We start from the raw sequence: 57341 nt of genomic DNA, 5'->3' as shown, positions 1-57341 counted from the left end.
ATACGCCCTTTGAGCTCTCTCAGAGAAATATGCGTATGAAGCCTGCTTACACCTGGTAATTGATGTAGTTTGCTGTGAAGCAAATTTGAGAAGCTATCTAGGTCTTTAGATAATACAACTAAAATATAATCTTCTAGTCCCGAGATAGAATGGAACATAACGACTTCGGGTATTTGTACTACTTCTGTTTGAAACTCTTTAACACGAACAGCCGACTGGTAATCCAGTGTGATCATTACAAAAACTAAAAAACCGAGGTCGACTTTAGTCCGATCTATCTCCGCATGATAGCCGCGAATCACTCCTGAATTTTCAAGTTTGTTTAATCGTCTCCAGCATGGGGATTGGGAGAGGTTCACACGGGGTGCTAGCTCCGATGTGGTCAACCGGCCATTTTGTTGAAGCTCGCTCAAGACCGCAAAATCGATGGAATCCAATGCTTCGCGCATAAGTTATTCTCCGAACAATCAATATTTTTTATACTTATGCATTTTATCAGCAAGTGATGAATAGGTCTACCACTCGGCTTTTTCTCGGATATAAACTCGTTTCGCGAATTTCGCCATTTTGTTGTTCGCGAACTATATCGACCGAAGGTATATAAAAATGACAACTGACCAGATAGATCGGCGGGAAGCAGGCTTGCAAAGAGGGCTATCAGCTAGCCAGATGAGCATGATTGCCATTGGAGGGGCAATCGGTACAGGTCTGTTCTTAGGGAGTGGTTATGCAACAACTACTGCAGGGCCTGCGGTAATTGTAAGTTTCGCAATCGGCGCGCTTATCTCCATAATGCTAATCGCATGTTTAGCAGAAATGACAGTTACCCATCCTAATGCAGGTTCATTTGGTGCATGTGCTGAGCGTTACATGGGGCCGTGGGCTGGATTTGTAGTTCGGTATACATATTGGGCTGGCATGGTTTTGGCAATTGGCTTAGAGATTAGTGCGGTTGATACGTATGCGAGGTATTGGCTTCCGAATTCACCTCCAGGGATATGGGGAGCAGTGCTGGCAGTAGCTTTGATCGGGTCTAACCTTCTAAACGTTAAAGTCTTCGGTACTATCGAGTACGTATTCTCTTCCATAAAAATCGCGGCCATCATTGCTTTTATACTGCTTGCAGGCTACGTAGTGTTTTTCATGAACCTGCCAGGCGTGGGATTTCATAACTATGTCTCCAATGGCGGCTTCATGCCCCATGGCTTTGCCGGTGTGTGGAACGCGACGCTCATCGCCGTTTTTAGTTATACCAGTATTGAGATGATTGCCGTCGCTGCCGGCGAAGCCGCAGATCCGCGCAGGGCAATCGTAACTGCTTTCCGTGGCACCGTTATCAGATTGGTACTGTTCTACATTTTGTCGATTTCTCTGATGCTGGCCATTGTGCCATGGCAACAAGCAGGATCCGGCGGTAGCCCTTTTGTAAAAGTCATGGAAGTCATTAATATTCCATGGACTGCCGGCGTGCTGAATTTCATTGTACTCATCGCCGCGCTGTCAGCAATGAATAGCCTTCTCTATGTAACTACCCGAATGATGTTCAGCCTTTCCTGCGCAGGCCAGGCACCCAAGCGATTAAGCAAACTAAATAAAAGGGGAGTGCCTACCGCTGCGCTGGCACTCTCTAGCCTCGGGGCTATCGTAGGTGTGACAATCACCGTCCTCTGGCCGAAAGAAGCATTCATCTGGATGGTAGCGGTGGTGATGTTTGCACTGATGTTCGTCTGGGCAATGATTTTCCTTACTCATATATTCTTCCGTAGATCCTTGAAGAAAAACGGCCTCGAACCAGCTTTCAAGATTAAAGGCTATCCGATATACACGGTGGTTGGCTTGGTGCTGATGGTTTCTTTAATGGCAAGCACGGCTATGTATGAGGACTTTAAGCTGACGCTGCTGACAGGTGTTCCGTTTATAATTTGTCTAAGTGCCCTGTACTATTTAAAGTATCGTAACAAAACCGTGGATTTGGTCGATGGTATCGCATAGTCGTATGCTTCACTGAATGACTCCAGGTTTAATAATTAAAGTAAGGTGTTTATCACATGTTTAGCAACGTGGCGTATTATCACGGCGATCCTATTTACAGTTTGTTTGAAGAGTTCGTAAAGGATCCCCGGGCCGAAAAGGTTAGCCTTAGCGTGGGCGTCTACTGCAATGAAGATGGCAGTACTCCATACATGAAGGCGGTTCAATTGGCAGAACATGAAATCTCGCAAGATTTCGGGGCCCGGCCCTACCTGCCGATGGAAGGGATGCATTCGTTCAGAGATGCTGCCCAAGCGCTGGTTTTGGGTGACAGTCGCAACGATAGTGCTGGCGAACGCGTAGTAACGATTCAGTCAGTGGGCGCGACTGGCGCCGTGCGTGTGGGCGCAGATTTTCTCAAGCACAATCTGAACTGCGACAATGTCTGGATCAGCGATTTTACTTGGGAAACTCACGACGACATTTTTAAGGCAAGTGGCTATCAGGTTAACCGTTATCCTTATTATGACGCCCGCACCGGCGGCGTTAACTTCAATGCCCTGGTGGACTGTTTAGAAAAACTGCCAGCACAAAGTGTGATCGTACTACATGCATGCGCGCATAACCCCACGGGTGCTGAACTCTCTAATACAGAATGGGATACGTTAAGTGCCCTTATGGCTAGGAAAGGACTCATTCCTTTCTTGGACATGGCATACCAGGGCTTCTCCAAGTCGCTGGAGAATGATGCGTACGCGATTCGCTCACTGTTCGATGCAGGTGCTTCTTTCTTAGTGGCGAACTCGTTCTCGAAGAATTTTTCTCTTTATGGTGAACGAGTGGGCAACCTGAGCATCGTCTGTCCAAACGCTGCGCAGGCCAGGAATGTTCTCGGGCAATTGAAAGCGGTTGCACGCAGAACCTACTCAAGCCCGCCTACTCACGGCGCCAGAATCATCGAGAAAGTGCTGACAACACCTGCATTAAGAACTGCTTGGGAGCATGAGCTCGACTCCATGCGTGCACGTATTCAGTCTATGCGTACGGGTCTATACGAGCGGCTTGTGCCGAAAGTCGGCCATGACAACGTTGCTTATCTGCCCGTGCAAAGTGGGATGTTCAGCTTCACGGGGCTGAATGCAGAGCAGATTAAATGGCTCCGCGACGAGAAAGCCATTTACTTGGTGGGTTCAGGACGAATCTGTTTGGCAGGTCTTACGCCGACGAATCTGGACTATGTAGCGGAGTCGATGGCGTTGGCCATGACCCCCGAGTTCGTCTGAAACCACTAAGCCACGCCTCACTCAGTGTGAGGCTTTGGGAGTGCACTATGGGAAGTAATCTAAAACAGCAAATTCAGGCTCAGCATCCTATCGCTGGCTGCTTTATATCGATTCCGCATCCTGCCTCAGTAGAGGCCTGCGCCGTCAGCGGCATTGATTTTATCTGCATTGACGCGGAGCACTCGGCAGTCGGACGTGACACGTTGGAGAACATGGTTCGGGCTGCTGAGTGCGCCAAGCTACCTTCACTCGTTCGAGTACCTGATGCCAAATCCGGATGGATTGGCTGGGCGCTGGACTCCGGCGCAGATGGAATCATCGTGCCACGCGTGGAGACTGAAGACGACGCGAAGTTGATCGTCAATGCTGCCTACTATTCTCCTAAAGGCTCGCGGGGAGTCGGTATTGCACGGGGGTCAAGTTATGGCGCCTCACTGCTGTCTGATACTGAGAGCGCGCATGATCGCACCTGCGTTATCGTGCAAATTGAAACGTTGGAGGGTGTGCGCAATGCGCAGAAAATCATCAACGTTCCAGGTATAGATGCGGTGTTCATTGGGCCCTTTGACCTCGGACTTAGCCTGCGAGCGGTTCCTGAGCATGAACGTCCAACATTAGAATCAACGATTTTGACTATTCGCCAAACCTGCGAAGCTTCTGGCATCAACGTTGGCATTTTTATACCCAACGCAGGCGAAGTTAAGAAGTTCGCAGAGTTTCCCCTGAAAATCATTGGTACTGATGTGATGCACTTGCAGCAAGGTCTGAAAAGCATTGGCGCGGCGTTGTCGGTGCCGGACTAACAGAAGTCGTTAGCTCACTTTAAGCAGTGGCCGTGCATCAAGTGGCTGCTGCCCCTGACTTGTATTTTTTCTCGATCAAAAAAGGTCGCAGTTTAAGAGAGTTGTAACAGATGAAATTGGATACTATCGACTTGCAGATACTCCGTGTGCTGCAGCAAGAAGGTAGTCTACACAACCTTGAGTTAGCCAAGCGTGTCGCGTTGTCCGCGTCGCCTTGCTCGCGGCGCGTACGCAAACTAGAGGTCGATGGCGTCATTGATCGATATGTCGCCGTCGTAAATCCGAACAAGATCGGGAAATCGATTACACTTTTTGCTCGAGTTTGGTTGAAGTCCCAGGGGGGCGAGGCGATCGAGCAGTTTAGTAGTTTGGTGCATTCGCTCCCCGAGATTCTGGAGTGCCACTTGATGGCATCTGAATGTCATTTCTTGCTCAAGGTCGTCGTACCTGACTTGGACGCGTTCGGATTATTTCAACTCACCTATTTGGGCAACGCTCACGGTGTTAGAAGCGTGAAGACGGAAATTCCGATGAAAACACTAAAAAGCACTACCGCGTTGCCACTGTGAATGGCTAGGGAATAAACGCAAACATTCAATCTATTGGGGATCTGCTGCTCGCTTAACGGATGGCTCAGGCGTCAAATTTATTTAAGTTAGCCCTCGGCACATACGTACTCGACTAGTTGGATCAACATTGTATCGCATGCATGCAACTGATCGATTGTAATCAATTCGTCAGGATTGTGCGCTTGATCCATGATGTCAGGGCCATGCGCCACGGTATACATTCCAGTCTGACCATTCCGCCATCGGAGCAGAACGCTACCATCGCAAAACCCGAAGAACCACTCTGTAGCACGAGAAGTCGCAATACATCGTTTTGAGGTGAGCTTAACAGCTCTGAATACGCACTCAGTACCTGTAGGCGAAAATCCATTTCCGGCTTCACCCACCGCATGGTTGACATGGCTACCGCTTGAGCGGACTGAACACGGCCTGAGCATCGAAGTTCGGAAAAGCCCTGACCTAAAAATAGAAATCAGATTGGCGGGAACGATACTCAGAGCCCTCTACCTTTGATTAGGCCTGTCGCCGGTTGAGGGCGACAACTATCGGCCAGAAGCCTCCGTAGTAGATATAATAATTGTTCGGCGATTGACTTGTCATTTTTTGCATATTTAGATATTTGGCACACTAACAGACGCTTATATCGATATTATATTAAGGTTTTGTTTTTTGTTTCTTGGTCGATGAATAATTTTATGTGCTGCAAAAAACATTCATGAAATTTTGATATTTTTTTCTGAGGTGGCAACAACATCGTGAAATCCATTTCAATGGCGGGTTGAAACCTACGAAAAACAATTCCGTTTCCTTGATACTCCAGCATGCTGATCATATCAACCAGAGCGATGCCCGCGCCTTGCTCTACAAACTTGCACATCGCCATAGATAATTGTGTTTCTATATTCAAAACTCGCTCAATACTGTGGGCAGCAAATATTGCATCAATGTGTTGGCGAGAGGCGACAGTATGGGGGAAAGAAATGAACTCCTCTCGTTCGAGATCTTCAGGGACAATTACTTCCTTGGAGCACAGGCGGTGATTGCTTGGCAGTGCGCAAAGCAGATGTGAGGTGATGATTTTTTCACCCCAAGGGCTGGGATAGGCATTCGGCTGTGCTATGAAACCCAGATCGCAGCGCTCTCCGGCGATGGCGTCTACTACTTCTCGTGAAGACTGCACCATTAACGTAATTTGTGCCTGTTCATGAGTCTTTAAGAAAGCAGTGATTGCACGAGGAATGAACGACAACCCTAATGCAGGAACACAAGAAATCTGCAATGAACCTCGGGTGAGGTTCGCGATTTCTCGGGCTGTGCGTGCAATACGCTCAACCCCTACCAATGACCGCTGCACTTCCTCATAAAGCACTAAGGCTTCGGCGGTGGGTTGCAAGCGACCTTTCGTCCGTTCGAATAACGCAAATCCGATGTTTTCCTCGAGTGAAAGGATCAATCGTGTGGCCGCCGGTTGCGAGATGTGAAGCATCTCCGCAGCGCGAGTCACTGTCTGGCCAAGTATCACTGCTCGAAAGGCTTCTAGCTGACGAAGATTCACTTTGCACCCCATAACAAAAAAACATGGCTTACGAAAAATAAAGCATTTTCCAGGACTGCTTCAGCGCCATAGCATCTATGAACAGCAGCCTTGACCAGCGTTTAGGTCGTTCGTACATCACTTTAAACCTGATCATGAATGAGCAGACCCTATGCAGAAAAGTGATTTCATAATAATCGGTGGGGGCCTTGTCGGTATGTCTATTGCCTACGGCCTTGCACGGCAAGGTTTGGTCGTCCAAGTGCTGGATGAGGGCGATCTTGCATTTCGCGCCTCCCGAGGCAATTTTGGCCTGCTCTGGGTTCAGGGTAAGGGGCATACAATGGCGCCATACACTCGCTGGACGCGTGCTTCCGTCGCCCAGTGGCCAAAGTTCGCTGCCATGCTGAGTGACGACACCGGTGTAGATGTTCACCTCAAACAACCAGGGGGATTTCAGCTCTGTCTTACCGAACAGGAACTGTTTGAGGAAGAGCACATTCTGCGTTCAATACAGAATATGCAGGGTGGAGATTATCCATTCGAAGTGCTGGATCCTAAAGAACTGCGAAAGCGCCTCCCTGGCGTTGGATCAAAAGTAATCGGCGCGTGTTACTCGCCTATGGATGGCCACGTTAATCCACTAAAACTGCTCCATGCCTTGCACACGGCGTGCAAGCTGCGAGGCGTGCAAATTCTCAATGGGCGCAGGGTTATTGGCATCAACAAACTGGTAAATGGTTTCGACATAGAAACCAGCGAAGGTCGAGTAAGTAGCGACCGATTAGTCCTTGCAGCAGGTCTTGGCAATAAAGCTCTGGGAGCGTTATTGGGGCATGAAGTACCGATCGATTCAACTCGCGGACAAATCTTGATCACCGAGCGGTTGAAACCCTTTCTTCATCACCCGACGACCTATGTCCGCCAGACAGATGAAGGCACGGTTCAGCTTGGAGACTCTGCTGAGCGGGTGGGACTTGATGACCGCACCAGCGTGTCAGTGATGGCGCAAATTGCGGCCCGTGCGGTGACTTGTTTCCCACTTTTGGAAAATGTTCGGCTGGTTCGTTCATGGGGGGCATTACGAGTTCTGAGTCCAGATGGTGCGCCGATATATGAAATGCTGACGAATGCTCCTGGTTGCTTCTTGGTCTCCTGTCACAGCGGCGTAACGTTGGCGGCCGCCCACGCCTTGAGTCTGGCACGTTGGATTGCAGGCGACGAGAGTCTGCCGGAGGTGAAAGCTTTCAATCTCAATCGTTTTTCCCGTTCCGAGGTAGTGGCGCATGACTGCTGAAAGCCTTTTTGTTCAGATGTCTCCTGAGCGGCCATTAAGTGTCATTGAGTTTGATGGCGAAAATTTACCCGTTCCGGAGGGTATTTCTTTGGCAGCTGCGCTACTGGCAAGTGGTGTTCGAAGCAGTCGTAGGACTCCCGTCAGTAATAGCCCCCGAGCGCCGTATTGTCTCATGGGAGTATGTTTCGAATGTTTGGTGGAAGTGGACGGAATGCCGAACTGTCAGGCATGCATGATTACCGTTCGGCATGGGATGCGCGTATCCAGTCAAAACGGCCCAAGAGCTGTTTCTGCAAGTCTCTTGACTAAGGAAAGTTACAATGAGCCTTGAATCCGTAGACCTGTTGATCATTGGTGCAGGCCCTGCTGGTATGAGTGCCGCAATTGAAGCTATGCGCAACGGCCTCTCGACGACCGTCCTCGATGAGCAGTACACACCTGGTGGTCAGATCTACCGCAATGTAAAAAATGCTGGCGCCACTCAGAGAGAAGTTCTAGGGGTGGACTATTCAAACGGACTTGCGCTGGTGAATGAGTTTTTGGCCTCTGGCGCACACTATGTCAACAATGCTTCAGTGTGGCTCGTGGATGAAGATAAGCAGGTGCATTATCTGGTAGAGGGTAAAGCCTATGTAATTAAACCTCGACGCCTCCTGATCGCGACGGGTGCATACGAGCGACCAATGCCTATCCCGGGCTGGACACTGCCCGGCGTCATGACAGCGGGCGCCGGGCAGATTTTGATGAAAAATGCAGCGCTTATCCCGGTTAAGCCTGTGATTTTGGCCGGGTGCGGCCCATTGCTCTATTTGCTGGCAGTTCAATACCTGAATGTCGGTGGGAAAATTGCTGCACTCGTTGATACATCTGATCGCAGGGATGCGTTTAATGCCTGGGCTGAATTGCCACGCGCACTTAGAGGCTGGCGAGATTTGCTCAAAGGATTCGGTCTTCTGAATAAATTGCGTCGAGGTGGTGTTAAACACTATCGAGGTGCTCGGTGCCTTCGTATTGAGGGGGACTCAGACGTAAAGGCGTTGACGTTCGTGAATCGCTCGGGAGAGCACCGCATTGAGTCGGAATTAGTTCTGCTTCACCAAGGTGTAGTACCGAATACCCAGATTAGTTGGTCATTACGTTTAGCTCACCAATGGAATGATGCCCAGCTCTGCTGGCAGGCAAAACGTGACGGCTGGGGAGAAACAAGTCTTCCTGGAGTGTTCATTGCTGGTGATGGCGGCGCGATTGGAGGGGCCCAGGCCTCAGCATTGCAAGGAAGACTCACAGCATTAGCCGTAGCGAAGCAGCTGAAGAGAATCCCCCCTGAACTTGTAGATCAGCAAGCGCGGCCGGTTATTGCTGCGTTGAAGCGTCATTTGGCTGCGCGTCCGCTGATAGATGCAATTTACCGCCCTCACACTCAAAACACCATTCCAGCGGATGAGGTCATTGTCTGCCGGTGTGAAGAGGTCACAGCCGGTGACCTACGGCGTTATGTAGATCTCGGGTGTCAGGGGCCGAATCAAACGAAAGCATTTGGCCGCTGCGGAATGGGGCCCTGTCAAGGCCGACTTTGTGGGCTCACGGTGACGGCCGTTATCGCTGATTGGCGCAAAGTCTCGCCTGTCGCCGTTGGGTATTACCGCATCAGACCGCCAATAAAACCTGTAACCATCGGCCAATTGGCCAGCGAGTCCATCCCTACCTGAAGAGGATTTGTATGAACAAGATTGAACGAGTGGAAAAAAATGCTCGCTTAAGCAGAGCAGTTGTTCACAACGGTCTGATCTGGCTGAGTGGAATCGTCGCAAATGATTTCAATGAAGACATCCATGTTCAGACACAACAGGTTTTGGCGCGTCTAGATGAAATGTTAGAAAAAACAGGAAGCTCAAAAGCGCGACTCCTGACGGTTCAAATCTGGTTGAAAGATATTGTTGCGGATTTCGATGGGATGAATGAAGAGTGGAGTAAGTGGGTTTGTGAAAATGAGCAGCCCGCACGTGCTACTGCTGGTGTTTCGTTTGATGATGAGAATATTCGTATTGAGGTTGTAGCGGTCGCTGCAACGCTGTAAATAACAGTAAGCATTTTAACTTGTAATCTACCGAGCGATTGCGTCAGGCTCACTCTTGGACGGGGCGCGATTAATGGTTTTCGAAAAATAATAAAGTTGGAGTAAGTTATGAGATTTTATCGTAAGTTATCTGTATTTGCATTTATGTCTGTATTTGTAATGGCAAGCAATGCGCATGCGGCTGAACGAGTGCTCCGAATTGGCATTGAAGCCGCGTATCCACCGTTTGCTTTCAAAACACCTGATAATAAGCTCGTAGGGTTTGATTACGACATCGGAGAAGCATTGTGCGCAAAACTGAATGCGACTTGTAAATGGATCGAAATCGAGTTCGATGGACTCATTCCATCGCTCAAGGTAAAGAAAATTGATGCTGCAATTTCTTCGGTATCTATTACTGAGGAGCGATTGAAATCAGTCGATTTTACCTCTAGTTATTATCGTTTGCCTGCAAGGGTGGTAGCTAGAAAGAATGGTGGAATTGAAAATGTAACAAGTGATCTGGCGGATAAGCGCATTGGAGTGCAGCGAGCAACCAATTTCGATCGATACGCAACCGAGCGTTTTGAGCCTGCAGGTGCAAAAATCATTAAGTACGGTAGTCAGAACGAAGTATTTTTGGATCTTTTATCCGGACGGCTGGACGCTGCATTGGCAGGATCGGTTGCAGTGGAAGAAGGTCTGTTTAAAGTGTCGGGTGGTTCGGATTACCACTTCGTAGGCGAACCCTTCACTGAAGAAAAATATTTTGGTACCGGGGCAGGTATTGCAGTTCGCAAAAATGACCCCCTCGCTCAGGAGTTAAGCCAGGCATTAGCTGCTATTCGTGCAGATGGAACATATGATTCAATTCGAAAAAAATACTTTCAGTACGATATTTCAGGCGAATAATAGCCGGTGCGTGCAGGGTGGAGTCTAGGTGAGTTTCCGCCGTACGCGTGAAACTCACTGTTTTGTGGGATAAAAAATTATGCGCTTAGATCAGGTTGAGCTTAATGCTTTGAGGCACTTGTTTGGTAATGAGCCTTCAATGTCAGCGCTGAATGCTGATGAAGTCACCTGCATAGTGATTGAGCGCGCACTTACATCTGTCGGATTTTATTCAATAATCAAATTTACTGATGCGCGCGAGGTCGAGCCTTCTACAGAGGTTTCTAAAAATTTCAAGCACCCATGTTTGAAGAAAGGTGGTGCATATGTTTGTTGGGTCAATCAAGATCTAACGTTTTGCTTGGAAGGTTTTTCTAAAGAAAGTGCCTGGCCTAGGGCGCTCACTCCTTTGGCACTGCAGTGATCAGCTAATAAGGCGTACTTTGGTAGTAGTCGCTATAACTTGTCTTCGCGGCATGTAGGTATTGCATTCTATGTTTCCCACAACACCACGTGTGCGCGTGCCGTTGTTGCTTGCGATGAACTCAAGGCGGAGAAAGCGCCCTCAGTAGCGGCGCGCTCCGAGTCGCAGCTGGGCACAAAGGCTGGGTGATGGTACTGAGCATTGAGAAAGCGTGAAACACCTGCTGCCCGATAGTGGGTGTTGATGACCGAGGTTGAAAGGTGGAGCACGGTATTAGTAATTCGATGACAAACCGTTTATTTATCGTATCCGCACGGTCTGCCGACGCTTGAGGCGTTCTAAAACGATCAGCTGTTAAGATTTGAGAGCGCACAGCCCGAATCAAGGTGTCTTCACCGAACGCTTGCGTATGGCGGACAGGTTTCGTGATTGGTTTAAGCCTTTGAGGCTGCGATGAAGTGGGAAGGTTCAAGCGTGGAAGTATTCATCTCAACGCCAACTTGCTGTCACATCCTGTCGATGCTCTGGAGGGCGGATCCATAGGTGGCGGCGCAAAATTCTGCGCCGCTTGCCTAGTAGCTAGCCGCAGCGATGATCTAGTTGAGAGCGGATTCGCTCCACTCGCTATTAATAAGCCGTTTTAGCTTGAGCGGGTTGCTGTTCTGTAACGCTGGAGGTAAGAGCGCGTCGGGATAGTTTTGGAAGCAGATCGGACGCAGAAAACGATCGATCGCCAATGTACCCACGGACGTACCACGCGAGTCGGACGTTGCTGGATATGGCCCACCGTGAACCATGGCCTCGCAGACTTCAACTCCGGTTGGGTAGCCGTTCAACAATATCCGTCCGACCTTTTGTTCCAGCACCGGCAAAAGCCATTGGTACTGTTGGAGGTCGGCAGGTTCGCCAATCAGCGTGGCGGTCAGCTGACCGCGTAACGATTGAAGGGCAACCCTTAGTTCCGCATCGTCTGCCACTTCGATCACGATCGTGGTCGGGCCAAAGATTTCTTCCTGTAGCAGTTCATCACCCTCCAGCAGCAGGCTCACATCCGCTTTGAATAGTTGTGGGTGCGCCTGATTGCCGGCCTGATCAGATCCCGTCAGATGGGCAATGTCGGGATGGGCATGTAGGTGTTCCAACCCTTTGACGTAACTGAGTAAACCACCCGCGTTGAGCATGGTTTGCGGTGCCTGTACTGCCATTTGTTCCTGTAGGCGCTCAAGAAAATGAGTGAACTGCGGCGATTTGACCCCGATCACCAGGCCCGGATTAGTACAGAATTGACCGCAACCCATGACTACGGATGCGGCCAGATCTTTGGCCACTGTGTCACCTCTGGCAGACAGAGCATCCGGCAGCACAACGACTGGGTTGATACTGGACATTTCGGCAAACACCGGGATGGGGCATGGTCGCTCTGCCGCCATCTTGCACATCGCATTTCCACCGCTTAGCGAACCGGTAAAACCGATGGCTTGAATGGCCGGATGTTTGACCAACCACTCACCCACGCCGCCACCGAAAATCATGTTGAACACGCCCTTGGGCATGCCGGTGAGTTCAGCCGCTCGAATTATTGCGCAACCGACCTGGTCTGCAGTTGCCATATGGCCGCTGTGAGCTTTGAAGACGACTGGACAGCCCGCAGCGAGCGCCGCAGCGGTATCACCACCTGCGGTAGAAAACGCCAGGGGAAAATTACTGGCGCCAAATACAGCAACCGGGCCGACACCTATACGGTATTGACGTAGGTCGACGCGCGGCAGCGGTTTGCGATCAGGCAGGGCCAAATCGATTCGAGCCCCCAGGAAGTCGCCCCGGCGAAGCACTTTGGCGAACAAACGCATCTGGCCACTGGTACGTGCTCGCTCACCTTGGATACGGCTCGCTGGCAAAGCGGTTTCCTGGCAAACTACAGAAACGAAATCGTCGTCCAGTTGATCAATTTCATCGGCAATTGCTTCTAAAAACTCGGCGCGGCGTTCAGGGCTAAGCTGTCGATACTCGATGAAAGCTGATTCGGCAGCCAAAGCGGCGCGGTTTACTTCAGCCTCTGTGGCTTGATAGAAATCATACGGTAAAGCTTGACCCGTAGTCGCATCCAGGGACTTGAGGCGTTGTTCGCCGTGGGCGCTACGTTCGCCAGCGATAAAATTTTGACCAAGCAGTGTGAACATGGCTGTCTCCCGTTCGCTTCAGACTGAACAGTGTGCGCAACTCTGAAGGCCGTTAAGTGATGTGGCATAAGCGGAGCACTTGTAGTGCCCCGCTTGTTTATGAAGGGTGAAGCGTTATCTGTAGGGAGAGGGCGTTCCGCACGTGGCTTGATGCGTCAGCGCGGCAGCGTACTCGTCGACTGACGTATTTTTGTTACTGGGCGCCCAATTTTTTGATCAGGGCATCCAGTTGTTCCATTTCGTTTGGTAGCAGGTCGGTCAATGGTGCGCGTACCGGCCCTGCATCATGCCCAACCAGCCTGGCACCGGCCTTCACAATGCTTACGCCGTAGCCTTCGCAACGATTGCGAATATCCAGATAGGGCAGGAAAAAGTCGTCGATCAGCTTGCCCACGGTTTCGTGGTCTTCGCTTGCAACTGCGCGGTAAAAATCCATCGCCGTTTTCGGAATGAAGTTGAATACCGCTGAAGAGTAGACCGGCACACCCATCGCTTTGTAGGCGGCTGCATACACCTCGGCAGTTGGCAGGCCGCCGAGGTAAGTCAGGCGTTCGCCCAAGCGACGACGGATCGAGACCATGCTTTCGATGTCACCCACCCCGTCCTTGAAACCGATCAGGTTCGGGCAACGATCAGCGAGTTTTTCCAGGCTATCGGCGTTCAATCGGCAGACATTACGATTGTAAACAACCACACCGAAATCGACTGATTTACAGACTTGTTCGACGTGTGAAACCAAGCCTTCCTGACTCGCTTCGGTCAGATAGTGAGGCAGGAGCAATACGCCGGCGGCACCCAAGCGTTCAGCTTCTTGTGCGTAGGCGATGGCTTGGCGGGTGGGGCCGCCTGTGCCGGCGAGAATAGGAACTTCACCTCGACAGGTGTCGACAGCCACCTTGATGATTTCAGAGTATTCGCTGGCTTGTAGCGAAAAGAATTCGCCCGTGCCACCTGCTGCGAATAGCGCACTGGCGCCGTAGGGGGCCAGCCATTCAAGGCGCTTGGCGTAAGTATCTGCACGGAAGTCGCCGGCCACGTCGAAGTCGGTCAGCGGAAATGACAGAAGGCCTTCAGAAAGGATGGACTTGAGCTCTTGTGGATTCATGTGATTCGCCTGTTTCGCTAAAATTTATTGAGATGTCAGGATGCTGTTTCATGATGGTTTCGTTCGGGCCTGCCTCGGGTAAGGGCGAGGCAAGCCGTTCAAACGACGGGGTTAGCGCACCATGCACGGACGTTTGTTGTTGAACTCCCAACCCGACACCAGATATCGCATGGCGGTGGCGTCATCGCGGGCGCCCAGCCCCATGGATTTGTAAACTTCATGAGCTTTCATCAACGCGTCCCAGTCCAGTTCGACACCCAAGCCCGGCTTCTTGGGCACCTCCACCAAACCGCCTTTGATCTGCAACGGCTCTTTGGTCAGGCGCTGACCGTCCTGCCAGATCCAGTGGGTATCGATGGCGGTGATGTTTCCTGGGGCGGCGGCGGCAACGTGAGTGAACATGGCGAGCGAGATGTCGAAATGGTTGTTCGAGTGGGAGCCCCACGTAAGACCCCATTCATTGCACATCTGTGCCACACGAACCGAACCCTGCATCGTCCAGAAATGCGGGTCGGCCAATGGAATATCGACGGATTGCAACTGAATCGCATGACCCATCTGACGCCAGTCGGTGGCAATCATGTTGGTTGCCGTGCGCAGACCCGTCGAGCGGCGGAACTCGGCCATCACTTCGCGACCGGAATAGCCATTTTCAGCACCGCACGGATCTTCCGCGTAGGCCAGAACGTGATGTTGATCGCGGCACAAAGCCACTGCTTCCTTCAACGACCAGGCACCGTTTGGATCAAGGGTGATGCGTGCGTCAGGAAAGCGTTCAGACAAGGCTGTCACGGCGGCGATTTCGTCTTCGCCACGCAGCACTCCTCCCTTGAGTTTGAAGTCTTTGAAACCGTAGCGGTCATAGGCTGCCTCGGCGAGTGCGACCACCGACTCCGGGGTCAATGCCTCTTTGTTGCGCAGGCGAAACCATTCGTTATCGGCTTCGTGTTCCGAGCGATAGCCCAGATCTGTTTTGTTTCGGTCGCCGACGTAAAACAGGTAGCCCAGCATCTCAACGGCATCGCGTTGTTGACCCTCACCCAGCAGTGCCGCGACAGGCACTTGCAGGTGCTGACCCAGCAGATCCAGCAAGGCCGATTCCACCGCCGTCACCGCATGTACAGCGATGCGTAAATCGAAGGTTTGCAGACCACGACCGCCCACGTCGCGGTCAGCGAAGGCGTTTCGAACTTTGTTCAACAGACTTTGATAGTTGCCGATGGACTGGTTGATCAACAGATGGCGGGCATCCTCCAGCGTCTTGCGGATGCCTTCACCGCCAGGCACTTCACCGACACCGACGTGACCCGAGCTGTCCGTCAGGATCAGGATATTACGAGTGAACAATGGGCCGTGTGCGCCGCTCAAGTTGAGCAGCATGCTGTCATGCCCGGCCACCGGCACGACTTTCAGGTCGGTTATCACGGGGGCGCCAGTAGCGGCCTGGGATTGGTTCAGAGCTTCCATGAGTTCATACCTTTCTTGTCGTTGGCAGTAATTCGCCTGGATGTGCTGTCGTCGCTGGCTCGTCAGTCACGCCTTTGAGTTCGATTCGTTTGATTTCGCCAACGATGAACAGGTAGCTGATGGCCGCGACGAGTGCGTTGGCACCCACGAAGACCAGCGCCATTTTGAAAGAGCCGGTGGCTGCAATGATGTAACCGATGATGATCGGGGTGGAGATCGACGAGAGGTTGCCGAAGGTGTTGAACAAGCCACCGGAGAGGCCGGCGATCTGCTTAGGTGAAGTGTCCGACACCACGGCCCAGCCCAGTGCGCCTATGCCTTTGCCGAAGAACGCCAACGCCATGAAGCACACCACCATCCAATCGGCATCAACGTAGTTGCAGATGATCATGCTCATCGACAACACCATGCCGCACACGATGGGGGTCTTGCGTGCAACGCTCAAAGAGTTACCGCGACGCAACAACGTGTCTGAAATGACGCCACCCAGGACACCACCGAGGAACCCGCAGATCGCTGGAAGCGATGCGATGATGCCGGCTTTGAGAATGGTCATGCCGCGTTCCTGGACGAGATAGACCGGGAACCAGGTGAGGAAGAAGTAGGTCAGGGCGTTGATGCAGAATTGCCCCAGGTAGATGCCCATCATCATGCGGTTGGTCAGCAGCTGGCGGATGTAATCCCACTTCGGGCCACCGTCCTTTTTGTCTTTCGAATCTTCAAGATCGACCAGTCCACCGTTGTCGGCGATGTATCTGACCTCGGCGGCGTTAACCAGCGGGTGATCTTTCGGCCCGTAGATGACCTTCAACCAGATGAGCGAGAACACAATGCCCAGGGCGCCCATGACGATGAACACGTGCTGCCAGCCGTAGGTGTAGACGATCCAGCCCATCAAGGGCGCGAACAGCGCGGTGGCAAAGTATTGCGCCGAGTTGAAAATGGCAGACGCCGTTCCGCGTTCTTTGGTTGGAAACCACGACGCGACTATCCGGGCGTTACCGGGGAAGGAAGGCGCTTCTGCAAGACCGACCATAAAGCGCAGTAGAAACAGCAAAACCACCGCAGTTGAGATACCGAACTCGCCGATATAGCCCTGCAACAGGGTGAACAAAGACCAAGTGAAAATGCTCCCCGCATAGACCTTCTTTGAACCAAAGCGATCAAGCAGCCAGCCGCCGGGGATCTGACCCAGTACATAAGCCCAACCGAATGCGGAGAAGATGTAGCCGAGGGTTACGGCGTCCAGACCAAAATCTTTTTGAATACTGGAGCCCGCGATGGAGATTGTTGCGCGGTCGGCATAGTTGATCGTTGTCACCAGGAACAGCATGAGCAAAATCAAATAGCGGACGCGGGTTTGCTTGGGTTCTTGCATGGTTGACGCTCCCACGAATTATTTTTGTGCGGGTAGACCTGTCAGGTCGACGACGTTCGTCTCGTGTCGTTGTGTGTTGTCGTACAACGATAGCGCTATCATTAAACAGATAGCGCTATCATTTCAAGCGCCGCTTGGCGGGATTCTCCAAATTGATTTAGGTGCTGGCGCGCTCGATCAGCTCGAAGCCTGTATCTATCTGGCTTGTAGCGCTGTCGCGATCGCCAGAAAATCTTTTTAGCAATGCCTCGGCGACTTTCCGGCCCATCCTTGCGGAATTGACACTGACCGTTGACAGGGCAGGGTGAGAATATTTGGCATTGGTGATGTCGCCGAATCCGAGAACGGCGACATCTTGGGGAACGCGCAAGCCCTGGCTGGCGGCTTCGGCGAGCACGCCGAAGGCCAGGGTGTCTGAGCTACAGAAAATAAGTTCAGGCAGGGATTCACGTTGCTGCAGCCGTTTCAAACCTTCTCTGCCTACTTCCCATGTCGAAGGTAGCGGCAGGATTTCCACAGGCACGTCGCGCAGCTCATGCTCTTTGAGTCTTTCAATCAGGCTATTGCAACGCCGGATGGCGCGGGGGTCGTCCACCGAAATAACCGAGAATCGACGATAGCCTTTGGCAAAAAAATGATCAGCGACGAGCTCTCCGACTTTTTCATGGGAAAAACCGACTTGCATATCCAGTGTTGTATCGCTCAAATCCCAGGCTTCAACCACCGGAATATTGGCTGAGGCGAGTCGATTTCTACTGGCTTCAGTGTGGAGGGTGCCTGTCAGCACGATGCCATCCGGACGCCGGCCCAGAATGGCTTCAAGCAAGACTTCTTCTTTTTCAGGGGAGTAGCCGGTCGGGCCCAAGAGCGACTGATAACCGGCCTCTGTCAGTCGATCCATAATGGCTTGTACCGCGCCGGCGAAGATCGAGTTGGCTATCGTCGGCAGCAAAATGGCAACCAGTCGGCTCTTGCTGGATGCCAGGCTTCCGGCCAATAGATTGGGCACGTAACCCATCTCACGCACAGTTTCTAGGACGTGTTGCCTTGTTGTATCGCTCACCAACTCTGGGCGGTGCAGGGCGCGCGAAACCGTAATAGGCGAAACTCCAGCTCTGAGAGCTACGTCAGCCACGGTTAGCGGAGTTTCCGAGCTGCCATTGGCGGAGGCAATCTCACGTTTCGACTTTTTGGCCACAAAGCACCCAACAGATCAACAGGATAAGAGCAATGAGCGATGTTAACGGGCTTTCACCAGGCATACCATGAGGTAAGACTGGCATTGGGTTGAAAGCGGGCCACTTTAAAGTCGTAGAAAGCGACCGCCTAAACGCATTGCCAATCTCTTTGAGAAAGACATTTTCCCTGTTCGATGAGGAGGAAGTCGCTCCTTAGGGCCAGCGAGGCTCGGTTAGCCACCTAACTCAAGACCTACTCACCCAGACCTCATGAGCACCGCTAACGTCATTTTGATGTTGCTGATCGTTTCCAGCTCGCAGCGCACATCAGCCGATTCTGATTGATCTTGAAGAGTAGGGAAGGGATTAGGTCTGCGTTGGACATTGTGATTCCTCCGTGGAAGAGGATAGCGTAGCAGTGAGGATGTTTTGGAGTACATCTCTCGAACCCTGAAACGACTTCAGCCAGCGCCTATCGCCGGCAATGTCCCTCATCGGAAACCGAAGAACATTCCTTGCTATGGTGGCAAACAGCCGCTAATAGTGAAAGGGTGATTGATGAGGATATGAGATGATTTTGAGGTTCGTTGTTGTCCCCGCAATCCCAACAGAAACGGGATCTATGCGCAGCGGAGCTCGCTTCTACTGCGAAACCGCTCCTATAGGTTTCAACATCTACGACAATGAAGAAAAGCTGCGTCTGAAGACTGTCTATCAGACACGTGCTGAAGCGGAGGGTGCTTGCCTGGAACTTAACCAGGAGCAGCTGCAAAGCATGCTTTCAGGGCGTGAATCCATGTCTTCCCTCTAGCTCTTCCACAAAGAAAGCTTTGTGATCTCCTGGCTCAAAACTAACAGCCAGGTCAGAGCGAGGTTGCAGATGCAGCACGGTTTTTATCCGCTGATTTAGGGCCTTCAGCGTTCAGCGCTGAGCACACGGTCTCAGCCTCTGTCCTAACCTCGAACACACCATTTTTGCTGGCTGAGCCTCCCTCTACAAGATCAACGACCCTGTATCGCTTGCTGCCATCGTCCAAGGTGGTGGTCTCGATGACTCTGAATCTTTCGTGCATGGTTGCTTTCCGTGCATGACATTGGTGGCCTAGAAGTACCGGCAAAACAAGACGATTTCAAGAACTGGACGGGCTTCAGCTGAGACAATTTATGACAGTGCAATGCGCTCGCCTTTGCGGGGAGGCCGGCTCAGCAGTAGGCGGTGTGTGGTTGCATTTCTAAAAGTCGCTGCTTCGGGCCGACGGGCCCGGCTGAGTCAGCTTGAATGACGTCGGGGCACTGACCAGAGACAGTAGTATGGTGCTGTCATCGATCAAACCGACCCAACCTTTGAGCAACTGCTCGTTGTATCCCGCAAAACTAAACACCAATCAAGAGTCTGCTGAAGCGAATGATTAGAGATGGAATGTACTTTCACCCTGGCATACCAATTGCCGTCTGACGACAACGATATGGATGCGATTATGGGTCGCTTGGCGGAAGCAGGTTGTGATGATGCGTTGGTTGGAGTCGGGCAACCAAGTCGACTGGCGTTAGAGTTTGTCCGTGAAGCACCCTCTGCACATGAAGCAATTGAGGGCGCCATAGAAGACGTGCGCCGAGCCGTACCTAATGCACGCTTGATCGAGGCAGCACTCGCTCTATGACTGACTGCGGTCGCCATACATTGCGCGGGTGGCACATGTGAGATTCGATAGGCGATGTGTTCGGCTGCGGAGCTAAAGCTACTTTGGTTATCGCTCTTTCGGGCTTTAGCCCGGCTCCACTTTACCTCCTCACGTTTGGTCTCCGTTGCTATGAGCTGGCAAGCAGTTCCTGCCTGTAGATTCTCAATGGCACCTTACAGATCCGGATAATCATCAAGCTTAAGGCTAGGAGCGCCTCCGTCTTCCGGTTCACGCTTGAAAATTAATTCGTGTTTGTCGCTAAAGGTTTAAGCAAATCGATCCGATCATATATGCAGTAATGCTATTTGGTGGGTGCATATGAATACTGAGGCTTTGGCTGCAAACAAAGTTGTTTTTAAGGCTGAACGCTTGATTAGCAGGCACGGTTATCCTGATAGTGCGCCGTACTTGGCCTCTGTTGAAATTATGGATGGCAATGTGTCGCTCGTCCTTGATCATTCGGAGTATTGTTTAACCGCTCAGCAATGCGCTGAGGTGACAAAAAATCTTGTGAGGATGTTGTTAAAATACGCGGATCTTGGAATTTTCCAAGCTAGCGCGGAATGTGTTGCGCAATTAGAGGCTCAGGCCTCCTGGTTCCGGTTGTTTCAAGCGCGATCGCTCTCTGCTGAGCGATATTCATTGCAGACCTATGAGTCCGAAAGCAAAGGAGTTGAATTTTGCGCTTCCGGTTCATTTAGGCAATCAGAACTGCGCCATGGGGAAGCGATTTATTACAAGCTCGTGATTTGCTTGGATGATGACCTTAATCTTCCATGCTTAGGTATTGACGATAGAGCTTTTGCGTTCAATTTTGATGAAGCGTTCTGGATAGCGAAGCATCTTTGGATCGCAGGGTATCTGGTGGCTCAGACCGCGCAACCGATTTATACCGCGACTCAGGAGCCGTGGATAAATGACCAAGGTCAACTCATGAGGGTGTAGCTACGAGCGCCAAGTTTTGGGCGCGTGTATTGCACTGGCCTAATGATTTTGAAGCCCTTGTTGAGGCCTATCGAGCGAAGAGGAGCGTGTGATTAGGGAGCGTTGCACGTTCCAGGCCCATGGTTATTTCGGGCCCTTGAGGGGGTTGTGTTCAAAGTAATCTGCGCTCGCGTCGTCGCTGCCCATAGCTAAGCTGCGGTATGAAGTGGCGTCAACGGGCTGGTCGATCCTTCGGGCCTTAAGGCCCGGCTCATCAATTAGCTAAGCATTTCCTTCACGATGGAAGCCACATTTCTCGCATCGTCTATCCCTCGGTGATACGTATCCAGCCAAACCAAGCCCAACGACTCTACTGTTTGCTTAAGACTTTTCGGCTGATCGTCGTATAGGCCTTTATTCCACTTGCTGACGTTGAAGTGCTGCAGGCCGGCGAGCAGGGAAGGGCACGCAGCGACTCCGGCATCACGCTCAAGCTGTCTTGCATCGTAGTCACCCCAAGATGCCCACGCCGCGTCTGGATATTGCTCAATGAAAGCTCCTAGCTCCCGGCCAGTCATTGCGTGCTGGTCGCGTCCCCCGATTATTTGGCACAGCATGCGGCACCAGTAGAGCCAGAAGATCTCAACGATCATCAGTGTCTGTTGCTGGGAACGGTTGATTATGCGCGGGATGAATGGCAGATGAAGAGCAAGTCCGGCACCGCCACTTTCGTGCCCACCGGCCCAAGCTTTAGCGTGAATGATATGGACGCAATGGCGGTCGCTGTTCGATCCGGAGCGGGGATAGGTTTGTTGGCTGGATTCTCGGCCATCGACGATTTGCGCTCGGGGAAACTAGTACGGGTTTTACCTGAGTACCATACCTACGAGCGCAATGTTTATGCGGTTTACACTTCCCGCCAGTTTGTCGATGCAAAGATCAACCGATACATCGAATTACTAAAAGCCAACGTGGGCAGCCAATTGGCAGCCACTGCAAGAGAGTTCATCGATAGATGACCCCAGACCACCTCTGAAGGATCGCTACTCCCCCAGGGTGGCCGATATTCAGCCGGTCACACACACCTGCGGTATTTTCCCGGCAAAACTGTCAACCAGACTCGCCACCACCATCTCGCCCATTCGCGTTCGGGTCTGCAGCGTTGCGCTGGCGCGGTGTGGCTGCAGTACCACTTGCTCGTTGCCGTACAGCGCTTCGGGAACGTTCGGCTCGTCGACAAACACATCCAGCGCCGCTCCTGCGATCTCGCCGGCAGCCAGTGCAGACACCAGATCAGCCTCGTTGACGAGTTTGCCACGAGCCACGTTGATCAAATACCCGCCCTTGCCCAGAGCTTGCAGCACCTGGGCATCGATGATGGCTTCTGCCTTGTCGGCGGCGGCCGCGAGAATCAGCGCGTCACTGTCGCTAGCCAGTTGCTGCAGATCGGCGATGAAGGTGTGGTTCACATCGCTCATCGGCTGCAGGTCGGTGTAACTGATCGGGCAGCCGAACGCCGCTGCACGGGTCGCCACTGCGCGGCCGACCCGTCCCATGCCGACGATCCCGATGCGCATGCCGGAGACCTGGCGGGCCAATGGCAACGGTGCTAACGGCGTCGCACTGTGGGGCCATTGGCCCGAGCGCACGTAACGATCACTGGTGCATAACCCACGACATACGGCAATCAGCAATCCGATCGCGAGATCGGCGACATCTTCGGTCAGCGCGCCGATGGTCGCAGTTACGCGGATCCCACGATCCCGTGCGTAAGCCAGATCCACCGCGTCGGTGCCCACGCCGTTGACCGCCACCACTTCCAGGTTGGGCAGTTGCGCCATCAGAGCCTGGCTGATTCCGGTATGCCCGCCGGTAATCACGCCGCGAATGTTCACGCCATGTTCCTGCAAATAGGCCGGCTTGTCGGCCTGCTCGAAGTAACGTCTGACCGTAAACAGTTCACTGAGCCGGGTGTTGATTTCAGGGATCAGGATCGGGCTGAGCTGCAAGACTTCTGGCTTCATGTAAACCTCGAATAACGAAATGGAATGGCGAGTTCAGCCGCGACCGGCAAACGGCATGGCGCTGGCCATGACCGTCATGTTCAGGACGTTCGCTTCCAGGGGCAGACCGGCGATGTAGCGAACGGCATCGGCCACATGCTTGACGTCCACCATTGGTTCTATCGCGATGGTGCCATTGGCCTGGCGCACGCCTTTGGTCATGCGCACCGACATTTCGGTCAATGCGTTACCGATGTCTATCTGACTGCAGGCGATGTTGAATTCTCGCCCGTCCAGGGCCAGTGACTTGGTCAGTCCCAGCACCGCATGTTTGCTGGCGGTGTAAGCGCTGCTGAACGGTCGTGGGGTATGGGCTGAAATCGAACCGTTGTTGATGATGCGACCGCCTTGTGGCAGTTGCCGGCGCATCAATCCGAAGGCGCCGCGGGCACAGAGGAAAACGCCGTTGAGGTTGGTGTCGATCACGTTTCGCCACTGCTCGAATGTCAGTTCATCCAGTGGAACGGCGGGGGCATTGACCCCGGCGTTGTTGAACACAACGTCCAGGCGTCCGTACACCTCCGCGATGGTTGCAAACAGTGCATCGACACTGGCCGGATCGCGCACATCGGTGGGCACTGCCAACGCTTCGCGTCCTTCGCTGGCCGCCAGTTCGACCAGGGCTTGTAATGGCTCCGTTCGGCGTCCGGCAAACACCAGGGTGAAGCCGTCGGCCAACAAACTGAGGGCCACGGCGCGGCCGATTCCGCTGCCGGCGCCAGTCACCAGGGCTACTTTCAAAGGACTCTTCATGTTGTTTTCTCCTTATTCAATTCGAGGGGATGCCGGGGTCAAGGACGCTGACCGACGCGCATTTCCAGTTGACCGACGCCATCGATTCCGGCGTTGATAATGTCGCCGGGTTGCAGCACATCGACCCCTGCCGGGCTGCCGGTCATGATCAGGTCGCCGGCTCTGAGAGCTACGCATTGTGAGATACGGCTGATGATTTCACTGACAGACCAGATCTGGCTGTCGAGGCTGTCGCGCTGGCGTTCCTCGCCATTGACGTTCAACCACAACTCCCCATCGGGATGCCCTGTGCGAGTGACCTGCACAATGGCGGTCATGGGTGCGGCGCCGTCGAATACCTTGGCACCTTCCCAAGGCAAACCATTGCTCTTGGCCAAGCGCTGGACATCACGTCGAGTCAAGTCGAGTCCGGCGGCGTAGCCCCATACATATGCCAGGGCCTGGCTCTCCGGAATGTTCGCGCCACCTTCACCAATGGCCACAACCAGTTCGATTTCGTGGGCGAACTCTTCGGTCAACGGTGGGAACGCCACTTCACCCTGCGCATCAATCACGTTGCTCGCCGGTTTCATGAAGAACACAGGCGGTTGGCGGGACTGGCCTTGGGTGTCTGGCCAGGGGTAGTTGCGGCCGACGCAAAAAACCCGGCCAACGGGAAAGCGCTGCTGGCTACCGGCGACCGGTAAGGTTACGGGCAAATCCGGAGTGAAAACGTATTCGGTCATAGTCATTTTTGTCGTTGTCCTGTTGGAAGCATCAGCCTAAGGCGGCTTCGTTTTGCGAAGTTGGACGAAAGCCGCTTGATGTTGGAGAAAAACGCTTTTCTAAGCTCAGCGCATCTTGAGTTCGATGCGATACAAGCGACCGAGGAGCAACGAGTAGGACAAGGTGCCAATCAGCGCCACGCCGCCAATGAACCAGAAGGCGTAGGCAAACGTGCCGGTCGCGTGGACGATGCCGCCGATCACGATCGGGGTGACGATCCCGCCGATATTGGCGGCCAGACTGGTGACCCCGCCGGTCAGGCCGATCAGTTCCTTGGGCGCCACTTCCGACACTGCGGCCCACGACGATGAAGCGATGCCCTGGGCGAAAAAGGCGATGGTCAGCACGGCAATGCAGATCACATTCGAGTCGGTGAAATTCACCAGGACGATCGACATCCCCAGCATCGATCCGACGACCAAGGGCAGCTTTCGAGCGAAAGACATTGAATAGCCGCGACGGATAAGCAGGTCGGAGACGATGCCGGCGAGCAAAATGCCGACCGTCGCGCCTACGAACGGCAGTACCGCGAAAATCCCGGCCTTGATCATGGTCAGCTTGCGTTCTTCGATCAGGTACGTCGGGAACCAGGTGAGGAAGAAGTACAGCGCCGAGGTGCTGGCGAACTTGCCGATGCAAATCGCCCAGATCTGCCGATAGCTGAACAGCTCGGCGATCTGCCGCCAGTTGAATTTGGTACGTTCCTGGCTGCTCTTGACCAGGCCACCGCCGGATTCGATGTACTTCAGTTCTTCCTTGCTGACTTTTTTGCAGTTCAGCGGATCGCGGTACAAGTACAGCCAGGCCACACCGAAGACAATGCCGAGTGCCCCGGTGCTGTAGAACACATGACGCCAGTCATAGGTTGTCGCCAGCCATAACAGCACGCCGGTAAACAGCGCCGTGCCCAGATACTGGCCGCACACGTAAATGCTGCTGGCCATGCCCCGTTCCCGGGCCGGGAACCACACCGTCACCGCGCGGCTGTTTGCCGGAAAGGCCGGGGCCTCCATGGCGCCGACCGCCAGGCGCAGCCCGAACAGCGACGCGAAGCCCGTGGCGAAGCCCTGGCACACTGTGACGGTCGACCAACTGATCAGCGATACGCCGTAGGTAAATCGGGAGCCGAAGCGATCGGCCACAAACCCGGCGGGCACTAGGGCGAGGGCGTAAGTCCAAGCAAACGCGGAAAAAATCAGCCCCATTTCGATCTTGTCCAGGCCCAGATCCTTGGCCAGGAACGGAGCCGCAATCGAGATGTTCACACGGTCGATGTAGTTGATGATGGTGGCAATCAGCAATAGGGAGAGCATGAACCAGCGTCGACGCGTTGGCAGTCGCTGAGGCAGCACGGCGTCCCGGGCGCCGACACCCACCGACGGCGCGGTGGACGGGGAGGTTTGCGAGTTCGACATGAGTAGACCTTTTTATTGTTAGAAGAATCGAGATGTCCGCGCGTAGCCGAAGCCGATGCCCCCAGTGCCGGGGCACAGCAATCGCTACTTGATGAGAAGCGCGAACAGCCGCTGTCAGGCGCTCATATACGCCTTCGGCCAGGGCAATCGGGGAGGAGTCGAGAGGGACAAATGCTGGTTCATGGGTGCGCACCTTTTGATTGTTTTTGGAAGGGTTGGGCTGCATTGGCTATCACAGTGGTCGTACAACCATTTCCAATCAACGGAGGCGTTAGATCGTTTTTTCTCTTCAAAACAGTCTTTAACGCAGGTGTCCAAGAAAAAGAAAATCATCAGTTTTCTATTTTTTTGCTGAATATGAACATTAACTATATGTTTTTGTTAGGTTTTAAGTTTTTGGCTTGACGTCGTTTTTTGGACAGTCGACGTAGCACACACTCATACAATTATTTTTATGATTTTCGGTGTCATCCTATGACTTGTTGATATTCAATCGTGTCCGCCTACACAATCACACACGTCGCCGCCTGTATCCCCGCGCGACGACAACCTGTCCAATGTACCTGTCGAGGATCCTCAGGCGATGTCGTCACCGAGCCGAGTACCCACCTATGTCATGCAGCAACGCAGCGAACTGACGGACTTCTATATCCGCGACAAAAAAGGACGGCACGCGGAAACAAGTCCGCATCGACACGAGTACTTTCAGATCCAGGTCAACCTGGGTGGCGATACCGTGCAGCACATCGGCAACGTCGTGCGTCCGTTCCCGCGCAACACGCTGGCCTTCATCCTGCCGCATCGCGTGCACGTGATTCCGCATCCAGCCGACAGCAATTTCATGGTCATCAATTTTTCCCAGACCTTTCTGCTACCGCACTTGCAGTGCGACCCGATGGATCTAGAGGAAGTCTCGATTCTCCTGGCGCCCGAGTTGTCGCCGTTCCGCTTTCAGGAGCATCTGGATTTCATTCTGGGCGACGTGGATTTCAGCCGCGTTTGTGCCTTGATCGAAAAGATGCGAGTGCTGGATGGAAACCGTCAGTTCGGTACCCGCGAGATGCTCAAGGGGCTGCTTCTGCAAATGGTGGGCAGCGTCTGTGCCTTGTACGCCGAGCCGCTCAAACGGTTGGCCGAAGAAAATGCCGCTGAAGCCAGCCGACGTGACGCTCTGAGCAGGATGTCCGAATACTTGCGCAAGAATATCGCTGACCCCGATCTCAACCTGATCAAGGTTGCTGCCGCGACCTACCTTTCACCGACGTACCTGACGCACTGGTTGCGCAAGGAAATTGGCAAGACGTTCACCGAACTGGTGCTCGAGCGCAGGATGCACGCGGCGCGCAATTTTTTGCTCAATGGAACACGACCCGTGGGGGAAGTGGCGAGACTCTGCGGTTTCGCTGATGAAGCTTATTTTTCCCGACGCTTTCGCCAGATACATGGGCAGCCCCCGGGACAATTCAGACGCCAGCAACTCAATCCCGATACGCCGCAATTGCCGTCTAATACGTGAAGATTGTCGGGCAGAAAGTTCTGCTCAGACTCAGAGACCCACGCAGCCCAACACAGTTTGTGAACTCCATAATAGCGCCCTCGAGGGCGAGATGATGTCCGCCGGCAGCAAGCTCGGAGACAGCGTACTGTGTCCATATCACAGTTGGCGGTTTGGAGCGGATGGATCTGTACGCATGTACCTGCGCAGCCAAACCTGCGAATTCCAGCAAAGGCCCGAGTCGATGCATATCCAACATTGGAACGTTACGGTTGGATTTGGGCCTTATTGGGCGACCTCCCTGAATCTGAACGTCCCCCTCTACCAAATCTCGATTGGATCGATGATCAGGCCGTCCGAGTGGTAACAGGCCATTTTGATTGGGAGGTAAGTTGGGATCGGATTGTCGAAATGGCCTCGATTTCGCTCACGCTCCATTTGTACATCGCTCTTCCTTTGGCGATCCGGATCATCCTGAGATTGAGTCATTCAATGTAGAAAGCGATTCTTGGAGCGGTAGTGCGCAGATGGTCATCCGATGCAGCAGTGGGTGGAGGGGGGGGGCGCAGCGCCTCATCAGGAATTCGAATCGCACCGTCACCACCCCATTATTCGACGATGATTTTATTGGTGCTTTCTGACGCGTGGTCTCCGAACGCCATCAATAGATGGCGGCTTTTGAGCAAGTCCCCATTTCTTTAGACCCGTTCGAGCATTACCGATTAGGCACGACTAAAACTAACGGTTTCAAACGCCATAACGCTTGTTCCCGCCTGATGTGATGCAGTACCTACCACCTCTCGGGCCAATGCATACACTGCCGGAAGAACAAAGACAGGAAGAGCCATATTCAGGGGCTGATCTACGGGCAGGTTGCGGTGCAGGCCGCGCTGGTTTTGGTTGAGATGCAACGTAGCAATTCGATCCGCTGCAAAGGCTTTTTGAAGACAGCCACTTAGCTGGTTGGCTATCAATGCTTATGCGCACCCAATCGTTTCGTTTTGCATAGATCTGCACCTTGTCACCACGTAGCAGGTTGAAAATGACTTTTCCGCCTGGTTGATCTCGAATGTTGAGTTTGTCTGCGCTCACATACTGATCGTTGGAGGTGCAGGTGCAGGAATAGGTGACGTGGGAATTAGCGTGTTTGGTGTGCTCTGGGCGCTGGGCTGAACATGGGCAGGAGGTGTGTCATTTTTGCTCGTTGCCCACAGGACAGCAAAAAGAATCAAGAGGGGGATTAACCATGATTGAGATTTCTTGCGCATATCCATTGCTCTCGTCGAAAATTATGCGCCAGTTGTCTTCGTGACGAATTCGGTCACGGCGACTTAGCGTGGGCTTAGCCATGCATTCGCTTTTTGCTTGATACCAACCGGCGAACTCGGCATCGCTCGGCTTTTATATTTCGGTAAGCAAACTTTCTAGCCGCTCACGCTGCGAGGATTCTAACATTTCGACCGGATCAGCTCCGTCGCGCAGCCAGAGTTCGAGTGTCCCGACTCTACCATCAGGCGACCTGCAGTACTCGCAGTAGTCCAGGGTGTCACAGTCATTGAAGAGTGTGAGCTGCCAGCTATCAATTTCCACGAGCATGAGGCCGTGATAGATCTCATCCCATGATTGAATCGAGCTTCGCATCATGATGCGTTCGCCAAGCGCGACGTCCGTCAGCACTTGGCAGACCTCGCGGGCGGTGAGAGGAGAGATTGCGTTCAAATCATTCTGAGCTCGAGTCATCGCTTGCCCATCGCTAGGCGGCGGTATGAGGTGGCCACCACGGGGAGGTCGATTCTTCGGGCCGGTTGGCCCGGCTACGCATGGATTCGCGCCTATTAGTTGAAACCGTCTATTGCTCCTACCTCAGACATTGTCGGCTGTGGTCAATAGCTGATTCGAATGCCGCTGGCGGGTAAGGGCCTACTCGGAATTGAGTAACTTGGAGGCGACCGAGCCCCATTCGACTGAAGCTTGGCACCTCCTTTGATGCCTTATGCTCTCGGCTTCTTATTTCGCGAAGATTGGTAATAACGCGACATTTCGGAAGGGATATGGCCTACCAAATTGGCCACGGTTGCCTGCGTTGACTCTGTAATAGCTCGGATGAATCGAACGATCACTGAAAGTCGCATTGCATGAACCGATACTCCCGTCGGATCAATTTGTGCTTCCAATAACCAGGAGCGCAAAATTTTATTCAATTCAAAGGTGGTCATTGGATAGGCACCGTTCTTGCTGGATGGAAACAGGTAATCTCCGTGAGACAACGCATTTCTTTCAATGTACCTATGAACTAACCCTGCATCGATAGGAGTCAAAATGCTTCGTTGCCGGTTCGCGTCCGCTTTGGTGGATGGTAAGTCCAGCATCACCTTATGATTGGTGTAGCTTACGTTTTCGACTCTGAGCCGGAGTAATTCAGATTGTCGGATACCAGAGAGCAGCACCGAACACAAAACTCGATCACGAAGGATGGCTTTGCGGTGGACTACCTCCGCGATGGCATCAAGCTCATGCTCACTCAGAAATTTTTTTGATTCGTCGAAAGGCGCGGAGTTCGAGGGCACAGTGCCTGAAGAATCTGATGCTTCGTGAATTACGCCTCGAGCCGCTCCTGCGGATTTTTGCCTTGAACGCACTTTCGAACCATGGCTATGTGTCTTACCTATGTCAGCCGTTTGCCCTTGCCTGAAGCTGTGGAAAGCCAGAAGTTCATGCAGCGGCAATAACATGACCAAACCCTCGATATCACTGTCGTCGATACCTGCGGCGTTGCTGGATTTGAGAAACTGAAAAATAGATGTGCTGACGTTGTCCCTTACCTCTGGAAGAGTAGGGACAGGTGCATCCGGCGAGCAATTTTTTGAAGATTGCGACACATCGTGAAAATCGCGATAGCCCAACCCTCGAGCCAGAATCTCTTGCGCGGTCATGTGGCTGATATCGTTAGCGATAGGCCAGTGACGCCGAAGCACGTTTGCAATACGTTTGAATCGGCGTTTTGGAGTTAGATCGAAGGTGTAGATCGGAAAGCGCATGGCATTTCTCCAATGCGTCAGGGTGTCGGCTGCCCTCTGACTATTGTCGAATGCCTACGGAGTAGATCATGACAACCTGAGGCCCATGGCCTATTGCGAACCGACCGCTCGATCCAGGAAATCGATTTTTTCAAAGTTAGCATAGCTTTGTGATCTGTCTAGGAAAAATCGCCCTTAAGGATTAGCAGCCTGAAGAAGCAGTCCTTGGTCGAATAGGTCAATTGTTAAGCGGGCGCTACGATGTGCTTGATCGCGCGGTCACTCAGTAATGGCAGCTGAAATTGATTGCAGCTATCGCTCCTTCGGGCCTAAGGCCCGGTTTAGTAAGCCAAGCATCTCCTGAATGATGGAAGCAACATTTCTCGCATCGTCTATCCCTCGGTTATAGATACCCAGCCAAACCTTGCCCAACGATTCTAGCGTTTGCTTAAGTGATTTCGGTCGATTGTCATACAAGCCTGCATGCCATCCCCTGGCATTGAAGTGGGGCAAGCCTTCGAGTAGGAGTTTATTGATGACTGCTGAGTGAGGCTTGTCTACCGAGGCGTCAGGGTGACCCTCGCGCAACCTTCCCAGGATCCGGAACGATAAACTGGTCTGGGGTGGCCGGATGTTATGTGCATAGTGTGTTCCGTGAACGCTCAGTCATCTTCATCCACTGTGCCTAGGCTCTCGCGCATGTCACTGTCGCTTCAAGCGTGCGATGTCAATGCAGTTGACATAACCCGAATTTTGCACAAAAATGCCGGTTGACAGTCGTTCGTTTCTGCACGCTTTTAGGAGTGCCATGCATGGCCCAAACCCAGCATCCAAGTGATTTCGAGTCTAAGTTGACCCCCGAATATCTGGCGATCGTATGCAATAACGTACTGGACGCGGCCTATCGCGCCTTGGTGGCGGCATCAACGGACGACGACACGAACTGGACGGTTGGGACATTGCTTTATGGGCGCGTGCATGGTCGTTTCAAAACCATGCATCGTGATAAATCGCTGCCTTGGTTTAAACTCGCCAACAGCACGATGGACTACACCCCGAGCGTCAATGGTGTGCTGATGCAGGTCGTTATGGACGATCCTGATGTGCGCAAGAAAGCTCACCGCATGGCCGCTAGTCGAGTCGAGCTGTATCAAGCGAGTCTGCTGGGCCCCTCAAGCGATAGCAATCTGACTTGGCGCCTGTATGTCGACAGCGATGGCAATATGGAAGACCCGAAGCTAACGGTGACGGTGCTCGGACTTGATACCAATCAGAATGTCGTTTGCCAGTGGATGCATGACTACATACCACTTCAGTCCGTTCGTACGATCGATTTGCCCGTGGAAGTGGATATCCCGGAACAATTCCCTACTCGCAGGGACAAAGATGCCGACCGGAATGTACCGATAGAAGACGCTGACCAGATCGATGAATGATAAAAATGGCTTTTTGCCGTTTGGGGATGAGTTTTCCCCAGACAAGCTTCGGCTCGCGCGATGCGCTGCGGGCCGTTCACTGGCTGACATCGGCGACCTGCTCGCTGTCACCCGACAGTACGCCCACAAGCTTGAAATCAACGCGATTCCTTCTTCTACTCAGCTTAAGCAGCTGAGCGATCTGCTCGGCGTTGATGAGCGATTCTTTTTCACTGCACGTCGGGGTTCGGTAGACCTTGAACAGTGCCATTTTCGTAGTGTGCGCTCCTCATCTCAAACGCTAAAAAAGACAGTTGCCGCTCAGGTGGAAATGTTTGAGCTGTTGGTCGATGAGCTTGAGAAGGAGGTTGCCTTTCCGCCGGTTAGTTTCAAACCTTACGACGGGCCGACGCCTACGGCAGGGGAAAGTGAGAGAATTGCTGAGAAGTTTCGCCGCGACCATGGCCTGGGCCTAGGCCCTATATCCAGCATGACCAAGCTGGCGGAAAAAGTGGGTGTTCTCGTCGTCAATCTTGCCGATGTCGACGAGCGCGTGGATGCGTTTTCACTGTTCAACAAACGGCCCTTGATCGTTCGTAGTACTGCCAAAAGTAGCCCAGGCCGCCAGCGATTTGATCTGGCCCATGAGCTCGGTCATCTGGTCATGCATCAAGGAATCGAGACCGGCTGCCGGCACACCGAAGATCAGGCGAACCAGTTCGCTAGCGCGCTGTTGATGCCGCGAGCAAGCTTTGCTTCTGAATTCCCCTCGATGCGAGGTCGGTACCTTAACTGGCATGCCCTGAAGGAACTCAAGTTGCGCTGGAAGGTGAGTTTTAAAGCGTTGATCTATCGGGGTAGGGCGCTTGATCTGCTCACTGCTGAGCAGGCGAAGTCGGGGTTTACGCACCTCAGTCGCAAGGGATTCACCAAGTTTGAAGAATACGACGATCTTCTCCCATTAGAGGCCCCCATGCTCGTCCAGCGGGCTTTGGACTTACTCGACTACACCAGTTGGAAGAAGGTGCTGGTTGCATCAGGACTGACGCCTGAATGGGTCAGTGGACGGTATTTGCTGAACATACCGGTTTCCCCGCTTCGACTTGTCAGAACTCATTCCGGATAGGGGAAAGAGCCGCAGGAAATGTGACACGTACCGGTGTAGTCGTGGCGCGCTCCATATCCTGCTCAGGTCATCCAGCATTCGCATCCTGGATGACCTGGATCCCAATGACGAGGATCCCCAACGAATTCTTCCTGAGTCAGTCAGGCCTGCTCTTTACGTTTGCTGCGCAGACGCGCCACACGTGCCTTAGCGATGATCGATGAGTAGGCCACACATAGATAAATCCCATTGGGGAATTCAGAAAGGTCTAACAAGTGCTGGCCTATGACCGTTGGATCAAATGTCTTGATCGCCTCATTGGTCAGTGCATCCAGGTCGGGCGGGGCGATGCTGTCTTGTGGCTGGCCACCGTAGTGGTGACTGCCAGGCTCAAGAGATCCCGTCTCGCGCGGAGCGACGTAGTCAGCATGCGCCGTGGGTAGTATCGGTTGTACAGGCTGTACCGACTCTAAAGGAGGAGCACTCACCTCGGGCAATACATTATGACGTTGAATAGGCGCTTCAACGGCTGGTTGTTTCTCACTGACCGTAGTGGGCTCATCAAACATATCGACCGTATTACTCACCGGGCGCGATGCCTTTCGAGTTTCGACTACGGCATCTTCGTTACCTAATAGTGCAGGGCGACAGCGAATGAGCAATGTCTGACCCCAATCACCCGTAAACCATTGCCACACTGCCGACTTTTGTTTGCCGGAGAAGATTCGGCCAGACGGTTTAACCTTGCCCAAGCCCAAGAGTTCGAGGCCTGCTGGCGTGGCTTCCAACGAATCAATCACAGCCCTAGGGGCTTGCCAATAGAGCATGTCTGGGTAGGTAAAGCTCTCAGCACGTCCACCTTGACTGATAGCGTACAGGCGCTTTGCTTCTTGGCGCAGGTAAGTTTCATCTTGGATTTCACCCAAGCATCTGACATCTGGGTGTGCAGCGCCTATCAATGCACCCGCCATGGTCGCGATCGTATCAGTATCGCTGTTAAGCAAATTGACTACCTGCTCAATGATCTCCTGGGAGCCTACTCGCTGACCCAGAAGTGCTGCGACGTTTGCGAACAGGGCACATTTGAGTCCTGAGCCTCTTTCTTCGGCGCTCAGTCCCTTGTCGCTGGTGACTATCTCAACATAGAGCTCAGCAGGTGATGCCAATTTGTTGGCCAGGCAATTAACCGCGTTACCAACAGAAGCTTCCCATTCAGCCGCAACCTGATCCACAGCAATTTGAAGCGACGTGTTACTAGCCTTTTCCCACGTAGGCGCCCAGAACGTTGCGAGCTCCGAGTCGCTTCTGATCAGAGAAGGGATACTCCGGATATCGGATGTAAATTGGAACCACTCTGTTTCACTGGGCACACGCCCGTGTTGGAATACGTGGGCTAGAGAAACTGCATGCACAACAGCCCCCGCGATACCCCGCATGTGTCCATGGGTACAAATGGCGTTACGGATGACATCAACCAGATACGAAGGCTTGTTTGTAACGTCTGCAGCGGCCCATACGTGAGGTTGGACGCGCATCGCTGCACCGTTGCCGCCGCCATTCACATACCCGTTGAAGAAGTTGCTGAACCAGTTCGTGCTCCGATTGCAGAGTGAGCTCGCTGCTGACTTGCTTCCTCGTCCGGCTCCCAGCGCATAGACCTGCCAAATAGGCAGTTCTATTTTGGCAAATGCCTCTACATCAAAATATCCTTGACCCGAGATCGCGCGACTGGTCGAAAGACGCAGTTGAGTATCGTCTGAATAGCTTCCTGCGGGAAGGACGACCTGAGCGCCGAATCTTCCGCCGATAATCCTCTGCCATTGCTCCGTTCTGGTTGAGCGTGGCTGACCGAGTCGTTCGCTGACAAGGTTTTCGGAAGCGAGCTCCGTCGGGAATCCCATGGCGTCGCCGTAGGCTGCCCATAGCGCCGATGAAATTGTGCGTTGCAGCCTATTTTCTGACATTGCTCTACTCACCTGATCCCTTCAAACAGCTCTGGCCTAACCACTACGTTGACAGGGGAATGCCCCGTTGCAGCCATCTGACCCGCTAGCTCGTCACTGTCATTGTCGCAACGCACGTAGATACGTTGCAAATGGTCTGTCGACAGTTCTTGGGGATACAGGATCTCGGCTTGGTTGCAGGTCGGGAGATTACTCGGATGATTGGCGGAACGATGTGAGTAGTTTGCTAAGTACTGATGAATTGGGGTCTGGAATATGGCTTCCAACCCTTCAGGGCCCTTTGCACGCTCGACGTTGGTATAGATGTTGTTCGTCGTCGTGAACCAGACATCATCGTGAAGCAGTATTTCAGGCGTGAAATCCAGAATGCACCAGAAAAAATCCTTCTCCTTATGCCAGCTACCGGAGCACGTTCTGAAGAACGCGGTATTGATTTGGCTGACGGAAAGGTTGGCATAATCCAGCCAGGCCCGATCCTTGTCTCGGTAGCGCGCATTAGGTTGGAAGATGTGCTTGAGCTGTTGATCTGCGTTAAGGCGCTGGCGAGATTTGAGCGCCCTTGATGCAAAGAGCCCAAGGGAGCCGCGATTGGTGGTGAAGTGGAGGATGGACTCGATGCCGCGCTCCGCAATAAGCTGCTGAATAGTCATACGTCCCGGCCTTCATACAGATCATCATCTACGAAATGCATAATGTCCGGCGCATCGGATGGCTTGAATCCAATCAGGACGCTTTCCCTGGCCCTTCCCACGCCCATTGCGACCAGGCGGCGCAGCCGCGCTGATGGTTCGTGTTCTGCCACATCGATTTGATCCTCATCACCAGGCATGTCTACCTGAAGAACAGAACCGTCCAGGCCTATCATGATGACGTGATCGAACTCCAAGCCCTTACTGGAGTGCAGCGTACACAATGCAATGTTCTCAGGCCCCTCTGGCCATACAGGAGAGCCGGTCAGATTGACGAAGGGCAGACCCGCACGATTCAGAGCGGGTATCAGATCCCGAAACCAGCCTTTGTAGTGCAAAAACGCTACAGATTGTTGGGTGAGATCAATGTCGCGAAGGAACTCTATCGCTCCGCGTACCTGATTCGGGTACGAGCCTCTCAAGACGATCGGTTTCGGCCCATCAGCCCTTGCGGTGGCGTAATTTGGCATCGTCCCGTTGTCGTCGATCGGGAGCCCTGTGAGCATGGCACTCGCGAACTGAGCAATCTGACGGGTGTTCCGGTAGTTGGTCTGCAGGGTATGGCTCTTTTCCGGGCGCAGGTTTACCCCGACCTCAACCCACGTGAAGTTGCGTGAATAGATGCGTTGAGCACTATCGAGTACGAAGGTCACTGAGGCGTCCGCCGAGCGCTGATTGAGCACCGCTCGTACCTCATTTGCCGAGAAATCCTGGGTCTCGTCCACCACGATTACGTCGTATTGCTCAAGCTGGGTGTTGCTTAGGTCGCACGCCAGATCCCCCCAATCTACCCGTTCATGCTCTGCTTTGAATTCAAGATAGGGTCGGATGACGAGCTCAAGGAGCTGCTGCCTGGCCGGACGTTCCATCCGAGGCGTCACGCCTCGTCCATCTCGACGTGCAGACAAGTAGTCGTCCAATTCATCAATGTGGAAACGACCAAGAACGTACTGAGCTTCCTCAACAACGAATTCAGACTCAAGCCCTGCGGCAGCGGCGAGTCGTCGGAGATGGGCTGATGCAACTTCCAGATCGAGAATGTTCCGGGCGCCGGTCAAACGCTGGGCCCATTTGTTGAAGGTGGCTATTTCCAGCGAAATGAGAGGCTCTTGACCAAGTTGCCGCTCGGTGAGTTCGTTTATGTAGCCACGAAGCGTTCTGTTGAACGTCAGTACCAAGACTTTCACAGGTCGCGGTTCAGCTTGCCGCCGCGCGCGATTCAAATAGAACGCCACGCTGGTGCGCAGCTTGAGGAGGGCTGTAGTCGTCTTCCCACTTCCTGCGGCTCCTCGAATCACATCAACGCCAGATGTGACTCGGGAGAACAGCGCAAGCTGCTCAGCCGTGGGTATAACGTCGATCAGCGCCTTCATCTGTCTATTCCATCCGTGGGGAAGCTCGAATCCTATCACCTAATAGTGGCGTTACAATGGCGCATATCAATATTTTGTAAAATCGAAGGATTCGATCAGTTTGTAGCGTCCGAATCACCGCCAGATGTCAAATGTGGATTTGTGCTACGAAATGTAGCCATGGATGTAGACGGCGATTGAGGCTGAGGCGACGGCAGTGCTGAGTAGGCCTTAGAAGGCTCGCACACCATCGCCCAGCGTGCCACCTAGGCCAGGCTCAAGCAGGCAGTCAGGCGAGCATCTATTTCACGAGGAGCGCGACATTGTAGCCGCGTCAATCCCTCGGTGATGCATAGCCCGGCTCGTCACTGCCGTTGTTCTCGGAAATTCGCCAGCTGGTCTCAAGTGGGATGACCGGACTATGTTGATACCTCCCGAAGGGCGATTGTTCGTCGTGAGGAGGGAGCCGAAACCAATGCTCCCTCTCGAGCAGCTCTGGAAAGCGTTTGAAGACGGTCAGGTGATGCAAGGGGATGGTTTGAATGTAGGCATGGAGATTACCTAGATCGATGAACACCCTAGGATTGTCGGATGCCTGAAATTCCTCGCTGAGTACGCGCGAAAGATTCCACTCAATCGAGTGGATATCGATGTCCGGCCGAGCATCAGTCCATGACGATGAAAGCTTCTTGGCGTGGTGGTAGCTGTCATACCCAAGACCCTTGGCGAGAAGATTCAGTGCCTGCGTATGCATGATCGGCTTTACGCCAGGCCACGTTTTAAAAAGGAAGCGCGCGGCACTCTTCATGCCTGTTTTGCGTTCAAGATCAGCGGGGAAAATTGGAAGAATCATCGCAAGCTCCGGTCGATAGCGGTGTCGGCTGCCCGCGAATGACGACTGTCGATTGCGTGAGAATAGGGAGGGTGTATCGCCTGCGACGTAGTCTTTGCGTGCCGACCGCGCGATCCAGGTTATCGCTCAGCCGACATGCTAGTGAGGTTGAGCACCAAGGTCAACGCGGTGCGTGTACTTTTCTGGCGCTCTTTATGAACTTGATCTATCCAACGGCGCAGAGCCGTAGGGCCGACGTCCATCAATGCACAGACGTCGGGAATTGAACAGTTATCTGGCCCACTGGATCATTTAGTGAAGCCTAGTGGTGGGCCAGATGGACTAAGCACGTTGAAAGACCATTCGACGCCTGGATACAGGACTTTTGCTCCGCGAGAAACGCAGCCGGACAAGGCCTTTGAAGGGCGTCAGCACTTCCTATTTGGCAACGGCACAATTTGTTGTTCGGCAGTTGGCTATTCCCGTTGATGGTGAAAAAATTGCTGGCAGCAGAAGGATTTTATGAGCTTAAGGATGAGGATGTCATAGCTCTGCGCGGGTTTGAGGCGTTCTTCGCCCATGACCTCTTAGCCTACGCTGATGACGAAGAAACGTATCTTGGTGGAACCGGGTCACTGCATCAATGGAGTCTTGCCGCTTCCATTTGCAGCAAAAAAAACCACCGTCGTGAGGAAGGTCAAATCGATGATCTCATGGATGGGGAGCGTCATGGATCATCCGAAGACTTCAAGCTGAGCGTTGATATTGAAGTCCTCGGTAATGATTTCATGCACGTGGCCGCCTTTGGCCATTACCAGTGAGCGGGCCAGATCGAGGTAGTGCTTGTAGGTGGTGATCGGATCAGAGTGGCCCATTTGGTTGGTAAGCACCTGCACAAAAGCAGCATCAATTACATCGGCAGCCGGGGTTAATAATTTCTTCCCATGATGTTGCGCCATCATCACGGTGGGCCACCAGTGGCGTGACTGGTAAAAATTATTGCTCTTGCGGAAGGTTGGGTCTCTTTTGTGGGCGATTCCGCACGCGTAGTTCGTGGCACTTGCGATCATGCTCTCATCAACCGGGTCGCCTTCAGCATTCAAGAAAAGAATCGAAGGAGGGCAAGCCTTCCCGTACTTCGCCTTGTATTTTTTCTTGCGGGCGGGGTACTCGGACGAGGTATAGGTGTCGTATATATCCTTTAGGGCGTAGGCGGGGATCTTGATCGTTCGCAGCTTTTTTCCCTTCCCAAGAATTTCGTACTCGAAGGCACCCTGATCCTTGGGGAGTTCAGAATAGGGGAGGATATGTCGGTTCTTGCCTTTGCCGAGGTAGGGGAACTGGCACAGCTCCATCGGTCGGATCGCTGTCGCCAAGGCGAAGTTAAACAAAACGGCGTACACCTTATCGGGGTAGGTCTTGAGGAGCGTTTTGATATCCTTGTTGGTGATGAGCGACTTGGGGCGTTTCTGATGGGCGCGCCTATCCAGGACGCGGATTGGGTCGGAATCGATCCTCACCCGAGCCCTACGCTTGACGTAAGTAAGCACCCTGTCTTGTTTGAAATTGGCGACCCAAGTCTCCAGATGAATTTTCACGTTGGTAGTGAAACCTGATTTCACCACCCAGGCAAAAAACGCCTGCACGATCTTGGCGTCCTCAAAGGTGGTCGCAGTCGTCGGATGGTCACTGTCCTTGCTGACACGGACGCTTTGCCGTTCCATCTGCCACAGCTGGATGTCCAGGTTGGTGGTGATAACGTGATAGTCACCAGGGCTCAATGATTTGTACTTCTGGCGGGTAGACAGGAATCTATAGAACATCGCAATGACGCCTGCGTAGCGCCTTGATGTCTGCTCCGACTGCCGTGTCTGTTCGTACAGGTACAGGTTTGGGACGCTCAGCAACATCAATTTGGGCTTGGTGTGTGCTGTCAGAACGTAGTGTTCAACCGGAAGCTCCAGAAGGGCGCTGGTGTACGAAATCAGTTTTTTATCGATGTTGAGCATCAGTCGCCGCGCCTTACCCGAAAGACTCGTACTTCATCAAAACCCCAGGTGATTTGAGGCATCTTGGCTTTTGTTGCATCCAGGAACTCATCTTCAGGTATCTCCCTGAAATCGAATTTTCGCTTGGCAGCAACGATCGCTTCCGAACTGCTGAAGGGCACGTGGATGGTGATCCGATGTACGGGCTTGAGCTCACTCAAGAAAACACCCAAGTCCTCCTGGCCGTACCAGGGCACCTGTGCAACCACTGTCAGTTTCCCCTCCTGTGCGGGAAGCGTGTCAGAGAGTTTCTGGAAGCTTGAGATATACCTCTCTTGGAAGATGTGCAGCTCGATCTGGCTGGGATCTGGAAAACGGTTCAGCGTCTCGATGATCTTCTTGATTTCAGCTTCCTTGACATCTTCAAAATGATCGAAGTTTTTGTCCCTGTGGTAGGCGGTGCACGCTTTCTCAAGGTTGAGAGCGAGGGTCAGAAAATTCTTGGCATCCTTGGGAGTGGTTGTCTGTGCTTCCTGAGCTGGTTCGGTCAATGCTGAGGCTGCAGCGTCCATTTGCAGCTTGGTGTTACCAAGCTCCATCTGCCGGAGTTTGCTTTTGAGAGACTCATTGTGAAGGCTCTGGGTCGTCAGCAGTGAATTCACCTCCATGGCATTGAAGGCAATGATGTCGTTGTTCATCAGCGACGTGATGTGCTTGGTCGATGCGTGTTCCAGCTCCTTTTTATGCTGGGCTTTCAACCGCTTTATCTCCTCTTGGAGCGTCGCGACTTCCCGGTCGCGCTTCTCAAGGAAGGCCATGGCAGAATCACTGTCCTCGTTCAAAAGATCGAGAATCGATGTCCCCAGGGTGTAGGGCTTCAGATCGTCATAGAAGCGATTGAAGGACTGGCGGGTGATTCCCGCCCGGCTCGAAAGCTCCTTGATCGCGAGCTTGGTAAGCCCGTGCTCAAGCTGGTGCTCCTTGATGAGTTCGATCAACCGAGCACGTGTGTCGACGGTTGTCATGCATTCACCTGCACCGCTGGGATGAGCTCTGGGTCTTTACGTAGCCGTACAAGGTGCGACGTGTTGCCCGCGATCTTGTCACGCAGCATCTTCTTGGCGCGTTCACTCAGGGTGTCGGAGGCATTCTCAAGCATGTTGGCGTAGAACCTCACATTATCCTCCATGGCGACGCGAGCCTTTTCAACCACCACGGCGTGCTCGCAAGAAACGTCACACCAAATCGGGTCAGGCAGAGCGTTCGTCACAGCGCCCTGGCGAGCCGCCAGGCAAGGTGGCAGGTTAGGGGAGGAATAGGTTTCGGTACTCAGGCAGTAGCTACCCACCGCTGTCCGGTGAATAAAGAGTGGTTCACCGGCAGAAAGCAGGTTGGAGATGTATATGAAGATCGTTACCTGCAGCCGTGTCCCCTGGAACGCCTCGGGCCGTGCACGCACACGTTCGAGGAGGCGATCAGCGCTAGCACCCGAAGAAGCACTGGTTGTGAGCGCATTGATCAGTTCCGTGAACTCTGCCGTGTAATTCTGCTCGATCGCTTGTGCGACGCTGCGAACGAGATAGGGGTTGCGGCCAATGTACTGGAGCGTCATCGAATAGCTTTTGTGCCCGAACAAGTGCCGGATGATGTCGATGTTACGTTCGCTCCGGTTGATCAGAATCTGTGCGATAGTCTTTCGGAACCGGTGGGTATGAATCCGGTCGATGCCCGTCGCCTCTTCAAGCTCTCGGGTCACCTGCTGCAGCATGTGTGCTGTCGGCTTGTTGACCACGCGGCGGCCTTTGCAGCTCTGGAACAGGTACCCTTGGCCGATCATGGTGTAGACGCTGCGTAGTTTCTTCAAATCCTCAATCCGCTCGCCTACATATTTAGGAATAGGAAGGTAATCGACGTCACCGTGGAAGTTTGGATCCTCACTGGTCTTGAAGCGAGTAACGCGCAAAGTGTAGTTACCGTCGCCGTCCTTTATGATGTCATCAAAGCACAACGCTCGCATCTCGCTCACTCTCAACCCTGTGACGAGCGCCAACAGCACATAGATCGCATTGCGGACGTTATCTATGGCAGCAGAGTAAGAGTTGATCCAGTTGTATACAAAGGCTTTGAAAGAATTGATGTTCTCGTATTTGTAAAAGTATTTGTTCTTACTTGCAGCCACGATGACTTGGCCATCTATAACGATATTGAACTGTCGCTCAATTTCTAAATCCTCCTTATAACGAGTGATCGCGGATTTTGTCTTCTCATCAATTTTATTCTCTTTGACAAAGTCTACGAGCTTAAGGAGCCGTGGCAGGGCTTGCCTAGTCCAGAAAAGAGCGTGCGTGACCAATGTGCCCAGATCTTCTTCGGAGAACGGTTTCCAAGTGCCCATCGACCCCGAGAACTGCATCAGATCTTTCCATCGCTCGGCATTATCAACCGCACGCATATCGACCTTAAGTGCTAAACCCTCTGGCATCAGTCCCTGTGTGCTGAGTGATCCCCAGAGCCGGATCAGATAGAACAGCGACAGGTAATGGCGCATGCTGGACGCGGTATTCTTCGCTTCATTTAACGCCCCGTTGAGAATGCGCGCATTGATCATTGCGATGGACTGGGCATCCCCAGCTAAGAAGTTATTTGTGAAAATATAGCGCTCCAGCAGGAAAAACAGGCTCGCTTGCCATGTCGTGGTGCTATAACTGCGGATTGTACCGAAAGGTGCAAACTCCGGAATCGTGTAATAGATTAGGGCCTTCTTCAGGGCAATCAGGGGTGGTGTAAGTCCCGTGAAAGGAACCTTTTTCTGCGTGCCGTACCGGTTGATGAACAACACCCAGGTGTCATCGCAGTAAAGCGAGTGCTCCGAGATGGGGAATGCGCCGTCCGGGAATTCCTCAAGCTTGATCCTCAACGTGCTCAAGCGCTGAACCAGGGTGCCGCCGGTCTCTGCCATGAGCGCTGACAGCTCTGCCTCAGCTACTTCTTCTAGGTCGCTATTGAATTGGGTTTGAAGCTCATCCTGTAGCTCATCCAGGTCGTCGAAATCTGACTCATCGCTATAGTCAGCGTCCTCCAAGTCGTCGTCAGCCTGCTTGGCTTTACTGGCTTTACTGGCCTTCTTGGACTTTTTCGCATTCCCTGTTTCTTGAGCGCTCCCAGCTTCTCCTGCTTGCGCGAATCTTTTGCCAAGAGCATCAAGGCCGCTTACGTGAGAGCCGCCCAAGTCATTAGATTCAAGGCGTGTTTCGGAATGAAGTTTGAATTGCGCGTCGAGTCTTGGTTCAGCCTGGGATTCGAAATTCAGGTTGGGGGCGCCCACGGTGACCCCATTCATGCCCATCACTTCGCCATCCAGTGCGTGCGCAGGCGTAATAGGCGCTTGCAATGATTGAGAGAGAGACTCTGCCAGCGGCAACGGGTCAGCCATCACCTGAATGACATCTCGCTGCTCGTTCGAGTGGGCGAGCGTCGAGTTAGGGTCGTGCAGAGGCTTCTTATCGATGTTCATTCCATGTCCTCATCTTCAAAAATCAGCTGCAAAAACGTCAGGTCGCGTGGGAGCAGCGGGATGTTCTTGCGCTGCTGGGCGCGCTGGTAGCGAGCGGCTTCTACGACCTTGTCCTGCTCGTCCCAGTTGTTCAGTACGTAGTTCAAAACCGACAGCTCGGAATCAAGCGTATCGCTGAACTCAGATTCATTCTCCGGACGCTCTTCAATAAGCTCGACGACATGAATGCGTCGCTCAATCAGATACGGGAGTGAGTCCTCATACAGATTGATTCGCTTGCAGAACAGGCAGTTTCGAATCGAATAGCACCGATCCCCAGGCTTGACCTCCACATCTGCCCCTGGCCATGTGGGCTGGCGTTGGTTGTCACACCCCCAAAGTGCTTTCTCCATGCCTGGAATGTGGAAAATCTTCAAAGGAAGCTGAACCGGAGTTTCCGGCTTTTTTGTGCCCAGCATGCCCACCCAGCGGCCCTGCAGGAACAGTTCCATGATTTCCTCAAGCTCGGAGCGTAGGCGTTGCATACGCTCCTGAACGGCGGCTCCAGAGCTGTCATAGTGCACGTCAGTGGTGGTGGTGTTCTGATGTCCCATCTGCATTGCCAGCAGGCCAAGTCCCGCGCCTTTGACTTTGCGCTGGAACAACGACCACGTGGGGCGCAAGCGTTTGGTGAGCTGCTTCGCACTCGTCAGCCGCGTGCCGTTTTCGTACACCGGGTAGGCGATGAAAAAATCCTTGATGCCACGCAAGAATGCTTTGCTATTAGTGGCGGACGTATGCCTGCCGCCCCGTGTAGCCCACACCGAGTAATAGCGTATGCAGAGGAATAGCTTGTTGTAGATCAGGTTTTCCTGACCTGTTGGAATGACGTCATATTCATAGGGCAACAATGGCTCCGACAAGGCGGTAGCAAGCTGGATCAAGTTGTAGCTGGAGTAGCGGTCAGTTTTGCTACTCACCGCCACAATGTCCTTGGGAGCGTAATAGGGCTTGTCCAACCCTTGTGAGCGATTCTTCTCGGAGTGGAGCAGAACCTGGGCTTCGGACATGGCGCCGGTCAGAGGGTGTTCGCAGTTTTTCTCGTCTACGGCGAGCACGGTTTCCTTGTTCCAGTTGCTCTGCAGCATGATGAAGACAATGATGCAGGCCATGTCCATCATGCTCGGGTAATACAGGGCCAGCAGGTCGTCCCAGGGCTTCAGCGGATAGCGAATAAGCCGCACGTCGCCCAATCGGTTCCACCGAAATAACATGAGCTGAACGATGTCTTCGCAGTCTGATAGCGATAAAAGCTTCTTTGCGGAGAAATGGTGCGCGATTTCGTCTAAGGAGACATCAAACGGATAGCCGTTTTCAAGCAGGGTCTTTAGCGATCTGGCATCATCGGGATTCCAGTGCCATAGACTGTTTTCATCAAATGGATTGACTGGCCTCGCAAACCGATAACATTCCTCGCGCGCCTCGAACATTTTCCTAAAGGCAGCCAGGGTGTTAGGTACATCCAGCAAGGATCTCAACTCAGGATCGGTAGCGTGCTTGAGCTTGAAGTACAAGTTACTGCTGGTGAGCTTCTTATTGCGCTCCAGCTTATCCTGTGCCCACTCGAAGATATTGGCCTTGGAGTATTTGGGGGTATAGGTATCACGGATCTGCTGGTATTCATAGGGTTGCGCAGCATGCACAGCCTCTCGGAACTCCAACTTTTTATACATAATGTCGGCGTGGGTTTTCAGGGCCGTCACCAAGTCGTCATACGCGTCATCAGTGAACGGCTGGTTCACCTGCTTGGGAGGGCGAGGAACTGGTGGCAACATTAAGTTGGGTAAGAGATCTGAAAGCTTGCCAACGTATTTAATCGCTGTCTTCAGCCTAGAAGCATTGATGCCTTTCTCATTGTTTTTAAGTAGATAGTTGTGGAAACCCATAAAGACCTCTGCGGTGAGGTCAGTCAGGTGTGCCAGCTTTAGTGCACCTGGGTTGCGACTGTTGTAGTCGTGTGCAAAATCAAAAAAAAGAATCACCGACTGGCGGAGTGAGTAGCCAGAAATCCGCCGGTGACTAGCAGCATATTTAATAAAAACCAGATTCAATGCCAGGCAGATGGGTTTTTCTTTGTTATAAAATGGGTGCGACTGATATGTGCACTCGATAGGTAGTGAGTCAGTTGTAGGGGCAAGGTCGTGTGTTCCTGCAACAGGAACTTCAAAAGCGGTCAAGGTGGAAAGTCCTTAGTCAATAGGCTCGCGGCTGTTTTGGTTTTTTCAGTTGTTTGGTTTCCTGTTTTATGTGCGAGTGTCGTTATTGGCTGCTTTGCCGTTTGTTTCTAAAGTCTCATTGTTTTGCTTTTCGGCGGTTAGCTTGGCCTGAAGACTGGCCCAAGCATGTTCGATTGCCGACGTGTAATTTTCCAAGGTGCCATTGTTGTGAATAACGGTATCCTCCGGTTTGACCTTGATCCCTGCTTCGGAAGAGTGCGTTTTAACGGACTCGACATTGTCACGGATGATGTGCCAGATTTCGCCGTTCAGGAGGCGAATGAAATGTGCTTCGTTCTCAAAGCGTATATCTTTGATGATGATTACTTCTTTGTCTTTCGCATCAAAGACTGGAGCGTTGAATGTGGTTTTATTGTCGGAGGTTTGGATACGCTGTTTTTCCAGAGTGTCCTGGATGTGCTGGGCTCGCTGAGCATTGAAGTCGGGGAAGTCCCGGAAAGTCATGGCTTTCAAGATCATGAGCATCTCGTTTGGCGAGATCTTCCAATACTCATCAACATTGTTACAAAGGTCAGCGCCCCAAAAGCGGTCGGGCAGGGCGAAGATGGCGCTGACGGCTTTGATGAAAGGCGCATCAGGGTCGGAGGCGCTGTTGGGATCTTGGGCGTGCGGGGCGGGGGAGCTATCAGGACGGCCTGCAATACCGTTGATCTCCATGTCGGCACGTTTGAGCCAATGCAGCGGGTCACGGCCGCGCATCCACTCAGTGCCTACCCGCTGATAGAACTCACGAGGGGATTGGCCCCAAGCAGCCAGTTGCGTCTCCTTTACGGTATCATCCCAAGTCTCGGCATCTGTCAGGGCGAATAGGGCTTGGCAGCCACGTTTCAGTGGGTCAGCGAGGGCGAAGGCAGCTACCCCAGGGTTAGCAAGTAGCAGCGAGGCGGCCGTATCTTTGCCTGAGCGCGCTTTGGCAGCTAGGCCTAGGATTTTTTTCATATAGAAACTCCTCGGGGACACCTGAATTCTGGGGTTTTTGGGGTTTACATTTTTATCTGGTACAAAGTATATCATTGTGTTTACCTTTTCTAACATTCAAAAACAAGACTCGACCTATGCCTATCAAGGTGGCGGCCGTGGCTTGTCACTGGCGCGGATCGCGGCGCTGGAAACCTTCGTGCAAGGTGATCTGCGCCCCGACCTGACGCTGATCTTCGATCTGCCGGTGGGAGTCGGCCTGGCCCGCGCCAGCGCACGCGGACGGCTGGATCGTTTCGAGCTTGAGGGCCGGACGTTTTTCGACGCCGTGCGTAATGCTTTTCTCACGCGCGCAGCGGCGGAGCCGGCGCGCTATGTGCTGGTCGATGCCGCGCAACCGCTGGCGCAGGTTCAGCAGGCGCTGGATGCCTTGCTGCCACGTCTGCTGGAGCTGACCCGTGGCTGAAGCCTATCCGTGGCAGGACAGCCTTTGGCAGCAACTGGCCGGTCGCACTCAGCACGCTCATGCCTATTTGCTGCATGGCCCGGCCGGGATCGGCAAGCGGGCGCTGGCCGAACGCTTGATGGCCAGCCTGCTGTGCCAGCGTCCGACCGCGCAGGATGCCTGTGGCGAATGCAAATCCTGCCTGTTGCTCAAGGCTGGCAGCCACCCCGATAACTACATCCTGGAACCGGAAGAAGCGGACAAGGCGATCAAGGTCGATCAGGTTCGCGATCTGGTCAGTTTCGTGGTGCAGACCGCCCAGTTGGGCGGACGCAAAGTGGTGCTGATCGAGCCGGTCGAGTCGATGAACATCAACGCAGCCAACGCCTTGCTCAAAAGCCTTGAAGAGCCCTCCGGCGACACGGTGTTGCTGTTGGTCAGCCATCAACCCAGCCGTCTGTTGCCGACGATCAAGAGTCGCTGCGTGCAGCAGGCCTGTCCGCTGCCAAGCGCGGCCATGAGCCAGGCGTGGCTGGCCAAGGCCTTGCCCGACTGTTCGGAAGAAGAGCGGGTCGAATTGCTGACGTTGGCTGCTGGCTCGCCCCTGGCCGCCGTCAACCTGCAAGCCCAAGGTGTTCGCGAACAGCGCGCGCAAGTGGTCGAAGGCGTGAAGAAGTTACTCAAGCAGCAGCAATCCCCGACGCAACTGGCCGAGTGCTGGAATGCGATCCCGCTCTTGTTGCTGTTCGACTGGTTCTGCGACTGGTCGAGCCTGATCCTGCGCTATCAGTTGACCCAGGATGAGGAAGGCCTGGGCCTGATGGACATGCGCAAGGTGATTCAATATCTCGCGCAAAAAACCGGCCAGGACAAAGTCCTGAATATCCAGGACTGGATCCTAGCCCAGCGCCAGAAAGTATTGAGCAAAGCCAACCTCAATCGGGTATTGCTGCTGGAAGCCCTGCTGGTGCAATGGGCATCCTTGCCTACCCAGAGGTGACCGTCTGCGCCTAGACTCTGTGCATCAGCAGTGGAGGTCAGCATGAATGAACCCGCAAGCCCTGGGCCACGCAACGGCATTTTGTCCCTCACCATCAAGGACAAGTCGGTGCTTTACGCCGCCTACATGCCGTTCATCAAGAACGGCGGCCTGTTTATCCCGACCAACAAAAGCTACAAGTTGGGCGATGAGGTGTTCATGCTGCTGCACCTGATGGACGAGCCGGAAAAAATCCCGGTGGCCGGCAAGGTCACCTGGGTCACCCCCAAAGGCGCGCAGGGTAACCGAGCCGCCGGGGTCGGCGTACAGTTCAATGACGGTGACGACACCGCACGCAGTCGAATCGAAACCCATCTGGCCGGAGCACTGAAGTCCGACCGTCCCACTCATACGATGTAAGTTGCAGTCATTTTTATGCTCGTAGATTCCCATTGCCACCTCGATCGCCTTGACCTTGCTGCCCACGACGGCTCCCTCGATGCCGCCCTTGATGCGGCTCGCCAGCGCGGGGTAGGGCACTTCCTGTGTATCGGCGTCAGCGTCGACAACGCCGCCGATGTCAAAGCCCTCGCCGAGCAGCATGACGACGTGGACTGCTCGGTCGGCGTGCACCCGCTGGATGTGCAGCCCGGCGCGGCTCCCGCGCTGGACTGGTTGTTGCAGGAACTCAATCACCCGCGCGTCGTGGCGATCGGTGAAACCGGTCTGGATTATCACTACGAACCCGAAGCGGCCGAGTTGCAGCAACAATCGTTCAGGCTGCACCTGCAAGCCGCGCAGCAGACCGGTAAGCCTGTGATCATTCATACCCGTGGTGCGCGCACCGATACCCTGAACCTGCTGCGTGAAGCGGCTTTGCCTCAGGCAGGCGTGTTGCATTGCTTCACCGAAGACTGGGACATGGCGAAAGCCGCGTTGGACATGGGTTATTACATTTCTCTGTCCGGGATTGTCACGTTCCGCAATGCGGACGCGTTGCGCGATGTGGCGAGCAAGGTGCCGGCCGATCGCCTGTTGGTGGAAACCGATTCGCCGTACCTGGCGCCGATCCCGCATCGCGGCAAGCCGAACCTGCCACAGTACGTGCGGGAAGTTGCGGAATTTCTGGCAATGTTGCGCGGTGAGTCCTACGAGCGATTTGCCGAGCAGACCACGGAAAACTTCAAGCGATTGTTTCCCCTGGCGCATGTCCGGGCGTCGGCGTAACGCTGGAAGGAAATCGCAACGTGAAGCCTTTCCTGCGGGGCTTTGGCCACTAAATCGCAGGCAAAAAAAACCCGGGTTCTGGGGGGTGAATCCGGGTTAAGACCATTAGGAGTAAAACAATGGTACGCGGTCCGTTGGTACCAATATCGGCGTGACACTTGGGGGAGATGCCCCGCCGACAGTTCAAGTATTGATCAGTATTTCGCACAGTCCAGTTTGATAACCCGGGTTTTTAAACAAATTTGGAATACGCCCGCTTCGGAAGTGTTCTCATCAACCTCCCGGCGTACGCGAAATGACCAGAAAACACAGATATGGTCGGATGATCCGTGCATTTTTGCGTAATTTAGGCATAATACGCGGCTTCGAATTTTGACCCCTACAGACCTTTTCTTATGCATAAAGAACCTCGTAAGGTCCGTGAGTTTCGTCGCCGCGAGCAAGAAATTCTCGATACCGCGCTAAAGCTGTTCCTCGAGCAAGGTGAAGACAGTGTCACCGTCGAGATGATTGCTGATGCCGTCGGTATCGGCAAAGGCACGATCTACAAGCACTTCAAATCCAAGGCCGAGATCTATCTGCGCCTGATGCTCGATTACGAGCGCGATTTGAACGAGCTGCTGCACTCCGCCGACGTCGACAAGGACAAGGAAGCCCTGTCCCGCGCCTATTTCGAATTCCGCATGCGCGATCCGCAACGTTATCGTTTGTTCGATCGCCTGGAAGAAAAGGTGGTCAAGGGCAACCAGGTACCGGAGATGATCGAGGAGTTGCACAAGATCCGCGCCTCGAACTTCGAACGCCTGACCTTGCTGATCAAGGGCCGGATCAGCGAAGGCAAGCTTGAAGACGTGCCGCCGTATTTCCACTACTGCGCGTCCTGGGCGCTGGTGCACGGTGCGGTTGCGCTGTATCACTCGCCGTTCTGGAGCAATGTGCTGGAAGATCAGGAAGGTTTCTTCCAGTTCCTGATGGACATCGGCGTGCGCATGGGCAACAAGCGCAAGCGCGACACCGACACCCCGAGCAGCTGAATCATTCAGCCGCCTTATTGCCCCATGATTTCGCTACATGGGGCAGTACCGCAGGAATATACTCAGGCATGGGACTTGCTAAAACTTGATTTGTGAGTCAAGTTTTAGCAATCCGAATATCCTTTCGCCGGAGTGGCCATGATCGTTGACCGTCAAGGCAGGCGTTTTCGCAATTTGCGAGTCAGCCTGACCTCAGCCTGCAATTACGCCTGTACCTACTGCGTGCCCAACGGCAAGCGGCTGGTGGCTGCGCAGGATGAACTGTCGGCCGAGGCCATGGCGCGCGGTGTGGCCTATCTGATCGAAGCGGCCGGCATCGAGCGTTTGCGCATCACCGGTGGCGAACCGCTGGTCAGTCCAAAACTCGAAACCTTCATGACTGCGGTCGGGCAGATGGGCCTGCAAGACATCAGCCTGACCACCAACGGTCAATTGCTGGCGAAGAAACTGCCGCTGCTGGTGGACGCCGGCATACGGCGCATCAACGTTTCCCTCGATACTCTCGACGCCAGCGCCTTCCGCAGCATTGCCCGTGGCGGCGACCTGGCGACCGTGCTCGACGGCATGGACCAGGCACGCGCGGCCGGCATGAAGATCAAGGTCAACATGGTGCCCTTGCGCGGCCAGAACCTCGATCAGGTGATGCCGTTGCTCGATTATTGCCTGGAGCGCGGTTACGAACTGCGCTTCATCGAGTTGATGCGCATGGGCCACTTGGCCAGCGATTCCAATGCCTTTCTTCAACAGTTCGTCAGTCTTCAGCAGTTGCTGAGTCTGATCGGCGAGCGTTATGAGTATTTGCAGGCCAACGCGCCGGTTGATGCGACGGCGGTGCGCTATGAGATTCCAGGACGTGGACATTTCGGCGTGATCGCCAATGAAAGCGTGCCGTTCTGCCGGACCTGTTCGCGGTTGCGTCTCTCGTCGACGGGATGGCTGCATGGTTGTCTGTCGTCGAGCAATCGCCACTATGTCGGTGATCTGCTGGACAAGCCGCGCCATGAGGCGTTGCCGGCGTTGCAGCGACTACTGGTCAAGGCGTTGGGCGACAAGCAGGAAGTGGCGTTCTCCGGCGGCGCAACCGTCATGAAAATCATCGGCGGCTGATTAATCCCAATCGCGGGCAAGCCCGCTCCCACAGGGTTTGCGCAATCCTGTGGGAGCGGGCTTGCCCGCGATTACATTCCATCAGGCAACGAAGAGATTGAGCTGGCTTAAAAGCTGCATCCCACGGCCATTCGCCGGTTTTCCGTCACCGGCCTCTGGAGGATAGGATGCGTAGCCTGGTTTTGCTGCTGGCCGTTTTGGCGCTCGGTGGCTGCATGAACGTCAGCGATATGGCCGAAGGGACTCGCTACCATATGAGCGATGCGGGCCTGCTGGATCACAGCGACAGCCGCCGCGTGAATAACCTGCGCATTCAGCCGGACTCGTTCGTCTACATCGCTCAAGGCGCGTTCATGCCGCCGGGCAGTGCCGTTTACCCGCGGCCAAACGTGATTGCCGAAGTCGCGTTTGACGGCTTTATCGAATATTTCCCGATGGTCCGCCGCGCGCGCGTGCCGGAAGGCCTCGATCAGGCCATGGGCGAAGCCCGTGCCGTCGGTGCCCATTACCTGCTCTATACCCGCTTCGCCAAATCCGATGACCGCATCGGCAACTCGGATGAATGGCTGGATCAGGAAGCCCTGGATCGCCTGGGTGTCGACACCGGCGTGATTCAAATCATGTTGATCGAGACCAGCACCCAGTATTTGATTGATACTGCACGTATCAAGAGTCGTGGCGGTTTACTGACATTCCACGACGAAAAACCCGAAGACCTGATGGGCCCGCCGCTGGAGCAGTATGCTCGCAGCCTGTTGGGTCTCAGCGACCAGTAAGTTCAAGGAGTACGCCATGAGTGGCCCGCAAAAAGCCAACGACCTGTTGGGGCAAATCCCCAAGACCAAGGGCTTGCCGCCGGTCCACTTGTGGAACCCCGACTTCTGCGGCGACATCGACATGCGGATCGCCCGCGACGGCACCTGGTATTACCTGGGCACGCCGATCGGGCGCAAGCCGATGGTCAAGCTGTTCTCCACGATCATTCGCCGCGACGGTGATGATTATTTCCTGATCACCCCGGTTGAAAAGGTCGGCATCAAAGTCGATGACGCACCGTTTGTGGCGATTGCGGTGGATGTGGAGGGCGAGGGGGAAGCTCAAGTCTTGCGCTTTACCACCAACGTCGACGAAACCACCGAAGCCGGGGCCGAGCACCCGATTCGCGTGGTGATCGATCCGGACACCCAGGAACCGGCGCCTTATGTGCATGTGCGGACCAATCTCGAAGCGTTGATCCATCGCAATGTGTTCTACCAACTGGTGGAGCTGGCGGTGAGCCGCGAGATTGATGGGCAGCGTTGGTTGGGCGTGTGGAGTGGTGGTGAGTTTTTTCGTATCGGGCTTGAGCCCTAAATAGATCGCAGCCTTCGGCAGCACCTACAGGAGCGCACATTTCCCGTAGAAGCCGCCGAAGGCTGCGATCTTTTTTATTTGACAGTCAATCATATGATGATTAGCGTGGACACCCATCGCGAACGGCTTTGAGGTGTCCATGTCCAGCAGTTTTCATGCGTCAACGGTCGACTGGCTGGGTTGCTGGATCGCTACCGGGCAGATCAAGCCCGGTGAAACCCTCAAGGTCGAAGCCGATCTTGGCGAGCAGCTCGGTGTCAGCCGCACGGTCATCCGCGAAGCCATCAAGACCCTGGTCGCCAAGGGCATGCTCGAAGTCGGGCCGAAAGTCGGCACCCGGGTGTTGCCGGTGCGGCGCTGGAATCTCTTCGACCCGCAAGTCGTGGGCTGGCTGTCACGCAGCGGCTTGCCGGAAAATTTCGTCGATGACTTGCTCGACCTGCGCCGCACCATCGAACCCATGGCCGTGCGCTGGGCCTGCGAGCGGGCGGATGCCGAGCAAGTGCAAGCCGTGCTGCTGGCCTACAATGCGCTGGAACGGGCGGTGGAAAGCGGAGTCGATTACAACCGCGCGGACCAGATTTTCCACGAGTGCATTCTCGCCGCCAGCCACAACCAATTTATCGAACAAATGATCCCGGCCCTCGGCGCGCTGTTGGCGGTGTGCTTCGAAGTGTCTGCTGCCGACCCCGACGAACTGCGCCGCACCTTGCCGATTCACAAAGACATGGCCGACGCCATCGCCGCCCGGGATGCCGCGCGGGGTGTCTGGGCCTGCATGACCCTGATCGATAACGCCGACCTGGCGATCAAGCGCTATTACCCGCAAGTCATGGCCGACAAAAAGGCCAGCTGAATAACGAAGAACCTGTGTAGGCGCCGGCTTGCTGGCGATTGCGATTGAAGCGCTGGTGTTCCTGGAGGACGCCATCGCCAGCAAGTCGGTCTGAAAACAATAAGAAAGCAGGAGGTTTCATGACGTCGAACGCGGTTACCGAGCACCGGGCGCAACTGGGCGAAGGTCCATTCTGGGATGCGCCGACCCAGGCGTTGTACTGGGTGGACATCGCCGGCAAGCAAGCGCTGCGGCTGATCGGCGCCAACGTGCAGATCTGGCAGATGCCGGAACACGTTTCTGCGTTTATCCCCTGTGAAAGCGGTGATGCACTGGTGACCTTGAGCAGCGGTGTGTATCGCCTTGATCTGGACTCCCCGGGGCTGGACCCACGGCTAACGCTGTTGTGCGTTGCAGATCCGCAACCGGGCAACCGCGCCAACGAAGCCCGCTGCGATGCCCAGGGCCGGCTCTGGCTCGGCACCATGCAAAACAACATCGGCGAACAGGGCGAAGACTTGCCCATCGTGCGCCGCTCGGGCGGCTTGTTCCGTATCGATCGCGATGCGCGGGTGACGCCACTGCTGCGCGGGCTGGGCATTCCCAACACGCTGCTGTGGGGCGATGACGGCACCACCGTGTATTTCGGCGACAGTCTCGATGACACGCTTTATCAACATTTCATTCGTACCGACGGCAACCTTGAGCCGGCCCAGACGTGGTTTGGGCCTCATGACCGCGGTGGTCCGGATGGCTCAGCGATGGACGTCGAGGGTTTTGTCTGGAACGCCCGTTGGGATGGCAGTTGCCTGCTCAGGCTGAGCCCGGACGGCAAAGTCGACCGAGTGATCGAACTGCCGGTGAGCCGCCCGACCAGTTGTGTGTTTGGCGATGCTGACTTGAAAACCTTGTACATCACCAGCGCTGCCAGCCCGCTTGGGCATCCACTGGATGGGGCGGTTCTGGCGATTCGGGTCGACGTGCCAGGAAAGCTTTGTACGCGGTTCTCTGGATAAATCCCTAAATATGGGATGTAAATATATATATTGAGATTATCTGCGAGCCGGGTTTATAGTCGGCTCCATCAGTTACACGCACTCACACTTAAAAAAACAAAACAGGTGAAGTGATGCAGCGATCCATGGCTGAACCCCTCTCCATGCCAGAGGCGCCCAAACCGCCCAAGGGCGAACGCCTGAAAAACAAAGTCGTATTGCTGACCGGTGCTGCCCAAGGCATCGGTGAGGCGATCGTTGCGTCCTTTGCGTCGCAGCAGGCCAAGTTGATTATCAGTGATATCCAGGCTGAGAAAGTCGAAGCCGTTGCCGCTTACTGGCGAGACCAGGGTGCCGACGTGCAGGCGATCAAAGCCGACGTTGCGCAGCAGCAGGACTTGCATGCCATGGCCAGACTGGCGGTCGAACGTCACGGGCGGATCGACGTGCTGGTCAACTGCGCCGGGGTCAACGTGTTCCGTGACCCGTTGGAAATGACCGAAGAAGACTGGCGCCGCTGCTTCGCCATCGACCTTGATGGCGCCTGGTACGGTTGCAAGGCTGTGTTGCCGCAGATGATCGAGCAGGGAGTCGGCAGCATCATCAACATCGCGTCCACTCATTCCTCTCACATCATCCCGGGCTGCTTTCCCTACCCGGTCGCCAAACATGGCTTGCTCGGCCTGACCCGCGCCCTGGGAATCGAGTACGCGCCGAAAGGCATCCGCGTCAACGCCATCGCCCCGGGTTACATCGAAACTCAACTGAACCTCGACTACTGGAACGGTTTTCCCGACCCACACGCCGAGCGTCAGCGCGCCTTGGACCTGCATCCGCCAAAGCGTATCGGCCAGCCGATTGAAGTGGCCATGACTGCCGTGTTCCTGGCCAGTGATGAAGCACCGTTCATCAACGCTTCCTGCATCACCATCGATGGTGGTCGCTCGGTGATGTACCACGACTGAGAGATCGGGATTTCAGGCGCATTACTACGACTAAAATCCAATCATCATACGATATGACTATTGGCAGTATGGTTACACCGCTTTTTGTTTTTCAAAGAACGCTCAAGAAAAATAACAAGGAGTCAGCTTATGAATCGTCGTCATGCCATCCGAACCCTGTGCTGTGCCGCCCTGGCGGTTTCGGCGGTCAGCCTGAGCAGCACGCTGCTGGCGGCTGAAGAGGTGAAAATCGGATTTCTGGTCAAACAAGCGGAAGAGCCCTGGTTCCAGACGGAATGGGCCTTCGCGGAAAAGGCCGGTAAGGACAAGGGCTTTACCCTGATCAAGATTGCCGTGCCGGACGGTGAGAAAACCCTGTCGGCCATCGACAGCCTGGCGGCCAACGGCGCCAAGGGCTTCGTGATTTGCCCGCCGGACGTGTCGCTCGGCCCGGCAATCATGGCCAAGGCCAAGCTCAACGGTCTGAAAGTGATTGCTGTGGATGACCGCTTTGTCGATGCCAGCGGCAAGTTCATGGAAGAGGTGCCGTACCTCGGCATGGCCGCCTTTGAAGTCGGCCAGAAGCAAGGCGCCGCCATGGCCACGGAAGCGAAAAAACGCGGCTGGGAGTGGAAAGACACTTACGCGGTGATCAATACCTACAACGAACTCGACACCGGCAAGAAACGCACTGACGGTTCGGTCAAAGCGCTGGAAGACGCTGGCATGCCGAAGGATCACATCCTGTTCTCGGCCCTCAAGACGCTTGACGTGCCAGGCAGCATGGACGCCACCAACTCGGCGCTGGTGAAACTGCCAGGCGCGGCGAAAAACCTGATCATCGGCGGCATGAACGACAACACCGTGCTCGGCGGCGTGCGTGCCACGGAAGCCGCCGGATTTACCGCGGCGAACGTGATCGGTATCGGCATCAATGGCACCGACGCCATCGGCGAGTTGAAAAAGCCTAACAGCGGCTTCTTCGGTTCGATGCTGCCAAGCCCGCACATCGAGGGCTACAACACCGCCAGCATGATGTACGAGTGGGTCACCACCGGCAAAGAGCCGCCGAAATACACCGCCATGGACGACGTGACGCTGATCACCCGCGAAAACTTCAAGCAGGAACTGGAAAAAATCGGCCTGTGGAACTGAAGGCCGGTTGATTTCAACGGTGGCCCCGGCAACGGGGCCGCCCGTTCTGTGTGAAGAGGTGGGCTATGCACGCGCAAACACAAGTACAACACAATGCAGGCGGCAGCTTGCGCTTCAACGGGATCGGCAAGACCTTTCCCGGGGTGAAGGCGCTGGACAATATCAATTTCGTTGCCCATCCGGGGCAGGTTCACGCCTTGATGGGCGAGAACGGTGCCGGCAAGTCGACGCTCCTTAAAATCCTCGGCGGCGCTTACGTGCCGAGCAGCGGCGATCTGCAGATCGGTGAGCGGACGATGGCGTTCAAGTCCACGGCCGACAGCATCGGCAGTGGCGTCGCGGTGATCCACCAGGAGCTGCACCTGGTGCCGGAAATGACCGTGGCGGAAAACCTGTTTCTCGGCCATCTGCCGGCCAGTTTCGGCCTGATCAATCGCGGCACCCTGCGCCAGCAAGCGTTGGCCTGCCTCAAGGGCCTGGCCGATGAAATCGATCCGCAGGAGAAGGTCGGGCGTCTGTCCCTTGGCCAACGGCAACTGGTGGAAATCGCCAAGGCGTTGTCCCGTGGCGCCCATGTGATTGCTTTCGACGAACCCACCAGCAGCCTGTCGGCGCGGGAGATCGATCGTTTGATGACGATCATCGGCCGTCTGCGCGATGAAGGCAAAGTGGTGCTCTACGTTTCCCATCGCATGGAAGAAGTGTTCCGCATCTGCAACGCAGTGACGGTGTTCAAGGACGGCCGTTATGTGCGCACCTTCGAAGACATGAGCGAGCTGACCCACGATCAACTGGTCACGTGCATGGTCGGCCGCGACATCCAGGACATCTACGATTATCGCTCGCGGCCCCGTGGTGCGGTGGCGTTGAAGGTCGATGGCCTGCTCGGGCCAGGCCTGCGCGAGCCGGTGAGTTTCGAAGCGCACAAAGGCGAGATCCTTGGCCTGTTCGGCCTGGTCGGAGC

The 57341-nt window shown here is 54.1% G+C and carries 52 protein-coding genes and 2 pseudogenes (2 of these 54 cut by a window edge); 31 read left to right on the top strand and 23 right to left on the bottom strand.

Annotated features, from left to right (window positions below):
* Window positions 1-449 carry the 5' portion of an Lrp/AsnC family transcriptional regulator gene (locus tag KHO07_RS20865; RefSeq protein WP_212625399.1) on the bottom strand. It extends 49 nt beyond the left edge of the window, so only the first 449 of its 498 coding nucleotides appear in the window; its start codon is at window positions 447-449; the stop codon falls past the left edge of the window.
* 157 nt (window positions 450-606) lie between these two features.
* Here KHO07_RS20865 and KHO07_RS20860 point away from each other — a divergent pair, with 157 nt between their 5' ends.
* From KHO07_RS20860 to KHO07_RS20845, 4 genes are all read left to right on the top strand, one after another.
* The gene (locus KHO07_RS20860) at window positions 607-1992 is read left to right on the top strand and encodes an amino acid permease (protein ID WP_212625398.1); all 1386 of its coding nucleotides are present in this window, start codon (window positions 607-609) and stop codon (window positions 1990-1992) included.
* Window positions 1993-2048: 56 nt separating this feature from the next.
* The gene (locus KHO07_RS20855) at window positions 2049-3254 is read left to right on the top strand and encodes an amino acid aminotransferase (protein ID WP_212625397.1); all 1206 of its coding nucleotides are present in this window, start codon (window positions 2049-2051) and stop codon (window positions 3252-3254) included.
* 47 nt (window positions 3255-3301) lie between these two features.
* Window positions 3302-4057 carry an aldolase/citrate lyase family protein gene (locus KHO07_RS20850; protein WP_212625396.1) on the top strand — a complete coding sequence of 252 codons (756 nt, stop codon included), beginning with the start codon at window positions 3302-3304 and terminating at the stop codon, window positions 4055-4057.
* A 110-nt stretch (window positions 4058-4167) separates the two neighbouring features.
* Window positions 4168-4626, top strand: coding sequence for an Lrp/AsnC family transcriptional regulator (locus KHO07_RS20845; RefSeq protein WP_212625395.1), 459 nt, complete (start codon window positions 4168-4170; stop codon window positions 4624-4626).
* A 649-nt stretch (window positions 4627-5275) separates the two neighbouring features.
* Here the strand turns inward: KHO07_RS20845 and KHO07_RS20840 are convergent.
* On the bottom strand, window positions 5276-6181 hold the full coding sequence (locus tag KHO07_RS20840) for a LysR substrate-binding domain-containing protein (RefSeq protein ID WP_212625394.1): 906 nt from the start codon (window positions 6179-6181) through the stop codon (window positions 5276-5278).
* A gap of 151 nt (window positions 6182-6332) precedes the next feature.
* On the opposite strand from KHO07_RS20840, the gene KHO07_RS20835 reads away from it, so the two are divergent.
* From KHO07_RS20835 to KHO07_RS20810, 6 genes are all read left to right on the top strand, one after another.
* Window positions 6333-7457: an FAD-dependent oxidoreductase gene (locus KHO07_RS20835; RefSeq protein ID WP_212625393.1), complete on the top strand. Its 1125-nt coding sequence runs from the start codon at window positions 6333-6335 to the stop codon at window positions 7455-7457.
* A complete protein-coding gene (locus tag KHO07_RS20830) occupies window positions 7447-7788 on the top strand; it encodes a (2Fe-2S)-binding protein (protein ID WP_212625392.1) in 342 nt (113 codons plus the stop codon). The genes KHO07_RS20835 and KHO07_RS20830 overlap by 11 nt, the downstream gene beginning before the upstream one ends.
* On the top strand, window positions 7778-9166 hold the full coding sequence (locus KHO07_RS20825) for an FAD/NAD(P)-binding oxidoreductase (protein WP_212625391.1): 1389 nt from the start codon (window positions 7778-7780) through the stop codon (window positions 9164-9166). The genes KHO07_RS20830 and KHO07_RS20825 overlap by 11 nt, the downstream gene beginning before the upstream one ends.
* Window positions 9167-9177: 11 nt before the next feature.
* Window positions 9178-9534 (top strand): RidA family protein, encoded by a 357-nt coding sequence (locus tag KHO07_RS20820; RefSeq protein ID WP_212625390.1) that lies wholly within the window; start codon window positions 9178-9180, stop codon window positions 9532-9534.
* Between the two features lie 108 nt (window positions 9535-9642).
* Window positions 9643-10425 (top strand): transporter substrate-binding domain-containing protein, encoded by a 783-nt coding sequence (locus tag KHO07_RS20815; RefSeq protein WP_212625389.1) that lies wholly within the window; start codon window positions 9643-9645, stop codon window positions 10423-10425.
* Window positions 10426-10504: 79 nt separating this feature from the next.
* Complete coding sequence (locus KHO07_RS20810) at window positions 10505-10828, top strand: hypothetical protein (RefSeq protein WP_212625388.1); 324 nt, start codon at window positions 10505-10507, stop codon at window positions 10826-10828.
* A 596-nt stretch (window positions 10829-11424) separates the two neighbouring features.
* On the opposite strand, the gene KHO07_RS20805 is transcribed toward KHO07_RS20810, so the two are convergent.
* The 5 genes from KHO07_RS20805 to KHO07_RS20785 all read right to left on the bottom strand — a co-directional run bounded on the left by KHO07_RS20805 (window position 11425) and on the right by KHO07_RS20785 (window position 18156).
* Entirely contained in the window at window positions 11425-13008 is a 1584-nt protein-coding gene (locus tag KHO07_RS20805; RefSeq protein ID WP_212625387.1) for an aldehyde dehydrogenase (NADP(+)), read from the bottom strand.
* Window positions 13009-13201: 193 nt separating this feature from the next.
* Window positions 13202-14113: a 5-dehydro-4-deoxyglucarate dehydratase gene (gene kdgD, locus KHO07_RS20800; RefSeq protein WP_212625386.1), complete on the bottom strand. Its 912-nt coding sequence runs from the start codon at window positions 14111-14113 to the stop codon at window positions 13202-13204.
* 111 nt (window positions 14114-14224) lie between these two features.
* Window positions 14225-15580 (bottom strand): glucarate dehydratase, encoded by a 1356-nt coding sequence (gene gudD / locus KHO07_RS20795; RefSeq protein ID WP_212625385.1) that lies wholly within the window; start codon window positions 15578-15580, stop codon window positions 14225-14227.
* A gap of 4 nt (window positions 15581-15584) precedes the next feature.
* Window positions 15585-16958, bottom strand: coding sequence for an MFS transporter (locus KHO07_RS20790; RefSeq protein WP_212625384.1), 1374 nt, complete (start codon window positions 16956-16958; stop codon window positions 15585-15587).
* 157 nt (window positions 16959-17115) lie between these two features.
* Window positions 17116-18156 (bottom strand): LacI family DNA-binding transcriptional regulator, encoded by a 1041-nt coding sequence (locus KHO07_RS20785; RefSeq protein WP_212625383.1) that lies wholly within the window; start codon window positions 18154-18156, stop codon window positions 17116-17118.
* A 1395-nt stretch (window positions 18157-19551) separates the two neighbouring features.
* Between KHO07_RS20785 and KHO07_RS29260 the strand changes: the two are divergent.
* The 3 genes and pseudogenes from KHO07_RS29260 to KHO07_RS20775 all read left to right on the top strand — a co-directional run.
* Window positions 19552-19794: pseudogene (locus KHO07_RS29260) on the top strand (hypothetical protein); the annotation flags it as partial.
* A gap of 342 nt (window positions 19795-20136) precedes the next feature.
* The gene (locus KHO07_RS20780) at window positions 20137-20763 is read left to right on the top strand and encodes a hypothetical protein (RefSeq protein ID WP_212625382.1); all 627 of its coding nucleotides are present in this window, start codon (window positions 20137-20139) and stop codon (window positions 20761-20763) included.
* A 560-nt stretch (window positions 20764-21323) separates the two neighbouring features.
* Window positions 21324-21761 (top strand): substrate binding domain-containing protein, encoded by a 438-nt coding sequence (locus tag KHO07_RS20775; protein ID WP_244858236.1) that lies wholly within the window; start codon window positions 21324-21326, stop codon window positions 21759-21761.
* Window positions 21762-21809: 48 nt separating this feature from the next.
* On the opposite strand, the gene KHO07_RS20770 is transcribed toward KHO07_RS20775, so the two are convergent.
* From KHO07_RS20770 to KHO07_RS20755, 4 genes are all read right to left on the bottom strand, one after another.
* Window positions 21810-22766 (bottom strand): 2-hydroxyacid dehydrogenase, encoded by a 957-nt coding sequence (locus tag KHO07_RS20770; protein WP_212625381.1) that lies wholly within the window; start codon window positions 22764-22766, stop codon window positions 21810-21812.
* Between the two features lie 33 nt (window positions 22767-22799).
* Window positions 22800-23558, bottom strand: a complete 759-nt coding sequence (locus KHO07_RS20765) for an SDR family oxidoreductase (protein WP_212625380.1) — start codon at window positions 23556-23558, stop codon at window positions 22800-22802.
* A gap of 38 nt (window positions 23559-23596) precedes the next feature.
* Window positions 23597-24289: a fumarylacetoacetate hydrolase family protein gene (locus KHO07_RS20760; protein WP_212625379.1), complete on the bottom strand. Its 693-nt coding sequence runs from the start codon at window positions 24287-24289 to the stop codon at window positions 23597-23599.
* A 99-nt stretch (window positions 24290-24388) separates the two neighbouring features.
* Window positions 24389-25738, bottom strand: coding sequence for an MFS transporter (locus KHO07_RS20755; protein ID WP_212625378.1), 1350 nt, complete (start codon window positions 25736-25738; stop codon window positions 24389-24391).
* 583 nt (window positions 25739-26321) lie between these two features.
* Between KHO07_RS20755 and KHO07_RS20750 the strand changes: the two genes are divergently transcribed.
* Window positions 26322-27254, top strand: a complete 933-nt coding sequence (locus KHO07_RS20750; RefSeq protein WP_212625377.1) for an AraC family transcriptional regulator — start codon at window positions 26322-26324, stop codon at window positions 27252-27254.
* Between the two features lie 359 nt (window positions 27255-27613).
* Window positions 27614-27874, top strand: coding sequence for a hypothetical protein (locus KHO07_RS29255; RefSeq protein WP_348532531.1), 261 nt, complete (start codon window positions 27614-27616; stop codon window positions 27872-27874).
* 106 nt (window positions 27875-27980) lie between these two features.
* On the opposite strand, the gene KHO07_RS29250 is transcribed toward KHO07_RS29255, so the two are convergent.
* The 3 genes from KHO07_RS29250 to KHO07_RS20735 form a co-directional block, all read right to left on the bottom strand.
* On the bottom strand, window positions 27981-28325 hold the full coding sequence (locus KHO07_RS29250) for an SH3 domain-containing protein (protein ID WP_348532530.1): 345 nt from the start codon (window positions 28323-28325) through the stop codon (window positions 27981-27983).
* A gap of 309 nt (window positions 28326-28634) precedes the next feature.
* Entirely contained in the window at window positions 28635-28973 is a 339-nt protein-coding gene (locus KHO07_RS20740; RefSeq protein ID WP_212625376.1) for a hypothetical protein, read from the bottom strand.
* Window positions 28974-29224: 251 nt separating this feature from the next.
* Window positions 29225-30271, bottom strand: coding sequence for a tyrosine-type recombinase/integrase (locus tag KHO07_RS20735; RefSeq protein WP_212625375.1), 1047 nt, complete (start codon window positions 30269-30271; stop codon window positions 29225-29227).
* Window positions 30272-31062: 791 nt separating this feature from the next.
* Between KHO07_RS20735 and KHO07_RS20730 the strand changes: the two genes are divergently transcribed.
* On the top strand, window positions 31063-31686 hold the full coding sequence (locus KHO07_RS20730; RefSeq protein ID WP_212625374.1) for a hypothetical protein: 624 nt from the start codon (window positions 31063-31065) through the stop codon (window positions 31684-31686).
* A complete protein-coding gene (locus KHO07_RS20725) occupies window positions 31679-32791 on the top strand; it encodes an XRE family transcriptional regulator (RefSeq protein WP_212625373.1) in 1113 nt (370 codons plus the stop codon). The genes KHO07_RS20730 and KHO07_RS20725 overlap by 8 nt, the downstream gene beginning before the upstream one ends.
* A gap of 140 nt (window positions 32792-32931) precedes the next feature.
* Here the strand turns inward: KHO07_RS20725 and KHO07_RS20720 are convergent, their stop codons facing one another.
* From KHO07_RS20720 to KHO07_RS20705, 4 genes are all read right to left on the bottom strand, one after another.
* On the bottom strand, window positions 32932-34734 hold the full coding sequence (locus KHO07_RS20720; protein ID WP_212625372.1) for an ADP-ribosylglycohydrolase family protein: 1803 nt from the start codon (window positions 34732-34734) through the stop codon (window positions 32932-32934).
* Window positions 34735-34742: 8 nt separating this feature from the next.
* A complete protein-coding gene (locus KHO07_RS20715) occupies window positions 34743-35384 on the bottom strand; it encodes a DarT ssDNA thymidine ADP-ribosyltransferase family protein (protein WP_212625371.1) in 642 nt (213 codons plus the stop codon).
* Window positions 35381-36796: an AAA family ATPase gene (locus tag KHO07_RS20710; protein ID WP_212625370.1), complete on the bottom strand. Its 1416-nt coding sequence runs from the start codon at window positions 36794-36796 to the stop codon at window positions 35381-35383. The genes KHO07_RS20715 and KHO07_RS20710 overlap by 4 nt, the downstream gene beginning before the upstream one ends.
* A gap of 313 nt (window positions 36797-37109) precedes the next feature.
* Window positions 37110-37628 carry a hypothetical protein gene (locus KHO07_RS20705; protein WP_212625369.1) on the bottom strand — a complete coding sequence of 173 codons (519 nt, stop codon included), beginning with the start codon at window positions 37626-37628 and terminating at the stop codon, window positions 37110-37112.
* 440 nt (window positions 37629-38068) lie between these two features.
* On the opposite strand from KHO07_RS20705, the gene KHO07_RS20700 reads away from it, so the two are divergent.
* On the top strand, window positions 38069-38428 hold the full coding sequence (locus tag KHO07_RS20700) for a hypothetical protein (protein ID WP_212625368.1): 360 nt from the start codon (window positions 38069-38071) through the stop codon (window positions 38426-38428).
* Here KHO07_RS20700 and KHO07_RS20695 read toward each other — a convergent pair.
* The 5 genes from KHO07_RS20695 to KHO07_RS20675 form a co-directional block, all read right to left on the bottom strand.
* Complete coding sequence (locus KHO07_RS20695; RefSeq protein ID WP_212625367.1) at window positions 38342-39616, bottom strand: hypothetical protein; 1275 nt, start codon at window positions 39614-39616, stop codon at window positions 38342-38344. The genes KHO07_RS20700 and KHO07_RS20695 overlap by 87 nt on opposite strands.
* Window positions 39616-40620 (bottom strand): hypothetical protein, encoded by a 1005-nt coding sequence (locus KHO07_RS20690; protein ID WP_212625366.1) that lies wholly within the window; start codon window positions 40618-40620, stop codon window positions 39616-39618. Before KHO07_RS20690 ends, KHO07_RS20695 begins: the two co-directional genes overlap by 1 nt.
* Complete coding sequence (locus KHO07_RS20685; protein ID WP_212625365.1) at window positions 40617-43109, bottom strand: tyrosine-type recombinase/integrase; 2493 nt, start codon at window positions 43107-43109, stop codon at window positions 40617-40619. The genes KHO07_RS20690 and KHO07_RS20685 overlap by 4 nt, the downstream gene beginning before the upstream one ends.
* Window positions 43106-45325, bottom strand: coding sequence for a hypothetical protein (locus KHO07_RS20680; protein ID WP_212625364.1), 2220 nt, complete (start codon window positions 45323-45325; stop codon window positions 43106-43108). Before KHO07_RS20680 ends, KHO07_RS20685 begins: the two co-directional genes overlap by 4 nt.
* Window positions 45326-45391: 66 nt before the next feature.
* Window positions 45392-46324: a deoxynucleotide monophosphate kinase gene (locus tag KHO07_RS20675; protein ID WP_212625363.1), complete on the bottom strand. Its 933-nt coding sequence runs from the start codon at window positions 46322-46324 to the stop codon at window positions 45392-45394.
* A gap of 106 nt (window positions 46325-46430) precedes the next feature.
* Here KHO07_RS20675 and KHO07_RS20670 point away from each other — a divergent pair.
* From KHO07_RS20670 to araG, 13 genes and pseudogenes are all read left to right on the top strand, one after another.
* A pseudogene (locus tag KHO07_RS20670) lies at window positions 46431-46769 on the top strand (dTMP kinase); the annotation flags it as partial.
* Complete coding sequence (locus KHO07_RS20665; RefSeq protein ID WP_212625362.1) at window positions 46762-47748, top strand: DNA polymerase III subunit delta'; 987 nt, start codon at window positions 46762-46764, stop codon at window positions 47746-47748. The pseudogene KHO07_RS20670 and the gene KHO07_RS20665, both read left to right, overlap by 8 nt.
* Window positions 47749-47790: 42 nt before the next feature.
* Window positions 47791-48147, top strand: a complete 357-nt coding sequence (locus KHO07_RS20660; protein ID WP_212625361.1) for a PilZ domain-containing protein — start codon at window positions 47791-47793, stop codon at window positions 48145-48147.
* A gap of 15 nt (window positions 48148-48162) precedes the next feature.
* Window positions 48163-48954 carry a TatD family hydrolase gene (locus KHO07_RS20655; protein ID WP_212625360.1) on the top strand — a complete coding sequence of 264 codons (792 nt, stop codon included), beginning with the start codon at window positions 48163-48165 and terminating at the stop codon, window positions 48952-48954.
* 395 nt (window positions 48955-49349) lie between these two features.
* Window positions 49350-49988 (top strand): TetR/AcrR family transcriptional regulator, encoded by a 639-nt coding sequence (locus KHO07_RS20650; RefSeq protein WP_034149949.1) that lies wholly within the window; start codon window positions 49350-49352, stop codon window positions 49986-49988.
* Window positions 49989-50126: 138 nt separating this feature from the next.
* Complete coding sequence (locus KHO07_RS20645; protein WP_150732345.1) at window positions 50127-51095, top strand: radical SAM protein; 969 nt, start codon at window positions 50127-50129, stop codon at window positions 51093-51095.
* A 167-nt stretch (window positions 51096-51262) separates the two neighbouring features.
* Window positions 51263-51871, top strand: a complete 609-nt coding sequence (locus KHO07_RS20640) for a DUF4823 domain-containing protein (protein ID WP_075947403.1) — start codon at window positions 51263-51265, stop codon at window positions 51869-51871.
* Window positions 51872-51887: 16 nt separating this feature from the next.
* Window positions 51888-52448 carry a DUF1285 domain-containing protein gene (locus tag KHO07_RS20635; RefSeq protein ID WP_150732346.1) on the top strand — a complete coding sequence of 187 codons (561 nt, stop codon included), beginning with the start codon at window positions 51888-51890 and terminating at the stop codon, window positions 52446-52448.
* A gap of 139 nt (window positions 52449-52587) precedes the next feature.
* On the top strand, window positions 52588-53304 hold the full coding sequence (locus KHO07_RS20630; protein WP_212625359.1) for a FadR/GntR family transcriptional regulator: 717 nt from the start codon (window positions 52588-52590) through the stop codon (window positions 53302-53304).
* A gap of 119 nt (window positions 53305-53423) precedes the next feature.
* Window positions 53424-54299, top strand: coding sequence for an SMP-30/gluconolactonase/LRE family protein (locus tag KHO07_RS20625; RefSeq protein ID WP_150732348.1), 876 nt, complete (start codon window positions 53424-53426; stop codon window positions 54297-54299).
* 125 nt (window positions 54300-54424) lie between these two features.
* Window positions 54425-55243, top strand: coding sequence for an SDR family oxidoreductase (locus KHO07_RS20620; RefSeq protein ID WP_212625358.1), 819 nt, complete (start codon window positions 54425-54427; stop codon window positions 55241-55243).
* Window positions 55244-55372: 129 nt separating this feature from the next.
* Window positions 55373-56377 carry a substrate-binding domain-containing protein gene (locus tag KHO07_RS20615; RefSeq protein WP_150732349.1) on the top strand — a complete coding sequence of 335 codons (1005 nt, stop codon included), beginning with the start codon at window positions 55373-55375 and terminating at the stop codon, window positions 56375-56377.
* 65 nt (window positions 56378-56442) lie between these two features.
* Window positions 56443-57341: the 5' portion of an L-arabinose ABC transporter ATP-binding protein AraG gene (gene araG, locus KHO07_RS20610; protein ID WP_212625357.1), read on the top strand. The gene runs 643 nt beyond the window's last position; only the first 899 of its 1542 coding nucleotides appear in the window; it begins with the start codon at window positions 56443-56445; its stop codon lies off the right edge, out of view.

This window comes from Pseudomonas sp. PP3 (genome assembly GCF_905336995.1).
GTDB lineage: Bacteria > Pseudomonadota > Gammaproteobacteria > Pseudomonadales > Pseudomonadaceae > Aquipseudomonas > Aquipseudomonas reinekei.
Note: the sequence above shows the minus strand (reverse complement) of the source record. Positions and strands in the feature narration are given on the sequence as shown.

Bases quoted from the DNA above. Each gene is read 5' to 3' on its own strand.
- KHO07_RS20860 (WP_212625398.1), top strand. From the start codon at position 607: ATGACAACTGACCAGATAGATCGGCGGGAAGCAGGCTTGCAAAGAGGG.
- KHO07_RS20855 (WP_212625397.1), top strand. From the start codon at position 2,049: ATGTTTAGCAACGTGGCGTATTATCACGGCGATCCTATTTACAGTTTG.
- KHO07_RS20850 (WP_212625396.1), top strand. From the start codon at position 3,302: ATGGGAAGTAATCTAAAACAGCAAATTCAGGCTCAGCATCCTATCGCT.
- KHO07_RS20845 (WP_212625395.1), top strand. From the start codon at position 4,168: ATGAAATTGGATACTATCGACTTGCAGATACTCCGTGTGCTGCAGCAA.
- KHO07_RS20835 (WP_212625393.1), top strand. From the start codon at position 6,333: ATGCAGAAAAGTGATTTCATAATAATCGGTGGGGGCCTTGTCGGTATG.
- KHO07_RS20830 (WP_212625392.1), top strand. From the start codon at position 7,447: ATGACTGCTGAAAGCCTTTTTGTTCAGATGTCTCCTGAGCGGCCATTA.
- KHO07_RS20825 (WP_212625391.1), top strand. From the start codon at position 7,778: ATGAGCCTTGAATCCGTAGACCTGTTGATCATTGGTGCAGGCCCTGCT.
- KHO07_RS20820 (WP_212625390.1), top strand. From the start codon at position 9,178: ATGAACAAGATTGAACGAGTGGAAAAAAATGCTCGCTTAAGCAGAGCA.
- KHO07_RS20815 (WP_212625389.1), top strand. From the start codon at position 9,643: ATGAGATTTTATCGTAAGTTATCTGTATTTGCATTTATGTCTGTATTT.
- KHO07_RS20810 (WP_212625388.1), top strand. From the start codon at position 10,505: ATGCGCTTAGATCAGGTTGAGCTTAATGCTTTGAGGCACTTGTTTGGT.
- KHO07_RS20805 (WP_212625387.1), bottom strand. From the start codon at position 13,008: ATGTTCACACTGCTTGGTCAAAATTTTATCGCTGGCGAACGTAGCGCC.
- kdgD (WP_212625386.1), bottom strand. From the start codon at position 14,113: ATGAATCCACAAGAGCTCAAGTCCATCCTTTCTGAAGGCCTTCTGTCA.
- gudD (WP_212625385.1), bottom strand. From the start codon at position 15,580: ATGGAAGCTCTGAACCAATCCCAGGCCGCTACTGGCGCCCCCGTGATA.
- KHO07_RS20790 (WP_212625384.1), bottom strand. From the start codon at position 16,958: ATGCAAGAACCCAAGCAAACCCGCGTCCGCTATTTGATTTTGCTCATG.
- KHO07_RS20780 (WP_212625382.1), top strand. From the start codon at position 20,137: ATGAATACTGAGGCTTTGGCTGCAAACAAAGTTGTTTTTAAGGCTGAA.
- KHO07_RS20770 (WP_212625381.1), bottom strand. From the start codon at position 22,766: ATGAAGCCAGAAGTCTTGCAGCTCAGCCCGATCCTGATCCCTGAAATC.
- KHO07_RS20765 (WP_212625380.1), bottom strand. From the start codon at position 23,558: ATGAAGAGTCCTTTGAAAGTAGCCCTGGTGACTGGCGCCGGCAGCGGA.
- KHO07_RS20760 (WP_212625379.1), bottom strand. From the start codon at position 24,289: ATGACTATGACCGAATACGTTTTCACTCCGGATTTGCCCGTAACCTTA.
- KHO07_RS20755 (WP_212625378.1), bottom strand. From the start codon at position 25,738: ATGTCGAACTCGCAAACCTCCCCGTCCACCGCGCCGTCGGTGGGTGTC.
- KHO07_RS20750 (WP_212625377.1), top strand. From the start codon at position 26,322: ATGTCGTCACCGAGCCGAGTACCCACCTATGTCATGCAGCAACGCAGC.
- KHO07_RS20740 (WP_212625376.1), bottom strand. From the start codon at position 28,973: ATGACTCGAGCTCAGAATGATTTGAACGCAATCTCTCCTCTCACCGCC.
- KHO07_RS20735 (WP_212625375.1), bottom strand. From the start codon at position 30,271: ATGCGCTTTCCGATCTACACCTTCGATCTAACTCCAAAACGCCGATTC.
- KHO07_RS20730 (WP_212625374.1), top strand. From the start codon at position 31,063: ATGGCCCAAACCCAGCATCCAAGTGATTTCGAGTCTAAGTTGACCCCC.
- KHO07_RS20725 (WP_212625373.1), top strand. From the start codon at position 31,679: ATGAATGATAAAAATGGCTTTTTGCCGTTTGGGGATGAGTTTTCCCCA.
- KHO07_RS20720 (WP_212625372.1), bottom strand. From the start codon at position 34,734: ATGTCAGAAAATAGGCTGCAACGCACAATTTCATCGGCGCTATGGGCA.
- KHO07_RS20715 (WP_212625371.1), bottom strand. From the start codon at position 35,384: ATGACTATTCAGCAGCTTATTGCGGAGCGCGGCATCGAGTCCATCCTC.
- KHO07_RS20710 (WP_212625370.1), bottom strand. From the start codon at position 36,796: ATGAAGGCGCTGATCGACGTTATACCCACGGCTGAGCAGCTTGCGCTG.
- KHO07_RS20705 (WP_212625369.1), bottom strand. From the start codon at position 37,628: ATGATTCTTCCAATTTTCCCCGCTGATCTTGAACGCAAAACAGGCATG.
- KHO07_RS20695 (WP_212625367.1), bottom strand. From the start codon at position 39,616: ATGCTCAACATCGATAAAAAACTGATTTCGTACACCAGCGCCCTTCTG.
- KHO07_RS20690 (WP_212625366.1), bottom strand. From the start codon at position 40,620: ATGACAACCGTCGACACACGTGCTCGGTTGATCGAACTCATCAAGGAG.
- KHO07_RS20685 (WP_212625365.1), bottom strand. From the start codon at position 43,109: ATGAACATCGATAAGAAGCCTCTGCACGACCCTAACTCGACGCTCGCC.
- KHO07_RS20675 (WP_212625363.1), bottom strand. From the start codon at position 46,324: ATGAAAAAAATCCTAGGCCTAGCTGCCAAAGCGCGCTCAGGCAAAGAT.
- KHO07_RS20660 (WP_212625361.1), top strand. From the start codon at position 47,791: ATGAATGAACCCGCAAGCCCTGGGCCACGCAACGGCATTTTGTCCCTC.
- KHO07_RS20655 (WP_212625360.1), top strand. From the start codon at position 48,163: ATGCTCGTAGATTCCCATTGCCACCTCGATCGCCTTGACCTTGCTGCC.
- KHO07_RS20650 (WP_034149949.1), top strand. From the start codon at position 49,350: ATGCATAAAGAACCTCGTAAGGTCCGTGAGTTTCGTCGCCGCGAGCAA.
- KHO07_RS20645 (WP_150732345.1), top strand. From the start codon at position 50,127: ATGATCGTTGACCGTCAAGGCAGGCGTTTTCGCAATTTGCGAGTCAGC.
- KHO07_RS20640 (WP_075947403.1), top strand. From the start codon at position 51,263: ATGCGTAGCCTGGTTTTGCTGCTGGCCGTTTTGGCGCTCGGTGGCTGC.
- KHO07_RS20635 (WP_150732346.1), top strand. From the start codon at position 51,888: ATGAGTGGCCCGCAAAAAGCCAACGACCTGTTGGGGCAAATCCCCAAG.
- KHO07_RS20630 (WP_212625359.1), top strand. From the start codon at position 52,588: ATGTCCAGCAGTTTTCATGCGTCAACGGTCGACTGGCTGGGTTGCTGG.
- KHO07_RS20625 (WP_150732348.1), top strand. From the start codon at position 53,424: ATGACGTCGAACGCGGTTACCGAGCACCGGGCGCAACTGGGCGAAGGT.
- KHO07_RS20620 (WP_212625358.1), top strand. From the start codon at position 54,425: ATGGCTGAACCCCTCTCCATGCCAGAGGCGCCCAAACCGCCCAAGGGC.
- KHO07_RS20615 (WP_150732349.1), top strand. From the start codon at position 55,373: ATGAATCGTCGTCATGCCATCCGAACCCTGTGCTGTGCCGCCCTGGCG.